This is a genomic window from Polaromonas sp. P4_F9 (assembly GCF_056401235.1).
On the sequence record NZ_JBFUJT010000037.1, the window covers coordinates 1 to 50,015 of the forward strand.

41 protein-coding genes are annotated in these 50,015 nt (G+C 56.7%); 35 read left to right on the forward strand and 6 right to left on the reverse strand.

The features are described from left to right. Nucleotides 1-1,416: 1,416 nt before the first annotated feature. The 31 genes from AC1DUB_RS23930 to AC1DUB_RS24080 all read left to right on the forward strand — a co-directional run bounded on the left by AC1DUB_RS23930 (nucleotide 1,417) and on the right by AC1DUB_RS24080 (nucleotide 39,611). On the forward strand, nucleotides 1,417-2,343 hold the full coding sequence (locus tag AC1DUB_RS23930; protein WP_477731653.1) for an NAD-dependent epimerase/dehydratase family protein: 927 nt from the start codon (nucleotides 1,417-1,419) through the stop codon (nucleotides 2,341-2,343). 19 nt (nucleotides 2,344-2,362) lie between these two features. Next, nucleotides 2,363-2,812 (forward strand): YybH family protein, encoded by a 450-nt coding sequence (locus AC1DUB_RS23935; protein WP_477731654.1) that lies wholly within the window; start codon nucleotides 2,363-2,365, stop codon nucleotides 2,810-2,812. Nucleotides 2,813-3,503: 691 nt separating this feature from the next. Beyond that, nucleotides 3,504-5,531, forward strand: coding sequence for an FAD-dependent oxidoreductase (locus AC1DUB_RS23940; RefSeq protein WP_477731655.1), 2,028 nt, complete (start codon nucleotides 3,504-3,506; stop codon nucleotides 5,529-5,531). Nucleotides 5,532-5,668: 137 nt separating this feature from the next. Further along, nucleotides 5,669-6,517 (forward strand): SDR family NAD(P)-dependent oxidoreductase, encoded by an 849-nt coding sequence (locus AC1DUB_RS23945; RefSeq protein WP_477731656.1) that lies wholly within the window; start codon nucleotides 5,669-5,671, stop codon nucleotides 6,515-6,517. Between the two features lie 69 nt (nucleotides 6,518-6,586). Further along, nucleotides 6,587-7,564, forward strand: a complete 978-nt coding sequence (locus AC1DUB_RS23950) for a Bug family tripartite tricarboxylate transporter substrate binding protein (RefSeq protein WP_477731657.1) — start codon at nucleotides 6,587-6,589, stop codon at nucleotides 7,562-7,564. A gap of 22 nt (nucleotides 7,565-7,586) precedes the next feature. Beyond that, the gene (locus AC1DUB_RS23955; protein ID WP_477731658.1) at nucleotides 7,587-8,342 is read left to right on the forward strand and encodes an SDR family NAD(P)-dependent oxidoreductase; all 756 of its coding nucleotides are present in this window, start codon (nucleotides 7,587-7,589) and stop codon (nucleotides 8,340-8,342) included. Between the two features lie 116 nt (nucleotides 8,343-8,458). Next, nucleotides 8,459-9,328 carry an oxidoreductase gene (locus AC1DUB_RS23960; RefSeq protein ID WP_477731659.1) on the forward strand — a complete coding sequence of 290 codons (870 nt, stop codon included), beginning with the start codon at nucleotides 8,459-8,461 and terminating at the stop codon, nucleotides 9,326-9,328. A gap of 498 nt (nucleotides 9,329-9,826) precedes the next feature. Next, a complete protein-coding gene (locus tag AC1DUB_RS23965) occupies nucleotides 9,827-11,236 on the forward strand; it encodes a phenylacetate--CoA ligase family protein (protein WP_477731660.1) in 1,410 nt (469 codons plus the stop codon). Between the two features lie 41 nt (nucleotides 11,237-11,277). Beyond that, a complete protein-coding gene (locus AC1DUB_RS23970; RefSeq protein WP_477731661.1) occupies nucleotides 11,278-12,507 on the forward strand; it encodes an ABC transporter substrate-binding protein in 1,230 nt (409 codons plus the stop codon). 9 nt (nucleotides 12,508-12,516) lie between these two features. Next, nucleotides 12,517-13,383, forward strand: coding sequence for a branched-chain amino acid ABC transporter permease (locus AC1DUB_RS23975; protein WP_477731662.1), 867 nt, complete (start codon nucleotides 12,517-12,519; stop codon nucleotides 13,381-13,383). Then, on the forward strand, nucleotides 13,380-14,402 hold the full coding sequence (locus AC1DUB_RS23980; RefSeq protein WP_477731663.1) for a branched-chain amino acid ABC transporter permease: 1,023 nt from the start codon (nucleotides 13,380-13,382) through the stop codon (nucleotides 14,400-14,402). The genes AC1DUB_RS23975 and AC1DUB_RS23980 overlap by 4 nt, the downstream gene beginning before the upstream one ends. Next, nucleotides 14,399-15,157, forward strand: a complete 759-nt coding sequence (locus AC1DUB_RS23985; RefSeq protein WP_477731664.1) for an ATP-binding cassette domain-containing protein — start codon at nucleotides 14,399-14,401, stop codon at nucleotides 15,155-15,157. The genes AC1DUB_RS23980 and AC1DUB_RS23985 overlap by 4 nt, the downstream gene beginning before the upstream one ends. Continuing rightward, nucleotides 15,158-15,907: an ABC transporter ATP-binding protein gene (locus tag AC1DUB_RS23990; RefSeq protein WP_477731665.1), complete on the forward strand. Its 750-nt coding sequence runs from the start codon at nucleotides 15,158-15,160 to the stop codon at nucleotides 15,905-15,907. It begins immediately after the preceding gene. 70 nt (nucleotides 15,908-15,977) lie between these two features. Continuing rightward, entirely contained in the window at nucleotides 15,978-16,817 is an 840-nt protein-coding gene (locus tag AC1DUB_RS23995; protein ID WP_477731691.1) for an alpha/beta fold hydrolase, read from the forward strand. Between the two features lie 116 nt (nucleotides 16,818-16,933). Beyond that, nucleotides 16,934-17,341 carry a VOC family protein gene (locus AC1DUB_RS24000; protein ID WP_477731666.1) on the forward strand — a complete coding sequence of 136 codons (408 nt, stop codon included), beginning with the start codon at nucleotides 16,934-16,936 and terminating at the stop codon, nucleotides 17,339-17,341. Nucleotides 17,342-17,617: 276 nt separating this feature from the next. Continuing rightward, a complete protein-coding gene (locus tag AC1DUB_RS24005) occupies nucleotides 17,618-18,088 on the forward strand; it encodes a MaoC family dehydratase (protein ID WP_477731667.1) in 471 nt (156 codons plus the stop codon). 19 nt (nucleotides 18,089-18,107) lie between these two features. Then, nucleotides 18,108-19,007 (forward strand): SDR family NAD(P)-dependent oxidoreductase, encoded by a 900-nt coding sequence (locus AC1DUB_RS24010; RefSeq protein WP_477731668.1) that lies wholly within the window; start codon nucleotides 18,108-18,110, stop codon nucleotides 19,005-19,007. Next, nucleotides 19,004-19,984 carry a Bug family tripartite tricarboxylate transporter substrate binding protein gene (locus AC1DUB_RS24015; protein ID WP_477731669.1) on the forward strand — a complete coding sequence of 327 codons (981 nt, stop codon included), beginning with the start codon at nucleotides 19,004-19,006 and terminating at the stop codon, nucleotides 19,982-19,984. The genes AC1DUB_RS24010 and AC1DUB_RS24015 overlap by 4 nt, the downstream gene beginning before the upstream one ends. A gap of 161 nt (nucleotides 19,985-20,145) precedes the next feature. Continuing rightward, nucleotides 20,146-20,931, forward strand: a complete 786-nt coding sequence (locus AC1DUB_RS24020; protein ID WP_477731670.1) for an SDR family NAD(P)-dependent oxidoreductase — start codon at nucleotides 20,146-20,148, stop codon at nucleotides 20,929-20,931. A 68-nt stretch (nucleotides 20,932-20,999) separates the two neighbouring features. Continuing rightward, the gene (locus AC1DUB_RS24025; protein ID WP_477731671.1) at nucleotides 21,000-22,076 is read left to right on the forward strand and encodes an alkene reductase; all 1,077 of its coding nucleotides are present in this window, start codon (nucleotides 21,000-21,002) and stop codon (nucleotides 22,074-22,076) included. 142 nt (nucleotides 22,077-22,218) lie between these two features. Continuing rightward, entirely contained in the window at nucleotides 22,219-22,932 is a 714-nt protein-coding gene (locus AC1DUB_RS24030) for a TetR/AcrR family transcriptional regulator (protein WP_477731672.1), read from the forward strand. Nucleotides 22,933-23,260: 328 nt separating this feature from the next. Next, nucleotides 23,261-24,445 (forward strand): acetyl-CoA C-acyltransferase, encoded by a 1,185-nt coding sequence (locus tag AC1DUB_RS24035; RefSeq protein ID WP_477731673.1) that lies wholly within the window; start codon nucleotides 23,261-23,263, stop codon nucleotides 24,443-24,445. A gap of 17 nt (nucleotides 24,446-24,462) precedes the next feature. Continuing rightward, a complete protein-coding gene (locus AC1DUB_RS24040; protein ID WP_477731674.1) occupies nucleotides 24,463-25,248 on the forward strand; it encodes an SDR family oxidoreductase in 786 nt (261 codons plus the stop codon). 130 nt (nucleotides 25,249-25,378) lie between these two features. Then, nucleotides 25,379-27,193: an acyl-CoA dehydrogenase gene (locus AC1DUB_RS24045; RefSeq protein WP_477731692.1), complete on the forward strand. Its 1,815-nt coding sequence runs from the start codon at nucleotides 25,379-25,381 to the stop codon at nucleotides 27,191-27,193. Nucleotides 27,194-27,435: 242 nt separating this feature from the next. Next, nucleotides 27,436-27,711: a hypothetical protein gene (locus AC1DUB_RS24050; RefSeq protein WP_477731675.1), complete on the forward strand. Its 276-nt coding sequence runs from the start codon at nucleotides 27,436-27,438 to the stop codon at nucleotides 27,709-27,711. A gap of 1,224 nt (nucleotides 27,712-28,935) precedes the next feature. Continuing rightward, the gene (locus AC1DUB_RS24055; RefSeq protein WP_477731676.1) at nucleotides 28,936-29,970 is read left to right on the forward strand and encodes a DUF4007 family protein; all 1,035 of its coding nucleotides are present in this window, start codon (nucleotides 28,936-28,938) and stop codon (nucleotides 29,968-29,970) included. After that, a complete protein-coding gene (locus tag AC1DUB_RS24060; protein WP_477731677.1) occupies nucleotides 29,960-33,502 on the forward strand; it encodes an ATP-binding protein in 3,543 nt (1,180 codons plus the stop codon). Before AC1DUB_RS24055 ends, AC1DUB_RS24060 begins: the two co-directional genes overlap by 11 nt. Next, nucleotides 33,502-34,404 (forward strand): phosphoadenosine phosphosulfate reductase domain-containing protein, encoded by a 903-nt coding sequence (locus AC1DUB_RS24065; RefSeq protein ID WP_477731693.1) that lies wholly within the window; start codon nucleotides 33,502-33,504, stop codon nucleotides 34,402-34,404. The genes AC1DUB_RS24060 and AC1DUB_RS24065 overlap by 1 nt, the downstream gene beginning before the upstream one ends. A 36-nt stretch (nucleotides 34,405-34,440) precedes the next feature. After that, nucleotides 34,441-36,780, forward strand: a complete 2,340-nt coding sequence (locus AC1DUB_RS24070) for an ATP-binding protein (RefSeq protein WP_477731678.1) — start codon at nucleotides 34,441-34,443, stop codon at nucleotides 36,778-36,780. Next, nucleotides 36,780-38,864 (forward strand): hypothetical protein, encoded by a 2,085-nt coding sequence (locus AC1DUB_RS24075; RefSeq protein ID WP_477731679.1) that lies wholly within the window; start codon nucleotides 36,780-36,782, stop codon nucleotides 38,862-38,864. Before AC1DUB_RS24070 ends, AC1DUB_RS24075 begins: the two co-directional genes overlap by 1 nt. A 33-nt stretch (nucleotides 38,865-38,897) precedes the next feature. Next, a complete protein-coding gene (locus AC1DUB_RS24080) occupies nucleotides 38,898-39,611 on the forward strand; it encodes a DUF5677 domain-containing protein (protein ID WP_477731680.1) in 714 nt (237 codons plus the stop codon). A gap of 11 nt (nucleotides 39,612-39,622) precedes the next feature. On the opposite strand, the gene AC1DUB_RS24085 is transcribed toward AC1DUB_RS24080, so the two are convergent. From AC1DUB_RS24085 to AC1DUB_RS24105, 5 genes are all read right to left on the reverse strand, one after another. Beyond that, on the reverse strand, nucleotides 39,623-40,537 hold the full coding sequence (locus AC1DUB_RS24085; RefSeq protein ID WP_477731681.1) for a hypothetical protein: 915 nt from the start codon (nucleotides 40,535-40,537) through the stop codon (nucleotides 39,623-39,625). Between the two features lie 30 nt (nucleotides 40,538-40,567). Then, complete coding sequence (locus AC1DUB_RS24090) at nucleotides 40,568-41,701, reverse strand: HNH endonuclease (RefSeq protein WP_477731682.1); 1,134 nt, start codon at nucleotides 41,699-41,701, stop codon at nucleotides 40,568-40,570. Between the two features lie 55 nt (nucleotides 41,702-41,756). Continuing rightward, nucleotides 41,757-42,194: a helix-turn-helix domain-containing protein gene (locus tag AC1DUB_RS24095; RefSeq protein WP_477731683.1), complete on the reverse strand. Its 438-nt coding sequence runs from the start codon at nucleotides 42,192-42,194 to the stop codon at nucleotides 41,757-41,759. A gap of 523 nt (nucleotides 42,195-42,717) precedes the next feature. Beyond that, nucleotides 42,718-43,041, reverse strand: coding sequence for a hypothetical protein (locus AC1DUB_RS24100; RefSeq protein ID WP_477731684.1), 324 nt, complete (start codon nucleotides 43,039-43,041; stop codon nucleotides 42,718-42,720). 621 nt (nucleotides 43,042-43,662) lie between these two features. Next, on the reverse strand, nucleotides 43,663-44,349 hold the full coding sequence (locus AC1DUB_RS24105) for a DUF72 domain-containing protein (RefSeq protein ID WP_477731685.1): 687 nt from the start codon (nucleotides 44,347-44,349) through the stop codon (nucleotides 43,663-43,665). A 150-nt stretch (nucleotides 44,350-44,499) separates the two neighbouring features. Between AC1DUB_RS24105 and AC1DUB_RS24110 the strand changes: the two genes are divergently transcribed. From AC1DUB_RS24110 to AC1DUB_RS24125, 4 genes are all read left to right on the forward strand, one after another. Beyond that, nucleotides 44,500-44,814 carry a hypothetical protein gene (locus AC1DUB_RS24110; protein ID WP_477731686.1) on the forward strand — a complete coding sequence of 105 codons (315 nt, stop codon included), beginning with the start codon at nucleotides 44,500-44,502 and terminating at the stop codon, nucleotides 44,812-44,814. 1,303 nt (nucleotides 44,815-46,117) lie between these two features. Then, a complete protein-coding gene (locus AC1DUB_RS24115; protein ID WP_477731687.1) occupies nucleotides 46,118-46,807 on the forward strand; it encodes an RraA family protein in 690 nt (229 codons plus the stop codon). After that, entirely contained in the window at nucleotides 46,804-48,189 is a 1,386-nt protein-coding gene (locus AC1DUB_RS24120) for an amidase (RefSeq protein ID WP_477731688.1), read from the forward strand. Before AC1DUB_RS24115 ends, AC1DUB_RS24120 begins: the two co-directional genes overlap by 4 nt. Next, complete coding sequence (locus AC1DUB_RS24125; RefSeq protein WP_477731689.1) at nucleotides 48,182-49,138, forward strand: Bug family tripartite tricarboxylate transporter substrate binding protein; 957 nt, start codon at nucleotides 48,182-48,184, stop codon at nucleotides 49,136-49,138. Before AC1DUB_RS24120 ends, AC1DUB_RS24125 begins: the two co-directional genes overlap by 8 nt. Nucleotides 49,139-49,774: 636 nt before the next feature. Here the strand turns inward: AC1DUB_RS24125 and AC1DUB_RS24130 are convergent. Beyond that, nucleotides 49,775-50,015, reverse strand: a 241-nt coding sequence (locus AC1DUB_RS24130) for a transposase (protein WP_477731690.1), incomplete at its 5' end; no start/stop codon positions are given.

The following is a 50,015-nucleotide window of genomic DNA, read 5'->3' on the forward strand; positions in this document are numbered from 1 at the left end:
GGCCGTCACCTTCGTCGTGGCAGTGGATGCGATCAAGCTTGAATTCGATGTTCAGGTCTGTCATGGCTGAATACTCCTTTGGTAGTAGTTGCTAATCAACTCCAACGGCACGCTGCGCTTATCGGTGTGCACCAGGGCAATTTAATTGCCAACCCGGATGCGATACCTAACACGGTAGGCCGGGCACCGCGAGAGAGATAGTGAATATTCAGCAGAATTGACCGGAAATATTGGCGCGATTTCGTTGGGGAACCGCTGTGCCGGCAACTCTTGGTGTATTCGCATCGCGGTGTCCCGAGCAACGTACGTCGTCGCGCGCTGCGTCATACGGCCTCCTACACCAGCCGCACGTTGCAGCAAGCAGTAATTTGCCGGTGAATGCATTGCGGCAGCAGCACAAATGACTGATATGACTGGAGGAGGAGCGGGCATGGTCCACACCAATCTTTCGCAAGGTGCACTGCCAATATCAAACTATTTTGCTGGCTGCGTGCGCAACACAGCATTGCCAATTGCTTGGGGTAAGACTGCGTGGGCCCAAAACTCGCCTACCTCCGAGAATGGGGTGTTTTGGTAAGTAGGAAAGCAGCACCAATAACCACTAACGCCAATGCGCTTGGCAGGTACCGCTGACCATGTCGGTGCGCTTGGCAATTTGAGCCCTTAGCAGGCTACAGCAACGCGTTGAAATGACCCCATTGTGTTGCTGCTAGAAAATGACACACATGCAGGGGTGAGGAAAAAGGACTCTCCCGAGTGGTGAGTTCCAACAGGTTGTGCAAATTCCGGTCAGCCACGTGGCTGTCTCGAGTGGCGATTTTCTACCCGGTGACCCTGCTTTTACTTACCGACAGGTTTCCTTGCTGGCAGGGGCGCCTGGGCTCCCCCGACGAAATCGCCAGTGTCTGCGCTTTTCTCGCAAGCGATGACGCCGTTTTGTCAACGGTGCAGCAATTGAAGTCTCAGGTGGCATGACGATCTGAACCTGGCTTAATGGCTTGTTAGCGCAGCGTGCATAGCTGGTGCGCAAAACGCTAACTGTTGCGTTGCGTCTTCAGCTACTTCGGGCGGGGGCAAATCACCCTGCCCACCGCCTAGGTGGTAAGGGGGGCGATTCAGTGCTTTGTCACCGGCGTCGCTAAAAGAGAAGTTTCAGGTACTGATGCATGAAATCCATGCTCAGCTCAGCAGGAACATCAAGCCAAGCTTCGGCAGCACAAACACTATGCAGTTTTCGTCGCTCGTCCGATGGGCAAGTGCGAGGGTTTTCCCGTGGGCTTAATCTGACGTATAAGTCTAATAATATGACTAACTAGTCAAACAAAGTTGGGGAAATCTTGAATTCACAACACGATCTAGATTTAACGAATCCAAGACGCAATCCAGCGCAATGGTTCTGTCTGAAGGGGTGAAAAAGTGATCGTTTGTGTTGTTGGCGGCGCCGGCTTTCTCGGCCGACGAGTAATCCGCAAGCTTGCGGCGAATGGCCACGAGGTGATCTGCATGGACATCGCCCGCGCAGAATTCGGCGATCTTGAGTCTCAGGTCCGCAGTATCCGTACCGATGTCTCAGAGTTTGAGGACGTAATGGCCGCATTCCTCACTTACCGGCCCGAGGTGGTCATCAACCTCGGTTTCCTGGTGGGAGACTTCGCGCCCCGGGCCGCGATGCGGGTGAATATCCTCGGAGCGGACAACTGCTTCGAGGCCGCGCGTCTGGCTGGCGTGGACCGGGTTTTGTTCTGCAGTTCCATTGCAGTCAATGGCGGGCAGCGCCACTACGGTCATCGTCCATTGGTCGAAGACGACGCCCATATCGCTGAAATGCAATATGCGGTGCATAAGGTTTTCAATGAATGGCAAGCCAAGGAATACCGTGAGAAGCACGGCATGACGATCACCGCCGTTCGTCCAGGCAACATCTCCGGAACAGACAAGCTGTTGGGCTCGATGGACCATGTGGCCTGCATTGTGAATCCGGCCAGAGGAGAATGCGTGCAGTTCAAGTACCGAGACCAGATGCGGTCCATTGTCTACGCCGACGATGTGGCGGAAGTCTTCGTTCGCATTGCAGAAAAGCGCCGGCCCGACTTTCCCGTCTACAACACCGGGGGCGAGTCCCTGAGTCTTGGTCAGCTTGCTGAGATCGTTAGAAAGCATATCCCCGACGCCGATATCACATTCGAGCATGAGACCGGTGGCCACGTGAAGGAAAAAGACGCCGTGGCCTACATGTACGACCACTCGCGCGTGCTGAAGGAGTTCGGCGTTGAGTACCTGCCGTACGAAACGCGGGTCGCACGGATGATCGAAATGGTTCGTAACGGGACAGCCCTCGACTGATTGCCTTGGAAGTTTCTCGATGATCCAAACCCTTACACCTGTGGGCGTGACCGAAGACGCCACCGCAGAGGCGCAGTCTGTCCTTCGGACAATTCAAGACCGGTGGAACCAGGCTGGGCTGACCTGGGATGTCGAAGCACTCGCAGCGATGTATACGCCAGACGCAGTGATGTATGGCGGCCGACCTGGCATGTCAATTGGCAATGCTGGAATGCGGCGGTACTTTGACTCTTACACAGACATTCTGGCCTCGACCCGGCTGGAATTCAAAGATCAGATCATGATCCGACTCGCGCCCGACATTTACCTGGCGCAGGGCTGTGGTGATTTTCAGTTCTGGCTGAAGGGCGGTAAACAGACCGGGACGACCATGCGCACCTCGTTGGTTTTAGTGGAACGTGGCCAGGAGTGGAAGATCCTTCAGCATCACTTTTCTCCAATCCCTGACCAACCGTCAATTCCGCAATGACTTGAGGTAAATCAAACCGGACCTGAACGTGCGAGACCGACGGCACAGGACAGATGCAACCTTTAGCCCGAGTCGACGGATTTCTTCGGAGAGCGCATGCACGCAAACCGATCACCCCGATCCTGTCTCCTGTATCTCGCATCGAGGTGAGGTACCGGCCCATCGATGGCCCGAAATGTGTGCTCGATCGCCGCCATGCCGGTCTTGAGATTCCTGGCTGAGTCTTTCAAGGCATTGCAATACCCAGCGGCCGACACCTTCATAGACGCATCCATGTCAGCGAATTTCGATTCGCTTCATCTACCCGGGTTGGCGCGCCGCCAACTGCACGCTCCTTGAGACCGCGGGAACGACCTGAATCGAGAGGGCGCGAGCTTATTTACAGAGCGAAGAAATCACGTGAAGAGCTCGACCCCAGACTCATTTTCCGGAAACAAAAGAAGGCAAGGGTTTTCCCGATGACTCAATCTGACAGATAAGTCTAATATTGTGACTATAAAGTCAAATAAAATGCAAAGACAACGGGCTTCAGCACGCGATCGATGGAGCCGTCACCATGTAAGCAGTCATCCTGTGCAGTCACAGTTTGCAGTTTCCCTGTGACGGTTTTTGGGTCCGATGGCTTGCAGAACATCGACATCCGTAGTCAAGATTCTTAGATCGTATTTGTCCCCACAGGAAAGAAACGTCCATGTCGTTCAAACATCTCTTTACGCCCCTGCAAATCGGGCAGATGACCGTACGTAACCGAATCGTCCTTCCGCCGCATGGCGTCTTCTTCGCAGCGGGTTATGGAAGCAATACCGACCGCGTAGCGGACTACCACATTGAGCGAGCAAAAGGCGGTGTCGGCCTGATCGTGATGTCCAACTTCATCGTCCCACCTTCCTACAAGAAGTATGGAAGCTGGGGCGGGGCGCTGGAACTGACCCAGCTCGGTGGCCTCGACTCCGCAAACGACGAGCAACTTTTGCCCACGTACCGGCGCTTGATCGACGGCGTTCATGACAATGGTGCGAAATTCATCTCTCAGCTCAATGCGGGCGGACGGCAGTTCTTTGGTCCGGGCACCATCAACTACAACATGCCGCTTCTGGCGCCGTCGCCCATTGCATGTCCAAAGACCAAGCAGATCCCGAAAGAGATGGAGGTTGAGGATATCGAGGAGCACGTGGAGACGTATGTGAACGCCGCCATCAATATGTCCAAGGCCGGCGCCGATGGGGTGGAAATCTTCGCGGCCCAAGGCTATCTTCTGCACGAATTTCTCTCACCCGTAAGCAATCATCGAACCGACGCTTACGGCGGCAGCCTCGAGAACCGCATGCGGTTTCTCATTGACGCTCTCAAAGGCATCCGTCAGGTCATGGGCCCCAAGTTCGTGCTGGGTGTGCGTATGAACGGTAGCGATTTCGAACCGACCGGTATTGATTTGTCCATGGCGTGCGAAATCGCCAAAAGGCTGGCCGAGGCTGGACTGGTTGACTACCTCAACATCAGCGGCATGACTTACCTCCAGTATCCAGGCTGGATCGCCGACATGACCGCGCCAGAAGCCCAGTTCGCGGATCTGGCAAAAGACATCCGCTCAGCCGTTCCTGGCATTCCCATCTGTGTCGTTTCACGGGTCGGCTCGCCGGAGCTGGCTGAAAGTGTTCTTGTCCAAGGAAAGGCAGATCTTGTTGGCATGTGCCGCGCGTTGATCTCGGACCCGGAACTTCCGAACAAGGCGCTTCGAGGTGACCTCGACGATATCCGTGCATGCACCTATTCAAACCAGTCCTGCCTGATGGGCGTTTCATCTGGCAAGGGCGTGGCCTGCCTTCATAACGTGGCTGTGGGCAGAGAGGCACAACTGGGCATGGGCACGATGCGGCCGGCCAAGAAGCAAAAACGCGTGGTGGTCGTCGGTGGAGGCCCTGCAGGAATGGCAGCCGCCCGGATCGCCAGCGAGCGCGGCCATCACGTCACTCTTCTGGAAAAAGCGGCTGAGCTTGGTGGGCAAAACCGGATGACGGCAAAGATGGTAACCCGCAAAAACTTCATCGAGGTCACGCGCTGGCAGTCACACCGCCTGACAAAAATGAAGGCAGATGTGCGACTGGGCTTCACGGCAACCCGGGAGGCGATCCTCGCACTTAAGCCCGACGCCGTGATCGTGGCGACTGGCTCCAAACCGCAGAAGACAGGCCTCTCAAGTTCCCGTCCGGCGATACTGACCATTCCGGGGATGGACCAGACGAATGTGCTCACGGTGTGGGACGTATTCAAGCAGCCCGAGACCATCGGCCGAAACGTGGTTCTCATTGATGAGGATCCGCACTTTTCTGGAATCTATGTTGCCGAGCATCTTGCCGATAAAGGCCACACGGTTGAGATCGTGACCTCGCACTTTTTCGCGGGGCGCGATCTTGGCGTCGATCACGCGCGTGAGGTCTACAAGAGGCTCGGTGAAAAGGGCGTCAAGGTCCGCAGCTCATTGTTTTTAAACGGAGTCGCAGGTCACGAGGTCGAGCTTGAAGACAAATACAGCGGTGAAGTGACGAAGCTCAGCGGAATTGACACGGTCATCCTGGCGATGGGGAATGTCGCCGAAAACGACCTCTACCGCGACCTCAAAGGTGAAGTCGAAGAGCTTTACGCGATCGGTGACGCCATAGCGCCGCGGCGCATTGATGACGCCGTGCAGGACGGCGAGCGAATTGGATGGATGATTTGAAGCGGGGATCCGTATGACATCGTCATCGCTGTGTCTGTGAGCGAGTCGAATCTGGATCTCATCTAAATGCGACTGGCCCTGAAACCGGCGCCCCGCAACCCATTCATCTGCTCAATAGCCACAAGGAAAACACCATCATGGGTTCGCAAGAAACTTCAATCTCCCGGAAAGCCGTGGTCACCGGGGCTGGGCGGGGCCTCGGACGCGCCATGGCGCTGGGCCTGCTCAACGCCGGCCACTCTGTCCTTATCGTCGATCAGCGCAAAGAGGCGGTGCAGGACACGCTGGACATCGCCAGAAATTCAGGTCAAGGTGATCGTGCCTTTGGCCTTGCCTTGGATCTGACAGAGAAGGATGCGGTTTCCAAAGTCCTGGCTGCTGCGGACAACGACCTCGGAGGCATCGAGATTCTTGTAAATAACGCTGGCATCGGTCCGGACGCCCTCGGCAAGAACTACCTGAACGACCCACCCAAATTCGAGGAGGTGCCTGATGACCTCGTCCGGCTCTTCTTCAACGTCAACGGAGTGGCGCCCCTGCTGCTCGCCATGCACGCGACCCGACGCATGCGCAGGGCAGGCTGGGGACGGATCGTCAATGTGACGACCAGCAACGACTCGATGATGCGGCCAGGCTTTGTGCCGTACGGCGGGTCCAAGGCCTCGCTCGAAGCCCATTCTGCGGCAATGGCGCAGGAGCTCGAGGGAAGTGGCATCACGGTCAACGTCATCGTACCCGGGGGGGCGGCGGACACGGCAATGGTCCCCAACGACATGGGTTTTGACCGAAGCACTCTGGTTCAACCCGAGGCCATGGTGCCGCCCCTGTTGTGGTTCGTCGGCGAAGGGCCTGGTTCTCCGAACGGCAAACGCGTGGTGGCTGCAACGTGGACGCCCGAAGCAGACGCCACGGGCCACGAGTCGGTGCGGCCCATTGGCTGGCCGGGTATTGGCAGCAAGGCCATCACTCCTGACACCAAAGTGTGAATTCGTCAGTTGACAGGCGCCGCGACCCATGAAACCGATCGCGGCTTAACAAACTAAAAGGAGACTGTTATGCTTTTGCTCGGACGTTCAATTGGAAAGACATTACTTGCTGCAATCGTGCTGGCATCATCTGCCAGCTCCTGGGCTCAATATCCAACAAAGCCGATCACGCTGGTCTCGCCGTATGTGGGAGGCGTGCCTGACGCGCTGCCACGGCTGATTGCAGAACAGCTCAGCAAAGAGCTCGGGCAACCGGTGCTTGTCGAGCCCAAGCCTGGAGCCAATGGGATCATTGCGGCCAATGATGTCATCGGCGCGAAGCCTGATGGTTATCGACTGCTGTTCGCAGGAAATGGTGCCCTCACGGTCGCCCCCGCGATGATGACGAAGGTTCCCTATGACGCGGTGAAAGACCTCACGCCATTGGCTGCGCCAATGCAGTTATTCCTGTACTACTACCTGAGCAAATCCGTGCCTGCAAAGACGTTTGCAGAATTCGTCGAGTTGGCCCGCAAGAACCCCGGCAAATATTTCTACGCGGCGATGTCGGGAACAAGCTATCTGGGCCAAGCCTATATGTTCAACTCATTGAACATCAAAGTTGAGCCGGTTCAGTACAAGGGGGAAGCGCCGGGTGTTCTGGATCTGGTCAGTGGTCGAGTTGATATTCTCATAGGAACGCCGTCCGTCTATGAATATGTGAAATCCGGACAGATCCTCGCCGTCGCAAACATTCGCAGCGAACGCAGCCCAATGCCGGGATTGTCCGAAGTGCCCACCCTGAAAGAGCTGGGGTTTTCGAGTGTCGATAAGTTTCCGGCTCCCTGGTTCTCGATTTTTGGGCCAGCCAAGTTGCCAGAACCGATTGCGAAGAAGTTAGCAGACGCGATTCGAAAGGTCATGAACAATCCCGCCAACAAAAAGACCTTCGAAGATATGCAGATCACATACAAGGATATGCCTCAGAACGAGCTGGCCAACACATTTCGTGATGATCGTGACTTCTATATCAAGGCAGTCAACGATGCAGGCATTCCGAAGCAATAGCCGGAACTGATTGTCAAATCGAATGTACAGACTTGACGGAAAAGTGGCCTTCGTCACGGGGGCCGCTGGCGGAATCGGTCGAAGCATATGCGAGCGCTTCCTGGCAGAAGGTGCACGTGTGATTGCAGCCGATATCGACGTGACACTTGCTGCCAATGCCGTCGCAGGTGCGCCGCCAGGACAAGCCTTTGCCCTGGGATGCGATGTCACAAAGGGCCTTGATGTCCGGGTTGCCGTCGAACGTGCGATGGAAGCTTTCGGCAAGATCAATGTTCTGTGCAACCTTGCAGGTGGTTCCACACCGGACGACGCGAGGGTGACAGATGCGCCCGAGGAAGAGTTCTGGCGTGCGATCAAGCTGGATCTGTTTGGAACATTCCTCTGTTGCAAACACGCACTGCCGGAAATGATCAAGGCGGGCGGCGGCTCCGTGATCAACATGACGTCGATAGTGGCGCTCATCGCATTGCCCGGTCGTGACTGCTACACCGCGGCCAAAGGTGGGGTGTCAGCTCTCACGCGCTCTATGGCGGCCGAATATGCCGAATATGCGATACGGGTCAACGCCATCGCTGCAGGTGTGACCCTCACTCCAAGGGTGGCGGCCAGGATGGCCGATGGTTGGGGATCTAGCCAGCTGGCAGATCGCCACCTACTTGGCTTTGTCGAGCCGGAGGATGTGGCGCAAATGGCGGTTTATCTTGCGTCGGATGAATCCCGTCGGGTCACTGCGCAAATCCTGTCTGTCGACAGCGGCGCGGCCTCGGTCATGAATTGAGTCCGGATTTTCGTGCAGATCGACTGAGAGGTTTCGACAGCTAGCAGTCCACGTGTGTCAGCATTTTTGGCTGTCAGGATGAACCTGGTTTGCAGGGCGACCTTTTTGATTCTCAAATGAAGGAAAAGCAAATGGCGATGGTGGGAAATGATCCGGTCTGGTTTATCACCGGTTGTTCTACCGGCTTCGGCCGTGAATTGGCCGAACTCATTCTGGCCAGGGGAGGGCGGGCGGTTGTCACAGCGCGCGATCCAGCCACGCTACAGGATCTGATCGCAGCACACGGCGATCGCACTCTGGCTTTGCGACTGGACGTCACGAAGCCCGACCAGATTGCGGTTGCCGTGCGCGATGCGGAACACAGGTTTGGCAGAATCGATGTGCTGGTCAATAACGCCGGCTACGGTTACCTTACGGCTTTCGAAGAGGGTGACGACACCGAGTACCGAAAGTTGTTTGAAACGAACCTGTTCGGCTTGATTGCCATGACGCAGGCTGTCTTGCCCGGGATGCGCAAGCGAAGGCAGGGGCATATTCTGAATATGTCCTCGATATTCGGATTCGTCGGGATTGCCAGTGCTTCGTTCTACGCAGCCACGAAATTCGCAATCGAGGGCATTTCCGAATCGGCAGCAGGGGAGCTGAACCCTCTGGGGATTGCTGTCACCATTGTTGCTCCTACCAGTTTCCGCACCGATTTTGCCGGGCACTCCCTGCACGCGGCCAAGGAATCAATCACCGATTACGCAGAAACCGCCGGAGCCCGAATTTCCCACGTGCGCAAAAATGATGGCAAGCAGGCCGGCGATCCGAAACGGGCGGCGGCGGCCATCATCGAGGCCGTACATGCGGCTGAGCCACCGCTGAGGCTGTTCCTCGGGAGCGACGCTGTCGAGCGCGCGCAAGCAAAAATTGCCACGGTGAGTGAAGAAATAAAAAAATGGGAATCCGTGTCACGAGGGGCCGATTTCCCCAAAGGCGAGTAGCTCACGCCGGCCCCACGGGCAGTTGGCACCGCGCCGCGGGGTCAACCGCACAGGTGACGGCATCCAATCCAGCCTCAAAGCACTTTGGAGGTGGCACTCGCTGGCGCATGCAATGCGCCGGCTCCCGTATTTTGACAATCCTGTTGTGTACTTCTTCCGCTCCCGCTGATCTCGTAAGGCGTCGTTTCCGCTTTCAGCAACTGATCATCCGCCCATGATGGAGAAGGGCGCGTTGCCATTTCAAGCACTAAAGAAACCGCACGATGTCTGACTGTTTATTCAAGGGTTTTCACTTACTAATGACGCAGACAAAACGTTATCTTATTGGTTGACACTACAGTCGAAAGAAATTACAATAAAGTCAGAAATATGGCGCGGGATGTGACCGATTCGGCTCTTAGTGGCTTGCCGAGAAGTCACTCTCCTGACATGCATCAGGCGGTGTCGATGGGCCGACAAAGATTCACGCTTTGCACACACAACGAGACAAGCATACAAATGAGCGATTCAATTCCTTACTACTGCAAGTCGCTGGACTGGGATCAACTGATCGAGGACTATCCTCCGCCGCCGCTGTATGCGAGCAAGGTGGGAGTCCTGTCCGCTGACGCGCTTTACGCTCTGCAGAACAAGCGGTTTCTTGCTCGGGTGAAGGAGGGCTGGGATGTGCCCTTTTATCGTGAGCGTTGGAGCCGCGCCGGGCTCCAGCCTGGTGACATCAAAAGCCTAGCCGATATCCAGAAGATCCCGACTTTCAACAGCGATGACTTGAAAGCTGCGATTGAAGCAGCGCCTCCCTTCGGGAGTCATCACCCTTTTGGCCTTGCCGGGTTCGGCAAGATGCCGCTCAAAATTCAGACCAGTGGCGGCACCACTGGCATGCCACGTGTCACATTGTTTGACCCCCTGGCGTGGGAAGTCCAGGGCATTCAGACAGCGCGCGGGTTTTACGCCCAAGGGGCCCGCCCTGGCGACATCATTCAGATACCGTATACGGCGTCCCTGTCAAACTCCGGCTGGTCCGCCAACACCGCCGTTTTCAACTGGCTGGGAGCGGTTCCCCTCACGACCGGCGCCGGCAACGTCACTTCCAGTGAGCGTCAACTGGAATATGCGAAGGCATGGGGAACGAACGGTTGGTATGCCCAAGGCGACTATCTCGGACGTCTGACCCACGTTGCGAAAGAGATGGGATTCGATCTGCGGCAACTGCCCACGAAGTACCTGTACACCTTCCTCGGCCCCGATACCGACGGAAGTCTGCGTCAAGGGCTTGAAGATGCTTGGGGCGCCCCTGTCTACGACAACTATGGGTCGCACGAGGCCGGACTGGTGGCGTGGGAGTGCACGCATCAGAACCACAAACACATCAATGAAGACACAAGCTACGTCGAGATCTGTGATGTCGACGGCAAGCTGCTTCCTGACGGCGAACCGGGTAGCACGGTCATTACCAGCCTGTACCGATCCGTGCCGCCGTTTATTCGCTACGACCAGCGCGATCGAATGACCACTTACCCACGGTCCCAATGCGCCTGCGGGATTTCGACGCGCAAGCTGTCGGCCCTGTTTGGGCGCATTGACGAGATGGTCAAGTTGCGCGGAACCAATATCTATCCCATGAGTTGCCAGGGTGCGGTGAAAAAAGATGCACGCACGACTGGTGAATTCCTTTGCGTGGTTCAGTACCTTGGCGAGGGACTTGGCAAGCGCGAGGAAATGATCGTCAGGGTCGAGCGTCGCTCCATCGACGTCGATGCGGAACTCCTTTCGGCAGATCTGGCGGCAGCGTTGAAAAAAGATCTGGGCGCGCGCGTTGCCGTCGAAGTGGTGGAGATGGGGGCACTGGACGAATTCACCAAGTCAAGCGACAAGCCCCGTCGGTTGCTTGATCTTCGCAAGAGGTAGACAGCGGGGACATTTTCATAACCAAATAATTGGAGACAAATATGTTGATAAAAAGTAAGTCCATCCTGTGGGCTGCATGTGCAGCTACATCAATAAACCTCCTCGGCACGATGCTTTCGCCAGCGCTTGCCCAGGAGAAAAAGACGAGCGATTCCATTGTGCTTGGCGTCATCGAAGATCGCTCTGGAACGGCCAGTTTTTTCTCGCAGGAGGCGGTGAAGGCTGTCAAGGTGTTCGTAGAGTCAATCAACAAGGGCGAGTTGGGATACGCTGGTCCTGTCGTGGGAAACACGCCCGGTATCCTCGGCAAGCCCGTGCAGGTGCTTTATGAGGATGACGAAAACAACCCCAACGTCACCATCGTGAAATCGAGGCGCCTTGTCGAGCGGGGTGCAAACGTCCTCCTCTTCCTCTCAGGTTCTGGTGCGACTGCCCAGGGACGGGTTGTCTGTAGCGAACAAAAAATCCTCTGCATTGCTCCGACCAATACAAATTCCCGCTTGGTGCAGGCGCCGAATGATGACTACATCTTTACGGTGGCTCCTCAGAATGAGTTGGGCGCAACTGCCTATATCAATGCATGGAAGAAACTCGGGTTCAAGAAGGTCGCCGTGATCTCCGATACTTCGGGAACGAGCCGGGCGGTTGCGGATTCCTACCGGAAGACGTGGGAGATAGCGGGTTTCACGACGGTAGCAGATGAACAGGTTGAGATTGGCTCTTCCGACGTTAACTCTCCTGTCCTGCGGATGAAGGAGCAAAAGCCCGACGTAGTGTTTGACGCCATTTCCTCCCCTACCGAGCAGGCAGCGCTCTACAAGAGCTTGGCTCGCTTCGGCGTGCCGGCTCAGCGCTGGGCCAATAGCGGCCTGTCGGTCACGCCGAAGATCTGGGAACTTGCCGGAGACACGGTCAATGGCACATTGGTCGTCGATCCCAGCGGCCCCAGTAACCCGAACACGGCACAGATCAAGAAGGTCTATACAGCGAGATATGGTGCTGACACCTTCATCTGGGTGCAAGCCGCTGTGTGGGATGGCTTGATGTTGATCAAAACTGCCGCCAATGCTGCGAAGTCGACCGACGGCACGAAACTTCGCGATGCCGTCGAGAGCGTCTCGAACTTTCCTTCAGCCTTGGGTCAGGCCGGTAACACGCTGAGCTTCGCCAAGGGCAAGCACAACGGTGCGAGCGAGAAGATGCTCGTAGTCATCCAGTTCGCCAATCAGAAGCCTTCGGTGCTGTGGTCGGTTTACCAGCCATCGAAGTAGAGCCCGAAAATGATCTTCGGAATTGTTTGGTCCGGGCTTGGCGCGGGCGCTCTGTATGGCCTGGTGGCGCTTGGGTACTTCTTGTTCATTCGCGCGACGACGGCCGTCAACTTCTCGATTGGTGCCAGCGTCATGTTTGCGGGCATGTCCATGGCCCGGCTGGTTGGCGAGGGGTCAAGCCCGTGGCTGCTTGGCGCTGCGATTGCGCTTGCCTCGGCGGTAGTCCTGGTATGGATCGCTGAAGCAGCCATTCTTCGGCCCATCATGGCCCGAAGCAGCGACGACTTTGGCGCGGTGGTTGCGATCGTTGCGCTGATGTTCGTGATCGAGCAGTCGGCGGGCTTGGTTTTTGGAAAACGGCCCATCACATCGCGCATGCTGTTCGAAACTGTCTATACGGTAGGAGACAGCATCATCGAATCGCGGCTCGTCTGGTCGCTGGCCATTTCAGTATGCGTTTTCGCCGTCACTTCCGCGTGGCTCAAGCATGGGCGCTATGGCCGAATGCTCCGAGCTGTTGGGGACAACGAGCCGGCCGCCAAAGTGCTGGGCCTTCCGATCCGGCGTATCAAATTTGCGGCGGTACTGGCGACAGGGCTCGTCTGCGGAATCGCAGGTATCTTGCAGGTTTCCCAGGTACCACTGAATTTTCATTCCCATCTGAGCTTTGCGATCACGGGCTTCATCGCGTTTGTCATTGGAGGTAGTGCCAACGCGTGGGCGGGTCTGGTAGGCGGTTTGATACTAGGGCTGATCGAAGCGCTGTCCATGTGGTACCTGGGCGGTGGCGCGCGCGACTATGTGTTGTTGGCGCTGGTTCTGCTTATTTTCTCGGTCAGGCCCGAGGGAATCTTCACTGTTCGGGTGAGAACATGAACACGTCAAATCAGCTGACCGCTAACGGACGGCCTTCGGAATTTCGCCGGACATTGAACACAACGCTGCGTCTCGAGGCTGGTTCGGGGTTTGCCCTCATGGCCATGTTCGTACTTTTTGTGGGCAGCGCGGTTTATCGACAAGACCTTGCGATCCTGGTCATCATCTATGCGCTGTTGGCCTTGGGGATGTACGTGCCGCTCGCACTTGGAGGTCGACTTTCACTGGCTTACAACGCCTACTTCGCTATCGGTGCCTATTCTGTCGCCCTTATGGGCCAGCACGGACCTTCAGGTTTGTGGTTGGCTCCGATCATGGGCATAGCACTCTCCATGGTCACCGCTACCCTGCTTGGAATGGTCACTGCACGTCTTTCCGGCTTTCACCTGGCCGTGGCRACGATGATGTTTGGCGTGGCGGTTTTCACGTGGCTGGTACGTACCGTTAGCGTGACCGGTGGTCTTGAAGGAATTGGGAACATCCAAAGGCTGGTGTTGTTGGGGAAGGTGATGGGTCGGACGGAGCTGATCGTGGCTGGCTCGCTGCTGGTTTGGCTGATCGCTTGCGGGATCGCGCGCTTCAGGGCGTCGTTCGTCGGCATTGCACTACGCACGCAGCGCGAGTCGGCGCCTGCGGCATTGGCTTGCGGCGTCCCGGTTGCCGCCCTGCAGACGATCGGCCTGGCTCTTGGTGCAGGGATCGCGTCGCTCGCTGGCGTTTTTCTGGCGTTGATGAATCAATTTGTCTTGCCCGAATCCTTTGCTGTCAAAGTCGTTTTTCTGGTGCTGTTCATGCCAATTCTTGGCGGTATGTCTACGCCATGGGGGTCTGTTCTGGGCGCACTGATCGTCGTCGTGGTCACGCTTGGCTATGATTTCTTCGCAGGCCCTGGAGTGCTGACCTTTGGCGTGCTCGCGCTGGTAATCCTTCTGGTTGCTCCTAAAGGCGTTCTGGGTTTGATCGGTGGTCTTCTTGGGAAGTTTGGTTTGGGACGGACTTTCAGGCGGGGGCACGTATGAACGAGCTTCGATGCCAGGAGCTCTTCAAGTCCTACGGTGGAGTGAAAGTTCTGCAGGGCGTGAATCTGCATGTGCGAAGTGGCGAAATACTGGGCTTGGTGGGGGCAAATGGGGCCGGCAAATCCACTTTGATTGACATCGTCTCTGGCCAGCAATCGCAGGACTCCGGTGCAATCTATCTGGGGCAGGACCTGACGACGGGAGTCAATCCTGTTTACCGGTCACGCCAAGGGTTGGCGCGGACCTTCCAGCACCCTCAACTGGCCCGTGAGTTGACGCTCCGGGAAAACGTGATCACGGGTTGCACCGTGAAAAAACTGGGCGGGATGGGCCAGATTTTTGCGGAAGTCGTCAAGGGGATCTTCCATCCCTATGACGATTGCTTCACAGATGCTGAAGCAGTCTGCCGCAGGGTCGCGCTGAAGGACATTGATCGCATCGCATCCGATGTCACCTTTGGCGAATACCGGCTCGTGGAGATCGCGCGCGTTCTTATGCAGGAGCCAAAAGTTGTTCTTTTGGACGAACCGTTCTCCGGTGTTGGTGACAGCGGAATCGAGGGAATCATTGAAGCGCTCCAAGAGCTGCGTAGTTCAGGTTGTGCCGTTCTCCTGGTCGACCACAACATCGACCTGCTGGCACCGCTGGTCGATCGAATGGCTCTTCTGTCGCAAGGACAGATCGTTATCGATAGCGACGTCAAGACATGCCTCGACAGTCAGGTGTTCCGGCGAACATACATAGGAGTCCACTAGATGGCAGGGATGTCCGTATTGAAGGCAACCGGTTTAGCCGTGCGGTACGGCAATGTCGAAGCCGTGAGCCAAGCTAGCATCGTTGCAGAACCCGGAACGGTCACGGCGATCGTTGGCCCCAATGGTGCGGGCAAGAGCAGTCTGTTTCATGCACTTGTTGGCGGGATTAAGCAGGCGTCAGGCGAAGTAGTGCTTGCGGGCCAGTCGCTTAGTGGCCTTGATCCCACTGCGCGGGCGAAGGCTGGACTTGTACTCGTTCCCCAGGGGCGGCAAGTGTTTCCTCGTCTAACGGTGGAGGAGAACCTGCAGGTCATGAAGGACGCGCTCTCGCTGGGATCGGATAAGGTGGCAGGTGCCTTGCAGCGCTTTCCCATCCTCCACGAACGAAGGAATGTTTCCGCTGGGAAGCTGAGCGGTGGAGAGCAGCAAATGCTTGCGTTGGCCAGGGCACTGATGACAAGCCCCAAGACCCTGTTGCTCGACGAGCCGATGCTTGGTCTCGCACCAGTGATCGTGGAGCAGGTGGTCCAGGTCATCAAGCAACTAGCTGAAGATGGCATCGCGGTCATCATTGCCGAGCCCTCGATTCGCTTGATTGGGCGTCAGGTTGACCGCGGATACGTTCTCATCCGAGGCACCATGTCCGACGAGGTGCATGGCCTGGGCGCCCTCGAAGCGGAATATCTGCGCCTCTTGGGAATGTCCGACCCAAGTAACGATGCTCATGAAACAACCTCCAAGGTGCTATGACTTCGACCGGCATCCTGTGTGGGAAATTTTTCTTCTTCACTGAAAACTAATGGCTACTCACTATTTCAGGATGTCTGACGGGACCAGGATCGCAGCCGACATAGGCGGGGCGCGCCTGAACCCTTCGGTCATCCTCCTGCATGGCGGAGGACAAACTCGACATTCTTGGCGAGGCACGATGGTTGAATTGGTAAAGCGCGGATTTCATGTGATCAGCCTCGACGCAAGAGGGCATGGCGAAAGCGATTGGTCGGTCGCAGGGAACTACAGCCTTAGCGTTCTGTCCGGGGATCTGCAGGAGGTCATGGGGACGCTTTCGACGAAGCCCGCGTTGATTGGCGCCTCGATGGGTGGGATGACCGCCATTCACGCGATCGGGCAGGCGCCCAATGTCGCCAGCGCGCTTGTCCTGGTGGATGTCGTACCGAGCATAGAAAGATCTGGGGCGAAGAAGATCCTGGACTTCCTTCATCGTCACGAGTCAGGATTCGATTCGCTGCACGAAGCAGCCGATGCGGTCTCTGACTACAACCCTACCCGTCCGCGCCCTAGAGATCACAGAGGCCTCATGAAGAACCTCAGACGGCACACCGACGGGCGGTTTTACTGGCATTGGGATCCCGATTTCTTCAGGAGATCCGATCTGGTGCAACCTCACCGGTTGACCTCGGATCTGCATCGACTGTGCCAGCGTATCAAAGTACCCGCACTACTGGTACGGGGAACCCACAGCGAGGTCGTTACCGACGAGGGCGTGCAAGTGCTACGCGAATACTTGCCGCAACTGGAGGTATTCGAGGTCAAGGGGGCGGGCCACATGATTCCCGGGGACCGCAACGAAATATTCAATGTCGGGACTCTCGACTTCCTCAACAAGCATTTTTCACGGGGCGCAAGAGTAGCTGAGTAGAGCTCCATGGTGCGATAAGTCGCCCCCGGGCAATCGCTGGTTCGATACGCTCAAAAAACTGACAACAAAGTCCAGTAAATAAACCAATGAGTCAATATATTAAATGAAAGGAAATCATGATTAAAGGCATCTACGGAATCAACATCGCCGTACGCGATCTTGAAAAGGCTACGCTGAATTACGAGATGGCGTTCGGCGTCAAGAGTCAGCCAGTCGGTGAGGAGGGCTTTGCGTTTCCTGGTTTGCTGGGCTCGGCGTTCAATCTCAATGGGTTTCACTTGAATCTGATCGCTTCCAAAGACGAGAACACCTCCGTTGCAAAATTCCTCGACCAGAAGGGTGAGGGAGTTTTCCTGCTATCTGTCGAGGTCGATGAATTCGACTCCGACGTCGAGAGGTTTCGGGCGAAAGGTTTCAACCCGCTGCTAAAGTCATCGGCCAAAGGTGCTTTTGGGGCAGTGAATTTCCTTCACCCCAAGCAGCTGCACGGCGTTCAGGTTGAGATATATGAGCCAAGCGCTTGAGCCACCGATGCGAATAGTCGGATCCGAAGCAGAACTGAACGGGCGACTAGTGCACCTGGTCGAATTCAAGTGGCTGATGATCGGAATGGGATGGCGGGTAGATATTTCACGCTTCGAACGTGATCCCTCCTATGCAAGCGTCTGCATCGAACGTGGACTGCGTGCGGTACCTCCATCACTGCGCGAGCGTATGAGAAAACTGCTTCCATTTCTGGGGTCCCCAACGCCTGGCGTGATTTCCTGGCATTGCAGAGAAGCAGTAGCAGGACGAAAGAAATGACCGCCCTAGCCCTCGTCTCGCTCGCCGATCTGCGTAAACGTGTCGGTTCCGAACTCGGAATTTCCCCGTGGCATTCGATTGAGCAGAGTCGGATCAACGCGTTCGCCGACGTCACCGAAGACTGGCAATTCATACACGTAGATGCGGACCGCGCCCGAAGTGAAGGCGGATTCGGAGGGACGATTGCGCACGGATTTCTCAGTCTTTCGCTGCTCAGCATGCTCGCTGGTGAAGCCGTACCTCCGGTCGAGGGCGTTCTGATGTCAGTGAATTATGGCTTCGACAGAGTTCGATTTCTGTCACCGATCTCCAGTGGATCTAGATTGCGCGGGCGGTTCATTTTGCAGGAGCTTGCTGAGCAAGACGAAGGGCGCATTCGGATCGTATACCGAGTGACCGTCGAAGTTGAAGGGGACGATCGACCGGCATTGATCGCTGATTGGATCGTTTTATGCCAATTTAAGTAAACAACCTAAAGGAAAAGAAATGAGCATTCGTTTTGATGATCGCATCGCTATCGTGACGGGCGCTGGATCTGGACTTGGTCGAGCACACGCTATGGGCCTGGCCGCTCGTGGCGCCATGGTCGTTGTAAACGACCTCTCACTGGAGGCTGCCGGAAAAGTCGCGGACGAGATCCGCAGTGCGGGAGGCCAGGCGCTTCCTCTTGCTGCCAGTGTCAGTGATTTCGAGCAGGTTCAAGAGATGGTCAACAAGACCGTTTCGATGTGGGGCCGTGTCGATGTGCTGGTCAACAATGCCGGCATTCTTCGGGACAAGACTTTCGCCAAAGGCAGCTTGGCAGACTTCAAATTGATTCTGGACGTTCATCTGATGGGTTCCGTTAACTGCTCGAAAGCGGTTTGGGAAATCATGCGTGAACAACGTTATGGACGGATTGTGATGACCACTTCTGCGTCTGGTATCTATGGAAACTTCGGCCAATCCAACTATGGCGCTGCGAAGTCAGGCGTAGTGGGGTTGATGAATGTCCTGGCGATGGAGGGTGCAAAGAACGGGATCAAGGTCAACTCCTTGGCCCCAAGCGCTGCGACGCCGATGACCGAAGGAATTCTCTCCAAAGATGACCTGACCTGGCTCGCTCCCGAAACTGTTACCCCTGGATTGTTGTTTCTTGTCAGTGAGGAGGCGCCGACCGGCGTCATCCTTGGCGCGGGGGCCGGGTGCTTTGCAGTGGCCCAAATGATCGAAAGCGAGGGAGTCGTGCTTTCCGGTGATCAACTGAGTCCGGAAGGCATTGCGGAACGCTTCGACGAAATCGCGGATATGAATGGTTCCAGGCGCATAGCCGATGCGATCGAACAAAGTGTCCGGTATGTGCGCAAGGCCGTTGCTGCGCGGCAAAACTCAATGGAGACAACATGAAGCAGAAATCATTGAAGTGCGGCTTTTTTTGCGCATTGGTCGCAGCTTCGTTCGGACTCGTCGCAACTTCAGCCCTAGCTGCGGATGAGTACCCGAACAAGCCCGTCCGCATCATCGTGCCAGCCGCTACTGGAGGCGGACTCGACCTGACGACGCGGCTGATTGCCATCAAAATGGCGGAAAAACTTGGGCAGCCGGTGGTCGTGGATAACCGGCCGGGCGACGGAACCATGATAGGCACTCGCGTCGCGAAAGACGCGCCCGCCGACGGCTACACGGTGTTGGCTCAGGCCCCAAGCTTTTCGCTTGCGCCTTACATAAGGCTCAATCCCGGCTTCGATCCGGTGAAGGACTTCACAGGCTTGGGCAACATGCTCACCTTGCCGGTTGTTCTGTTGGTTGGCGCCGATCAACCAGATAAGAGCGTCAAGGACCTTGTGACGCGTGCCAAGACATCCAAGCTGAACTATTCAACTGGCGGGCCGGGTACGCCGCAAGAGATTGCCGCGGCGCAATTTCTTCAGGCAGCAGGCATCAAAGACGCGACGGAGATCAAATACAAGGGATCTGGACCCGCCCAACCGGATATTGCGGCGGGTCGCGTTGATTTCGGCTTTGATGCGTATGTGGGAACGAAAGGATTTATCGACGGCGCCAGGATGAGACCTCTGGCAGTGACTTCGGCCAACCGATTGGTCCCATTGCCGAACGTTCCGACCTTCATGGAGTTGGGCTACAACTTCACCCACAACATGTGGCTCGGCTTGGTTGTGCGCACCGGTACTCCTAAGGCCGCCATACAGCGTCTTTCCGCTGCATTGAAGTATGCACAGGAGAGCAAGGACCTGAGCGAGCGCTTTCGTGCAGAAGGATCTGATCCGACCTATACCAGCCCCGAGGCATGGACTGAATACCTTCGGAAGGAATATGTGGACATGGGAAAGCTGGCGTCTGAGCTGAAGTACGAGAAACAGTAGGCTTTTGAAGCTACCGCTTTCTCCTGCCCCCAGTCCTCTCCGTGTCGCCACCACGTAGTTGAATGCTGTAGTCGTCAAGGACGGCCAGCAACCCTGCTTTTTACCGTTAGCGCGTGCGAGCCTCAGGAGTCACGCGGCGCGAAATACAAACAAGGATGCTCATGAACGCTTTGAAGGGAAAAGTCGCGCTGGTAACCGGCGCTGGAGCGGGCATAGGCGAGGCAATTGCACTTGCCTATGCGTGCGAGGGTGCCCGTCTGGCGGTGATTGACATCAATGGTGAATGGGCTATCCGAACAGCCAATAAGGTAGCTGCCAAGGGAACGTCCGTTATTGCCATTCAGTCTGATTGCGGAGACTTGGCAAACATTGGCGCCATGGTGGCGCGCTCGGTCAAGGAGTTCGGCCGAATCGACATCGTTGTGAACAACGCCGGAGTCACGCGTCCCGCATACATCATGGATCTCGTGGAGGACGATTGGGATCACACCTTCCGGATCAATGCCAAGGGCGTGTTCTTCTGCATTCAGGCCGCTGCGCGAGAAATGATCAGGCAGGGACATGGTGGGCGAATCATCAACATCGCATCGACCGGCGGTAGAGGCGCTCCCGGGACTTCCAATGCGGTTTATGCCGCGAGCAAAGGCGCCGTTATCGCCCTGACCAAAACAGCAGCGCAGCAGCTGGGGCGCCATGACATCAATGTCAATTCAATCTGCCCGGGCGCAACACTTACAGAGCTCGCGTTGAGCGTCCTCGAATCAAGGGCTCAGGAACGCCGTATGACCAAGGAAGAAATCGTGTTGGATGCACAAAAAATGATACCCATTGGCCGCGCCAACACGCCTGAGGATATAGCGGCGATGGCAGTATTTCTAGCCTCTAGTGGCGCTAGAAACATTACCGGCCAATGCTACAACGTCGACGGTGGGTTGGTCACAAGCTGAATCCAGACGTAGCTTCCACAAGAACTGACTTATCTAACCACTCACTTTTAATTATTCTGGAGCATCAAATGCCTAACTTATTTGAACCCATGAAACTAGGATTAGTCGAAATCTCGAATCGGATCTTGATGGCGCCCCTGACGCGGGCACGTTGCACCGCCGATCACGTGCCCACGCCCATGATGATCGAGTACTACCGGCAGCGCGCAGGAGCTGGCCTTGTGATTTCGGAGGCAACGGGAATTTCGCTTGAGGGACTTGGCTGGCCTAATGCCCCTGGGATATGGAACCAGGAACAAATTGACGCCTGGAGGCTGATCACATCTGTGGTGCATGAACAAGAGGGGAAGATATTCTGCCAACTTTGGCATATGGGGCGAATGGTCCATCCGAGTCTTCCGGGCCGTGGCCAGCCCGTATCGTCATCGGCGACATCTTTTCCGGGGCTTATTCGAACCTATGAAGGAAAGTTGCCTTCCGCCGAAGCCCGCGAGCTTTCGCATGCGGACATTAAAAGGATCTGCAATGACTATCATGTCGCAGCTTCGAATGCGATCGAGGCCGGATTCGATGGCGTGGAGATTCATGCTGCCAACGGTTACCTCATCGATCAGTTCTTGCGTGACAGCGTAAATTTCAGGACTGACGAATACGGCGGAACAGTGGAAAACCGAATTCGTTTCTTGTGTGAGGTAGTGGCTTCGGTCGTGAATTCGGTAGGCGCTCAGCGGACTGCGGTACGGCTCTCACCAAACGAAGAACGTCAAGGTGTGAACGACAGCAACCCGCAGCCGTTGTTTGAGGCTGCGGCTAGAGCGCTCTCGGAACTAGGGATCGCGTTCCTTGAGGTGCGTGAACCTGGATTTTCTGGCACCAACGGAAAAGCAGAAAGGCCTCCGATTGCCCCTTACATGCGCAAGGCGTTCAACGGCAAATTTGTGCTGAACTCTGACTTCGATGGCTTCAAGGCCCAAGCTGCTCTGGATGCCGGGCTGGCCGACGCGATCTCATTTGGCCGCCCGTTTATCTCGAATCCAGATCTCCCCAAACGGATTGCCGCAAATTTGCCGCTTGCGCCAGACAACATGGCTACCTGGTATGTCGGCGGGACACCAGGATACACCGACTATCCGACTGCTTCCTGAGTTTTGCGGTAGCGCCGGCGCCGCACTGTTGATCGGTGCGGTCGCCACAATGTCTTCGGCTTATTGACATTTAAGTCAATTTTGTTTACAACTACGGCCACAAGCGATCCAGTTTTAGTAACAAGATTAACGAAAAGTCGTCGTGAACAAAAAAACCAAAGGAAGAATCCGGGTCAACGAGAACAAAGAACTTCAGCGGCGGACTGTGCTCATTGCGGCAGCCAATCTTTTCAGTGAAAAGGGGTATGCCGGCACGAGCTTGGCCGACCTGGCTGGTGCGCTGGAAATAAGCCGCCCGGCGCTCTACTACTACTTTGTCAACAAGGAAGAGATCCTGACTTCGATGGTTGAGGAGGTGACGCTGGCCATCAAGGAGATGGGAGAGAGCATGGCGGATGACAAGCGTGATCCGGCGGAGACGCTCTACGAAATGGTAAAGAACAACGCCCGTTTCGTTCTGAACAACGCCGTCCTCTTCAAGGTAATCGATCGTTCAGAAAATTTCTTTCCTGAAAAAACGCGGCTTGTGAATGCTCAGGGCAGGCGGGCAATTTTCGACAAGTTCAAGGCTGTCATAGAGCGCGGCATCAAAAGTGGACATTTCAAGAAAATGAATCCATCCATTGGCGCGTTTGCAGTTCTTGGAATCTACAACTGGTCCGCATGGTGGTATCAGCCAGGCGGTGCCTTGAATGATGAAGAAGTCGCAGCCCAAATTGCAGCCATGGCGCTGGCATCGGTACGCCAGGACGGCAAAGGTTCTTCAAAGCTGGATGAACTGCGCCCCGCATTGGCGTCAGTCCAGGATGCCCTTGATCAACTGACCCGGATTGTCGCGCCGACCAAAGGCAAGTAGAAACCGCCGGCCGACCAACGTGTAGACGGCTACTACGGGCGTCCAAGACAGGTCCGTGCGCGAGATGGTCGAAACGCACCGACCTAACTGACGACTCACTTGCTGAGCGCCATACCCATTGCTTCGTCAATTTGATCTCGACGTGGAAAAGTACGTCCATAAGGTTGACTTGGAAGTCAAAATAAATTACACTAACGTCAGTTTCGAGGCGTTTTGCAAAGACCCTGACCCGACGCTGCTTGAAATGCCAACAAGTTATTTCTAAATCGTTGTGTGAGCAGTGACTAGTGCGGCACTCCAGCGAATCCACTCCAAAGGAAAAAATGTCATGACCGATGCCGTAATTGTGTCCACAGCCCGCACGCCAATTGGTAAAGCGTTTCGAGGCGCGTTCAATGACACCAAGTCGCCGACCTTGATGGCGCATGCTATCCAGCATGCGGTACTACGCGCCGGGATTGAGCCAGATCGCATCGAGGACGCCGTTATCGGAACGGTGCTTGGTGCGGGCACCTCAGGTTGGAACATTGCTCGCCAGGCTGTATTCGCGTCGGGGCTGCCAGTTGCGGTCAGCGCCCAAACCATTGACCGTCAGTGCGCATCCGGTCTCATGGCAATTGCAACCGCCGCAAAGCAGGTCATCTTTGACGGCATGGAAGTCGTTATTGCAGGCGGGCAGGAGAACATCTCGGCGGTCCAGAATCGCTACTACGAGTGGGCGAACGCGGAGCAGGATCCAAACGTTATTCGCGCCCAACCGAACTCCTACATGCCGATGCTGGACACGGCCGAGTTCGTTGCGCGCAAGTACAGCATCTCCCGTGAGCAGCAGGATGAATATTCATTTCAGTCCCAGCAACGGACCGCCAGGGCGCAGGCTGAAGGCCGCTTTAACGACGAAATCGTTCCGATCACCACCACGATGTTGACGAAGGATAAGCAAACCGGAGAAGTGCTTCGCACGGAAGTTACCCTGAACAAGGATGAAGGCAACCGCCCTAGTACAACGCTGGAATCCCTGGCGGGCCTTAAGCCTGTCATCGAGGGCGGCGTCATCACGGCAGGCAATGCCAGCCAACTGTCGGACGGTGCCAGCGCGTGCGTGGTTATGAGCGACAAGCTGGCACAACAGCGCGGCCTCACACCGCTGGGTATCTACCGCGGAATGGCGGTGGCCGGAAATGCGCCCGAGGAAATGGGAATTGGCCCGATTTATGCCATTCCCAAGCTTCTCAAACTGCACGGCCTGAAGGTTCAGGACATCGGTCTGTGGGAACTCAACGAGGCATTCGCCTGCCAGGCGCTGTATTGCCGAGACAAGCTGGGTATTGACCCGGCGACGTACAACGTCAACGGCGGCAGCGTATCCATTGGCCATCCTTACGGAATGACAGGCGCTCGCCTGGCCGGCCACGCGATGATCGAGGGCAAGCGCCGCGGCGCACGTTATGCGGTGGTGACCATGTGTATTGGCGGCGGCATGGGTGCCGCTGCACTATTTGAAATCGCCTGACGAGTGCTGGAGACAACATGCGCACCGCAAAACAATTATTTGATCTCGCCGGAAAAACAGCACTGGTGACCGGCGGCTCCCGGGGGCTTGGACTCCAAATCGCAGAAGCTTTGGGCGAGCAGGGAGCGAACCTCGTACTTTCCTCTCGCAAGCAGTCGGACCTGGAGCAATCTGTGACGTGCCTGAAAGACCGCGGCATACAGGTAAGTGCCATCTCCGCCGACCTGTCGCACGAAGCCGCTATCGAGCCACTTGTCGCGGAGACCTTAAATCGCCTCGGGCACATCGACATCTTGATCAACAATGCTGGCGCCACGTGGGGCGCACCCGCTGAAGATCATCCCATCGCGGCATGGGACAAGGTCATGGACCTGAATATCCGCAGCATCTTCTTGCTCTCACAGGCAGTGGGAAAACTTTCGATGATCCCGCGTAAGTACGGGAGAATTGTAAATGTCGCCTCCATTGCCGGGCTGGCCGGCAACGCACCGGATGCGATGCAGACGATCTCGTACAACACTTCCAAAGGTGCACTTGTGAACTTCACACGGACACTGGCCGGAGAGTGGGGCCGATATGGCATCACCGTGAATGCCCTGGCTCCCGGTTTCTTTCCATCGAAAATGACCAAAGGCTTTCTCGAAAGCGCCGACGAAGGCACCCTGGTCAATCGAATCCCGCTGCAGCGTATCGGTGATGATGAGGATCTTAAAGGCGCGGCCCTCCTGTTCTCCTCGGATGCGGGCAAGCACATCACAGGGCAGATTTTGGCCGTGGATGGTGGCGTTTCTGCCATTCTCTGACGACGCATCCTCTCCATTTGCACAGAGAACCCCGGACGCAGGTTTGATGAGGACTTCATTCGAAGTCGCCTGATCATTGCCAAATCGTTTATTTCACTATTCATCTCAACCGCCTAACGACTTGAAGAAAATGCAATCGAAAATAGTTTCCCGTCGCGATCTGGACTTCATGTTGCATGAGTGGCTGGACGTGGAATCGCTGACGAAGCGAGAACGTTTTTCGGATCACTCGCGTGAGACCTTCAGTGCTGCTCTGGATACTTGTGAGCGGATAGCAACCGAGCTGTTTGCGCCACACAACAAGAAAAATGACCAGAACGAGCCCATCTTTGACGGTGAAAAGGTGAGGATGATTCCCGACGTCAAGGCTGCCTTGGCGATCTTCTGCGAAGCTGGCTTGATGGCTGCAGGACAGGATTATGAGATGGGGGGCTCGCAACTTCCTTGCGTCGTCGAAAAGGCCGGGTTCATTTACTTCAGTGGCGCCAACGCCGGCACTACCTCCTATGCTTTCCTGACCATCGGCAACGCCAACACACTTCTCAAGTGCGGCACACCGCAACAGGTTAACACCTTCGTTCGGCCGATGTTGGAGGGAAAATTCTTTGGGACGATGTGCTTGTCCGAGCCGCAGGCTGGTTCCAGCCTCTCAGACATCACGACGCGCGCTGAACCACAGCTAGATGGCAGTTATCGTTTGACGGGCAACAAAATGTGGATTTCTGCCGGCGATCACGAACTGTCGGAAAACATCATCCATCTGGTGCTTGCAAAGGTGCCAGGACCCGACGGAAAGCTGATCCCTGGAGTCAAGGGAATCTCGATGTTTATCGTTCCGAAGACGATGGTCAATGCTGACGGTTCTCTGGGGGAACGCAATGACGTGGTTCTGGCCGGCCTGAATCACAAGATGGGATACCGCGGAACGACCAATTGTCTCCTCAATTTTGGTGAAGGCAGATTCAAGCCTGGGGGCAAGGCTGGAGCGATAGGCTATCTGGTTGGCGAGGTCAACAAAGGCTTGGGCAACATGTTTCACATGATGAACGAAGCAAGGATCGGTGTTGGCCTTGGTGCGGCCATGCTTGGATACACCGGATACCTGCACGCGCTCGACTACGCCCGCAGTCGCCTCCAGGGACGCCAGCCTCTCAACAAGGACCCGGCGAAACCGCAGCGGCCAATCATCGAGCACACCGACGTCAAGCGAATGTTGCTGGCCCAGAAGTCGTATGTGGAAGGAGGCTTGGCACTCGGCTTGTACTGTTCAAAACTGGTCGATGAAGAAAGAACGGCAGTGTCTCAGCACGACCGCGAGCATTCGACGCTGTTACTCGACATCTTGACGCCGATTGCCAAATCATGGCCATCGCAGTGGTGCCTGGAAGCGAACAGCCTGGCAATTCAGGTGCATGGCGGCTATGGCTATACACGTGAGTTCAACGTTGAGCAGTTCTATCGGGACAACCGCTTGAACCCGATTCATGAAGGTACTCATGGAATCCAGGGAATCGACCTGCTGGGGCGCAAAGTTACCATGCGGGATGGTGCTGCGTTCAAGGCGCTTGGTATTGAAGTGCGAAAGTGCATTGACAGGTCAATTCAGGTCGCGGCGCTTTCCAGCTACGCCACTGCGCTGAGTGATGTCTTAAAAGCTATCGAAGATGTCACGGCGAGCTTGCATGCTGCGGGCGACCTGGACAAGACACTTGCCAATGCAACGCTATATCTGGAGGCGTTCGGGCATATCGTGTTGGCTTGGATCTGGCTTGAGCAAGCTCTTGCAGCAGTAGGGAAGCTTGGTGATGACGCGGATTTTTACTCTGGGAAGCTTCAGGCCTGCAAATATTTCTTCAAGTGGGAGCTTCCGAAAGTGCGTCAGCAAATGGAACTACTGGAGATGATAGATACGACCGGTCTCGACATGCGGGACGAATGGTTCTGATGACCGGATTTTCGATGTTGGCCTGATGACTCGTTTTGATTGCTCGGCAGCTATATAGCCTGCAAGGTTTTCTAGTCGGTAAAGATAATGCTGCAGAAAGTCATTTTCGGCGTGCATGTCAGATAGCCTCTGTTACACGCTACAAAGATCGAAACGGGTATCGGCACCGAAATTGAACGAACCCATCGCTTGCCGCCGAGTCGCAGGTCCCCTCTATCCCGTGTGGTGTGCAGAGCGCACGTATGCATGGTTTCTCACATGAAAAGTGGGAATCGCTCAAGGACCTGCTGCGCCGCATCCTCGTCACCGCCCAGCAGTTCGATCACCTCATCCCACGTCAGGCAGATAAAGAACAACTCCGAATCCATCGAAGTTTGCGCAGCGATGCGACGCGCCCGCCGTCCAACAAGCACGAGAAGATCCCATTTTTTGCGATCCTTCACGAGGCCGACGATATTACTAAAGTTGCACCGACCGCCTTGGTGCAACTCACTGAACTTGATTTCAAGTTCCCCTGAGCGGTGTCGTAGGTCGCAGGAAGCGTTGTATTTCAGGCGACGGAACCCGCCCATGAGCTGCGTGACCAATAGCTCGGTACCGCGCCCCGTCATTTCGCCCTTGGGCTGTACGACGATTTCGTCGAGGTCCGTGAGTTGGGGGGGGCAGCCGGTGAGGGGCCTCGCCGTCCCGATAACAAACAGGCGCCAGGGGTGACCCACTCCCGCGATCGACCAGGCTGCTCAACGGTTATGCCTTTGCGCATCGCTTAGGGCGCGTTGGCGTCAATCCGTAGATCGGAAAAAAAGGCACCTACTTACGAGAATAAGGTGTTTTGGTAAGTTGACTATCGCTTCCCCAGGTCTGTTGTTTCATCGCCATGTAACGCTTCTGCCTCCGGGACCGTGGACCTTAATCAGCATTGCCATAGATCACTGGAGGCTGGCGCGTCCGTTTACCACTCGCCGACAACGGCGGTTGCGTTGCGCGAGTTCATGAGCGGCGGTACTGCCTGGACGGAAATGTCGGGGCCCACGGTGCGGTTCTTCAAGTCGGAATTCGCACACAATGCCGCATCGAATGAGGGCATCACGCGCTGTACTTGTGTGCTTGAGCGTCTCGAAGGGGGCGCTGATGGACTCGCTTTCATCTCGTTTGAAAATCGCCTTGTTGGCATTGGGACCGAGCACGTAGTCATTCTTGAAGTCGACTGTGACCGCGCGGTCTACAACAGCGGTCGCGAGGCGGCAGCGCCTAGAGCATGAAGTCCTATTCGATGGTCGCGTTTACTCGTGGCCGCAGAAGGTGGACGGGGCCCGATTCGAGGAATTTACGCGTGATCTCCTAAGCCGCCGATCCGGCGTGGTCCACGTGCGTCAGACCCCGGTGACCAATGAGGGCGATGCCAATGCGGACCTCTTGTATCTTGGAGGTGCCGACATCAGGGACACACTCGATCGCCATGAGGCATCCGGCATTTTGATTGTTGCGCTGTCAGTGAGGCGATCGCTTGTGGAGCACCTTGCCATCTTGCGCAAGCGCAATATCTGGGCAAATTACTGGGGCGTGGCGAAATCGAGGAGCAACTCGACGCAAACCCAGACCTGGTCCGGAAGTATCCGGACATCGTCAGTTTCTCCATGTCATCAGGGATGTAGCGGGGCACATCTGACACCCGAACAAGCCCCATCGCCATAGTTTTTGGCAAACGTGTCAGATAGATCGATAGTTTGTCATGGCAAAGTATGATGGTCGGACTGGCGAAGGTCGCCAGTCAATCAACCTTGCTGCTGGTGGATAACGCCAGTCGCCGTTTGCCTATGCGTGGACTACTGCACTCCGAGGGCTATCGCCCGCTCTTCTCAGGTCACGAGACCTTCGCGCTGCGTCAGCTATGGCTGAAGAAGGCGGTTGACGCTGTTGGTCATGGCGTGCATTCGAGTCGGGCAGCCTCAGGTGGCGCAGGGCGTGGCCGTACCAAGAACGTCTTCAGCGAAGACTCCGCGATCGTCACTCTTGGCGTGGGCAAGAACATGGTGGGGTCGATCARGCATTGGGCGACAGCGTGCGATGTGCTTGCCGACGTCGATGGTCTTCCCGTGCCCACGGCGTTTGGCGGCCGCGTATTTGGCGACGGTGGCCTTGATCCGTACAGTGAACATCCTTCCACGCTTTGGTTAGTGCATTGGAAGCTCGCTGGCGGTTGGGCCGTGCAGCGCACGCATCGGAGCACGACTTGGTACTGGGTGTTCAACCACATCCATGAACAGAGTTTCAGCGCCAAAACCCTGCTCAAGTCCTTGGACGAATACGCTCGCGAACGTGGGGGGAAGCTGTCTGCAGCCACGCTCAAGCGGGACATTGAGGTCTGCATGCGCTGCTATGTGGATCGGTCAGAGACAAACTCGGTAGATGACTTTGCTGATTCCATGCTTGGGGAGTTGGGCCTGATCTCGGTGCAGTCCCGTGATGAGTACGCGTTGAGGCGAGGGCCCAAATCCACTCTGTCTGATGGCGCGTTTCTGTATGCATTGACGGAGTTCTGGCAGGCTTTCGCACCGGAACAGAGCACCCTGTCGTTTGAAACGATTGCGTATGAGATCGGCTCACCCGGCCGCGTGTTCAAGCTTGACGAAGATTCCGTGGCTGCGCGGCTGATCGCCCTTGATCCTCTAACAAAGGGAGCGTTTCAGTGGTCCGACTCCGCCGGCCTGCGCCAACTGATCAGGACGAAGCCCTTGAATCTGGACACGGCACTGGAGTTTGCATATGCCCACTAAGAAGACTCCGAACGTGCCGGCGCCAAAGAACGGATCGACAAAATCGCCCGCCGCAGCAGTTGCGCCTCGCTCCGCTGTGAAGCCCCAACCGCTCCTCGCAGACCACGTCAGCCTGAGTCGTCAATTTCAACGCGCTGTTCGTCTCGACACCGACTACGGGAGCGTCGAGGCATTGCGCGGATATATATGTCAAGGAACTGCCCGCAACGTTCTCGAAGCCACAGCTCGCCATGTGCTTCAAACACCTCAGCGTGCGTTCATCTGGACAGGCCCATTTGGAGGGGGTAAATCGTCGCTGGCGGTCGCTCTCTGCAGCCTGGTCGCTCCGAACAAGGCGGTGCGCCGCGCCGCGATGGACGTCCTCGAGCTGGGCGAGGCACTGCAGTCCGACATCGTGCGCGTATTTTCTGCGGCAAAGGACGGATGGCTGGTTTTGCCAGTCGTGGGACACCGTGGGAGCGTGGTGGATGCCGTTGCTTCGTGCCTGGACGAACGGGCTGGCACCAACGTTTTGCGCTCTACCAAGTCTGGAACACGGCAGCGCATCGCGCTTCTATTCAAGGCGCTTGCGGAACAGTCAGAGGCACGCGCGGGCAATGGTGTCCTTTTGGTCATAGACGAACTCGGTAAGTTCTTGGAAGCGGCATCGGGCGACGGAGACGACATCTATTTCTACCAGGAGCTTGCAGATCTCGCCGGTCGATGCAAAGGGCGTTTGGTCGTGGTTGGCATCCTGCACCAATCATTCGAGCAATATGCACATCGCCTGGGTTCCGAATTGCGCGATGAATGGCGCAAGGTTCAAGGTCGATATATCGACATTCCGCTCGTGGCGGCGTCCGACGAAGTGGTAGAGCTGACTGGTAGAGCCATTCATACAACAGCAACGCATCCTGAATCTCTCGCCATCGCAAGGCAGCTGGCTCAGTCGATTCGGCATCATCGGCCGGGCCTCGGCGCAGATTTCGCGGAACGGCTTGACCGTTGCTGGCCGCTGCACCCTGTCACTGCGGCGTTGCTAGGCCCTGTCTCAAAGCGCCGCTTTGGTCAAAACGAACGAAGCACATTTGGATTTCTCGCGTCTGTGGAGGCACGCAGCTTCCGGGAATTCCTGCAGACGGTGCACCTTGGCTCGGGGAAAACTTATACGCCGTCAGCCTACTGGGACTACCTTCGTACAAACCTGGAGCCCAGCATCCTCGCATCGACTGACAGCCATCGCTGGTCTCAGAGCGTGGAAGCGGTTGAGCGCACGGAGCATAAGAACCAAGGTGGCCCACAACACGTTCAACTGGTAAAGACGATCGCATTGATCGATCTCTTCAGGAATGGGTCCGGCCTCGTCGCAGACGAGGTGGTACTCGGTGCATGTGTGCGTGCAGACGACGGTACCGCATTGCCAGCCGACAAGCTGCAAGAACTGCTGCAGGATCTGCGGCGCTGGGCGCTCGTCACTTTCAAGCGTCACCAAGGATCGTGGGCGATCTCAGAGGGCAGCGACTTCGACCTGGACGCGGCACTCGCGGAAGCTCTTGGCACTATCGATGAACCGGACCTTTCTCAGCTGACCACGCTCGTGCAATTGCAGCCGGTGCTCGCGAAGCGCCACTATTGCGAGACGGGCACGTTGCGCTGGATGGTGCCTTTGATGACTCATGCCAACCAGTTTGTCGACGGCCTAGGACGGGCGGCCTCTGTGTGCGGAGAGCCGGGCACTTCGTTGGGTCGCAGTAGCGCGTTTGGATCGTTCCTGTTGGTTCTCCCAGCTCGCGGCCAGACGGTGCGCCAGGCTGGAAATCTTGTTCGCAAGCTGGAATGGCAGGTTGATGCGGAACGCCCGATCCTGGTAGGAATCCCACGCAACGGTGAAGCGATTCGCGAGCTTGGCCGCGAACTGATGGCCTACGACCGGATTCGGCGTTTGCGCTCGGAACTTGAGAACGACGCGGTGGCGCGAAGGGAACTTGAAGCACGAACCACCGATGTGCGAACCCGACTGGAGGAAGAGCTCCGGGACGCCTTGCACAGGATCCACTGGATCAACAGTGACTCCATGGGGCTTGCGATCTCCGAACAGGATGCGCCATTAAGCCTGGCGCATCTCGCTTCGTCATTCGCCGACGTAGTCTTCTCTAAGAGCCCGCAGTTGTTCAGTGAGCTGATTAACCGCGACACTCCTTCGTCAAACAGCACCAAGGCGAGGAAAGACTTGCTGTATGCGATGCTGGCAAAGCCCGATCACAGGCGGCTAGGCCTGGAAGGCTACCCCGCGGAGGCGGGTCTGTACCACAACCTCCTGGAGGCCGGCGGGCTGCATCGACCGGCGGCGGGGGAGAAGCGGAATGACGAAGCGGCACGCTACGCTTTTTCCGCGCCTATTGAAGACAAGGTGGCCGTGCGCGCAAGCAGCTTCACAGCTCTCTGGTCGGCCGCGGTTGACCTCATAGTCGGCACGACGACTGCTGTTCCGTTGAACGATCTCTATCGACTTTGGCAGGCCCCACCGTACGGGGTACGAGGAGGGGTGTTACCGGTTCTATGGCTGGCGTTTGCTTTGGCCAACCAGCACCGCATGGCAATCTACAAGGATGGGATGTTCGTACCCCAAATTCGACCTGTGGATGTCGATGAAGCGCTGCAGGATCCGGGTCGCTTTGCTATCCGGCATGTCCAGATCAACGATCACAGGCGCGACATCCTCAAAGGTGTGGCGAAGCATCTTCGCAGTCTCGGCCGCGCGGTGGAAGCCGAACCACTGGAGGCCGCGCGTGGCCTTGTGACGCTTGTCTTTGATCTGCCGCTGTGGTCGCGCCGTACGCAACTGCTAAGCGAGCGGACGCGCGCCGTGCGCGATACCCTGGCCAAGGCGAATGACCCGCATCGGGTGCTGTTCGTGGACTTGCCGGTGTTGTTCGGCGATTTGCCGGTGCCTAAGTTTCTCGATGCAATGGGCGAGGCTCTGCAGGAGATGCAGTCGGCATATCCGGAAATGCTCTCCCGTGTACTGAAGCGAACACTGGAGACGCTAGATGCCTCGTTCGAATCGGAGAGGGACATTGCCTCCATCCGCCACAGGTCTGAGACCGTCATTGGAATTTCCGGAGACTTCAGACTCGATGCATTCGCAGGGAGGCTGGCCACGCTCAGCCGAGACCCGGAGGCTGTCGAAAGCCTCTTGAGCTTAGCCGTCAACAAGCCGCCAAAAGAATGGTCCGACCAGGACATTGATGCTGCCTTGATCCAGCTCGCCCAGTTGGGGCTGAAATTCCGGCAGGTGGAGGCCGTTAGCTCAGTTCAGCACCGTGACCCCACGCGGAGTGCAATCGCAGTGGTCTTTGGCACGGGTGTTCAAGGAAAGACCGTGTCTGAGAGCTTTGACGTCTCTGCTGCTGAAGACCAAAGGATTCGGCGACTCTCCGATGCCATCATGAAGCAATTCAAGGATGAAAAGCGTGAGATCGTGCTCGCGGCCCTCGCGCAAGCAGGCACAAAGCTGGTGGAAGCGGCAAGCGCTGCAGAAAGGGTTTCATGATGACTGCTGTTACCGCGACCGTTCAAGCCAAATCATCCGTGAAGCCTACAGGGAATCCGGTTCAACGTCATGTCCTGGGTTTGTCTGGTGGACGTGATAGTGCGGCCCTCGCGGTCTACATGCGCCAGCATCACCCTGAACTCAAACTCGAGTACTTCTTTACCGATACGGGCAAGGAGCTACCAGAGGTCTACGAGTTCTTGGGGCGGCTTGAAGGCTTCCTCGGCCAGTCGATTTTGCGACTGAACCCTGATCGGGACTTCGACTTCTGGCTGAGGGAATACGGACACTTCTTACCTTCGGCCAGTACCAGGTGGTGCACACGCCAGCTCAAGCTGCTGCCATTCAGGCAATGGGTACGGCCTAGCCTCGCCGCCGGACACCGCATCACGAGCTATGTGGCCATTCGTGCGGACGAGGACCATCGACAAGGCTTCGAGCCCACCCAGGAGCATCTCAAAGTCAACTATCCGTTCCGCGAGGCTGGCATCGACAAGCAGGGAGTGATCGAATTGCTCGAAGCCTCTGGCCTGGGTCTGCCGAAGTACTACGAGTGGCGCTCGCGCAGCGGTTGTACTTTTTGCTTTTTCCAGCAGAAGATCGAATGGGTCAATCTCAAGCGCAACCATCCGGACGCGTTTGAAGAGGCCAAGCGGTATGAAAAGAGCGCGCTGGAGCATGGCTCGCCTTTCACCTGGTCGCATGGCGAATCGCTGTTCGACATCGAGAAGCCCGAACGGGTTGCCGAAATTGAAGCAGATTTCATCGCGCGCAAGGCTCGTGAAAAAGCGCGCATGCCTGTCAATCCGCTACGCCCGATAAGATTTGTCGAGCCAACAGATATTGATGATTTGTTCGGCGAGGATGAGGGGGGCGGGGCGTGCTTGGTTTGTCATAAATAGACGCGGCTCCCATAGCTGGCTAAAAAGGAGAACAAGATGGCTGGAGGATTCCGAATAGCGGCGCGTGCGTTGCGTCAAATGGGCGCAGAGTTGATCACTTCTGACGACGTTGCCCTCAATGAGCTGATTAAGAATGCGTTCGACGCTCGGTCGCCACGAGTCAAAGTGGCGATACAGTCTTTCGCCGACTTGGATGCCCTTGCACTGCTGGAAGAGCAGATTCGGAACGAAAAGGTCTCGAAGCAAGAAGCGATCGAACGCGTCGATAAGGCCATTGCATCAGACCTGACAGTTGCGCAGCGCTCACAACTCATCGAGCGCCTGCACTCGTTCTTAGAGGATCGCACGGAGTTTGCAAATAACCTCAGAAAGTTTCGTACAGAGCAATCGCTACACGTGTCTGACGACGGCGTGGGAATGAGCGCCGAGGATCTATCCGACCGCTTTCTTGTCATTGGCACACCTGGCAAGCTGCTTGCCAAGCGCGCAGCTGGTCCCGATGACTTGCCGATCCTAGGAGAAAAGGGAATTGGCCGTCTCTCAATGATGCGCTTGGGAAACCTCGCCACCGTTAAGTCAACCCAGAAGGGAAGTGACCGATGGAACAGCATTCATTTTCGATGGGATCGCTTTGATGATCCGAACCTCTTCCTCGACAAGGTCGACGTCGATGTAAAGGATGCTGGTGTGGCTGATGTGTCCAGGCAAGGCACTGAAATCGAGATCACGGAACTGTCCGGGAATTGGACTCAGGAGAAGGTACAGCTGTTCATCCAGCGATACATGAGGAGACTGCAGAACCCATTTTCCAAAGAGGCTCGCCCCTATCCGGTCGACATCGTATTGAACGGCAAGCGTCAGCCGATTGCGTCGTTGCCACAGTGGCTCGAGCGAGTTGCACAGTTCAAAGCGGAGATCACTTTTGATCCGAATGGCATCGACGGTACCAAGCAAATCCTGCGCAGGAGCCTTCAGTGGCGAGATTCAACTTCTCCGGAGACGAGGGCATGGGAGATGGGCGAGCTGACGCAACAACTGGCGCTGCCTGCAGAGACGTTTATACGGTTAGGTCCATTTGTCGCAAATTGCCTGTGGTTCAACCGACAGATGCTGTCGGGAACCGTTGAAAAGACTCGTACCGAGATTGCCGAAGAACTGAACCAGTGGTGCGGCGGCTTTGCGCTTTACAGGGACAATTTCCGTGTCGGTAAGACAGGTGGAATGGAAGACGACTGGCTGGAGTGGGACAGCGGTGCCCTGAGAGCGAAGGGTTTCGCATTGAATCGCTACCAAACGATCGGAAGCGTCAGCATTTCCTCGGGCAACAACCCACGTTTGATCGATTCCGCAAATCGCGAACGCCTTGTCGCATGTCCCGAGCAAGCGTTGTTGAAGAGCCTGTTAGGCGACATCATCGTGAAGGATCTTCGCCTTCACATAAATGCGATTCGGGAAGCAGAAGCGAAAATCGCCATTGCCGAAGAATCGACGACCGAGTCTCTCAAGAAGTCCGAAGAGTCGTTGAAAAAGACCATTCGCGCTGTGGAAGAAATCGGCAAGCAACTCCCCAAAGAGCAACGGCACAAGATCGTAGAGATTCGGGAGACGCTTCAGGGCCAGGTCGAGTACGTGAAGACAATCAAGAACTCGCTCAATATGGCACGCGAGACGAAAGTGGAGCTACTTGAACTGGCCAATATCGGCTTGGTGGTGGAGATCGTCATCCATGAGCTCGCCAGACTGACAGAGCGAACAGGTGAACTGCTTGTCGATCTGCAGAAAAAAGAAGGCAAGAGCGATGTCGTGAATGTAGTCGATAGCCTGCGCTCTCAAATTGTGGCAACGAACAAACGGATTCGCACCGTTGACGCGATGAGCCCATCCGGCAGGCATAGGAAGGAAAACTACGACGCCGTCGCGCAGACAAAGACAATCGTGTCAGGGTTCAAGAACAGATTCGAACGGCACGCCATCAGGGCCGAGGTCACGCTGGACGACGGGCCTGCTGAGAAGGCACTGAACGTCTATATGGTCCGGGGTCTGATCGCGCAGACTCTCGAGAACCTGTTAACGAACTCCGTCTACTGGCTGCAGCAAGGCGTGAAAGACGGCGAGAAGGAGCGGCACATTTCGATAGAAATTGACTCGAAGGCGCTGACCGTTAGTGTTACAGACAACGGCCCTGGCGTTGATCCGAAATACGCCAAGGAAATTTTCAAGCCGTACTACACAACGCGAAGAAAGGGCAAAGGGTTGGGGCTCTACATTGCCTCCGAGCTCGTCGACTACCACGGCGGTCGACTGTACATGGATGATCATGCCGACGAAGACGGCCGGCTCAGGACATTCACGATCGAATTGCCCAAGGAGGAGTGATGGATAACCCCGAACAACAAGAAAAAGCCGCTCCTGTGGCTGACACCAAGGCCGAGACTTCGGCAACTACACCACTGGTAGCGGCGGACCTGGCAGCTGCTGCAGTGGTGCGCGGCCCGATTAAGGTCCACGTCATCGACGATGAGTTAGCGGGCCTTACGTTTGCGCATCTGAACGCCCGCTCCGAAATCGGCCCCGCACTGGCAGACATATCCAGCCCCGAAGTCGCGGAGTTGTGGCCGATCGTGGTCTCCGTTGATAGTACCTTTCAGCCGCTTGAGAAAGAGAATACGGATACGGTGCTGCAGTTTCTCGGCTCCACAAGATTCGTGCAGGAGATAGTGCTATCTGACAAGTTCCGGACCACAGCGTCGGCGCTGCTCATGGATCCGTTGGMGAACTTTCTCCAACAAGCGGACAACGTGCGAGTTCTCAAAGAACAGATTGAGTCCGCTTTTCCCCCGACAGAGTTTGAGACAACATTTGCCAGTACAAGGCCAAGCGCGCCCGAAGATTTGCTCAAGTACGATTTTCTCATCTTGGACCTTGTTCTGAACAGAAGTACTGGGGCCGTGGACGAGATGGTGAACTACTTGCTGACAATGGCCGAGGCGAACTATCCCTCGCGGATTCCCGCCATCATCATCATGTCGAACAGCGAGGAGTTGACCACCGAGCGTTTGCGCTTCAGCACGGAGTCGCGTATCAGTGCAGCAGGGCTACTTCTGCTCCCGAAGGCAAAAATCCGGGAGACGGGGTTTGGCAAAGAGGGGCTTGTGCTGAGCTACCAGCAGCTCGACAGGCAGCGCGGCGTGGCACACCATATGCGAGTGTTTATGCGCACTTGGATGGGTGCCCTTGAGGACGCGCGTAAGAAGGCGGACATTACGTTGTGGAATCTCGACGCCGCTGCAATGCAACAGATTCATCTCAGCGCGATAGCCGAGGACGACCCATATGATGAGCACCTCAATGAGTTGATGTCGCGGGAGTACTTATGGCATGTTGAGTCGTCGCCGGCAGTCGGAACGGCTCTGGAAGCCTTGGACGCGTGTTTCTCCGACCAGCTCACGCCGGGCAGCAACCCTCCCACAATCGGCACGAGATTTATTGCACCACTCGTGAACCCCAAGGTAGGGCGTGACCTTGTATCGCATTTCACGTGGACCGGGTTTGCAGTGCCAAGTGCACTCGACTCGATGTCGGCGCAGGAGGCGCTGGAAAACTTCAACAAGCTTGTTCCGTTTGGAGCGGTGTTGGCGCCGGCCGAGTTGACGCCCGAGACTGAGTGTCTGGTTCATATCACGCAGCAGTGCGATCTCAACGCTGCAACCAGAACGAAGAATCTTGTCAAGCCTGTGCAGTCCGCGCAGTTTGCTATTGTGCTTCCGGTGGAAGTGGTGGAGCACAAGATGCCTCCCCACGATACTGACAATGAAAGCCTGGTTGCGAGGGGGATGTCGATAGGCGGGAAAGAGTACGACTTCAAGCTTGCTAAGGGACGTCAGCTTGCGTTGCCCATTCGTAAGTTTATTGAGCACGCCAAGGCAGAAAAATTGAGCGTGGTTGGGCGCCTGCGGCACGATATTGCAACGCACTTTCTTTCGGCAACCGTGAACCACATGACGCGATTCGCGTCGCTGAAAACGACGCGAGTGGAAGTTCGTAGCGCAAATGTGTTCCTTTACGGGAAGAAGTTCCCCAACAGTGCGCCAGTGATGCTGACGGAGCCAGATGGAACGCCGATGACCGTTCAAGTCGCGTTGCACAACAAGCTTCACTTCTTCCTGGATGGAACGAGTGTTCGAATTGCACTTTGGGTGAAGGATCAACTCGCCACGCATTACGCAGGCATGAAGTTTGATACCGCTGCCGTCTGCAATACGCTCAGTGTCGGTCTGAAGGACAAGACACCGCTGACGAACACGGTCGATTTCTTCGCCAAAGCATTCGCACTCGACCAGCTGAAAGGAAATCTTTCGGCCGCGGGCGCGCCGGACCCCAAAGTGCACTTTGTCGTTGTTGAGATTCCTCAGGCAACTGCGGGGCCGGATAGGACAAACGCGGCGACTGCGGCCGCCTGACCGGAACATGGTCATTTTTTTGAATTGTTCCGCATGACATCCACGTTTGATGCCCTCGGCTATCTGTCGGCAGGCGTCGAGGATGAGCGTCGTGCCCTTCGTGCCCGGCATTCGGCTGATATCGCAAGAGTAGAGGGTCTGTGTGCTGAAGCGCTAGGGGATCTTAATGAGATCGAAGGCAGCGGGAGCCAGGCGTTTCTGGTAGGCCTGGGGTTCTGGCTTCGCTGCATCGAAGCTTGCCAGGGCGCGGTGCTTTTGATCGAACGCGGTCTTCCCACAGCACCGTTCCCCGTACTTCGCACTGCCTTTGAATGTTTGTTTTTTGCATGCGCCCTGTGGCGCAACCCGGGCCTGGCGGAGAGGCTGCAGGTTGGGCATGATCTCGAGCGTGTGAAGCAGGCCAAGGCAATGATTGCGGCGGGAGCCGCTTCACGAATTCCAAGTGAACGCGTGCTCGACCTTGAAAGGGTCGCCGCCGAGGCGACGCCACTGGGTTCCGGACTGTCAGTGTGGGAGGCCGCCGTCGCCGCCGATCTGCGGCACGAGTACGAAACCGCGTATCGAGGCTTCGGCATAGCTGGTGCGCATGCATCGCTTCGAAGTCTTGACGACTACTTCGATAAACAAGCAGACGGATCTTTCACGCTTTGCTTCGAGCCAAATGCTTCACGTACAGCGTGGTTGCTTGGCCTAGTGGCCACCTGCTTAAAAGGCGGCGTAGACCGGTGCCGTCAAGCTCGATCCTGATTCGCAGAACGCTATGTCAAGGAAAAAGTGTCTGTTAGGGCGTCATATGTTGCAAGTCTCGCTGCCATAAGCCGTTTCCACATGGCGGTGGCGCTAGGTGACCGCGAAACGCCGGGCGGACCGGCGGCCGGGCTGGACTGAATCTGCATCCCGAATCTCTTCTTAAGATGCGGTAAAAGTACTTCGGGGATTCCCACCTGTTTCAAGTGGGGGGCGTGGTGATGGTGGATCGTTTGAATCCGCAAAAGCCCGTGCGATTCCTTGACCAACTCCAGTTCAAAAAAATCTTCGCTAGGGCCCTGCAACTCGGCTCGAACTTGCACTTGAATGCGCGCTGGAGGTCCGTCGTCCTTCTTGGGGCTGTCGAACAGGAAATTTCGTTTTCTGCCGTCTCTGCCAACGCCAGTGATTTTGGTCAAGAGAGCCCGATTCGTTGTCGAGCGCCAGGTGTCGAAGTCCGTGGCCTGCGCGACATCCCGTTCATACTTCGTGTTGAAGGCGATCACTGCGCCGGTATTTGCAGGCGCCACGGCGTGCACGACTTCGAAGGCTGATCCGATTGTCTCCATGAATGTCCAGGTTTGGGTGGGGAACCAGTATTCGCGAATTAAGTTGTCGAGGTTGACCTTGGCGTCAAACTTCCTTTGCAATGCGTGAATAGCGGCCATCGGGCCAGTGTGGCTCGTACCATGGACAACGACTTCATAGACGTTGATGTTGGCATGAGGAATCTTTTGCCCTGACGCGAAGCTAGTCGCAGATTCAATAGAATCCGCGCAGAACACACAGTCGTCTCTGAGAGGAAAACCGCCCGGACGTTGAGCGTCAAGCGAGGGGACGATGTCTGGGTACGCAGCACGTCCTCCTGCTCCCGAAATGACTTGTCCCGGATGAAAGGTGTGTTTGGTTGCGTGGAAAAGCGGCATTTCTAATGGCAGGGCGGACGGTGAGAGTCTCTAGGGAATTGCGCGCTCCAAAGCTATGAACAGTTCACCATGAACCTTGAGAGCTTCGGGGTCGGGCAAAAGGGCTTCGAGCCGAGGGAGGTGAAGCTTCGTTCCGGCCAAGCCAGCGTAGCTTCCGCTCATCAGCGTTGGTGAAAGCACCACCCGCATTGTGACGGGGTCAATCCGAAACAGTGCAAGGTCAAAGAGTGTGTGGATGTCAGCTCGCAGGAGCAGGCCGTTTCTGACCGTGTTGGTGTGAAGGCCTTTGAACGGGACGATGTGCGCAGCTTCCAATGCGTCCTGCACATCACACCGGGTCACGGCACATTTACCTTCGTACGCCGCAATTAGGTCGCGTCGAAATTTGGGCTGACCCTGGCGGAGTGCAATCTGCCGCAGAGCGTTTGTCCGGGCATCCTGCATGGAGCGCGCGTCAAATTCCTTGCTGCGTTCCGCTTCTTCCAGTGCCGTGAGCAAAACTGCTGTCGGCCCAGCGCCAAGAATCTGCACTGGGCGTAGCTTGTCATCGCCTTGCACCGTGGTAAGTTCCCAGGTGCCGTGCTTCCTGGGATCGTAAAACACGTAGTGGCCCGAGCGCTCTAGAAAGAGCAGATCGAACTCATCGCCGGTATCACAGCGGCGGGGCTTCTTGTTGTGAAAATGGTTTGACCTGGCGGCTGCATTCACGGTCAGCAGCTGCAAATCAGGAATGACATTGGAGACTTTGAAGTCCGGCCTGCGGGGGAGAATCCAAGCCTGAATCTGTGCAGGAGTGGCACGTCCCGCAAGGGCCTTGATGGCCTCAATGACCCAGTCTCGAGTCAGCATGTCGTACTTCGGCTTCGGAAAATGATTTCCGTCCTTGTCGACTATGTCGAAGTTCAGGCGTTGGAGAGTGCGGAAGCAAAGGGAGGCTTCGCCGCCTTTAAATGCATATGGATCGAAGGTCAGGCCGGACAACCCGTTTAATGCTAGTCCTACTACTCGCTTCGGGGCATAGCGCCGTCCTTTTAGAAGCAGGTCGTACTTTGTCGACTCAGCGAATCCGCCAGCTTCGCCGGCATCGATACGGCTTATTGCCTGCTCGATGTGATCAGATTTGAGCTGCTTCATCAGCTCTCGTGCTTGCTGGGGACTGGTCATGCTTCCTCCGCTGGGATATGGGGACGCCAAAACGTGCGGATCAATTTGGCCGAAATCAGCCCTTTGCGGCGAGTTCTTCCAACCTCGCCGCCGCTTCCCTCTTACCCATTCCGCGCAATGCAGCGATAGCAGGAAAATTGCCGCGGCGTGGCTTTGCCTTGCCCGACTCCCAGTTGTAGACGGACAGGGCCGATACTCCGAGCAGCATGCCCATTTCGGCTGCTGAAAGTGCTAGTCGCTGTCGATTCTTGGCGAATCCCTGGGCGCGGAAACGCAACTTTTCGCCGCTCTCAGCGTCGCCTAAGGTGGTTGGCGGGCTTTCCTTAGCACCGTGCTTCGCCTGCCTCTCCAAGTCAGCCGCGCGGCGTTTCAAGGCCACAATCTCTGCCCGGTGGCTGGCGGCGATCTTCAGTAGGCGTGCTGTCTCCCCTCTAATTTCCCTGCGAGCGAGACGACTGATCTCCTCTTTAAGTATCGATGCAATATTTGGCATGAGACGGATCCTGACCGATACGCCAGAATGGCGATATGGAAGATGAGAGGCAACCACCAGCGGATCAACGGAGCACGGATACCTGCTTCGTGTGCGGCGACGCCGCTGATAGCGAAGAACACATTATCCCAAAGTGGCTCCAGGGTCGATACGACCTATGGAACCAGAGAATTAAGCTGCCCAATGACACGACCATCGCCTATCGCCAACTGAAAATTCCGTGTTGCAAAGACTGCAACAACAACGTGCTTTCGCGTCTTGAGACCCGTGTCCAGCGTGGAGATGCTACAGATCAAGAGCTTTGGAAGTGGGCGGCGAAAATCCACTTCGGGCTGACGCGGAAGGACGAATTTCTAGCGTGGGACAGACGCCACCCCGGGTACACGATCGGTCAAGTGCTGGATCGAGATGACCCTCTCGAGTTAGACCGCCATTTGGTGCACAGCATCTACAGAGGCTTCCAGACGCACCCTGATCCATTTGGTTCGGTGTACCGGTTTGAGTGCGCCGAAGATGCGGGGTATCACTTCGCGCACTTGATCGCCCTTGCTGGAATAGCAACGCGCTCGCGAATTCCCGGCTCGTACCCTTTCGGAACAATTTGCTTGCGATTTACCAGTTCGGCCGGATTCCCGTTTTCGACCAGAAGCGAGCGCCAGGGTTGGCGTTTGATGGCCCACCGGAACATTTGCCGCATTTCGGAGAGCATCCTCTCGGCGGTGCGGGCTGCGCCTCGGTCGCGGCAGTAGGCAGCCGTGGCCAGCGTGGCGACGAAAACAGAGCTGGGCGCGAGATCCTGATCCCCTTTGCCGACCATGAACGCCATATTGCGATGCAGTTTGATCAATTGGATCAACCGGCACAACAAGCGGCCAAACACCTCTTGCGCGTTGGGCTGCGGCGACTCCTCGTGCGATTCCCGTCGGATGGGTTGCGGCGCGTAGAAGCCCCCCTACTTGCGGTAAGGGATGTTATCGTGAGCGAAGAAAAGCGGGAAAGGCACGGGACTCGGTGTGACGGATCACGCAACGGCGTCAGCCTAGCAGTCGGCTTTAGCGCCCTGGCAATGCAAGGTCACCACAGCGCTGAGTCACGCATGTCAATGGCACGTCGTCTGGCCTTCTGCACGTTGCTACGTTTAATAACTGCCGCCACAACCAGGGCTGCTAGGGCAATTGCGCTCATTTCCCACCACATCAGGCTGCGCTGCATTACGGTAGCAACAACCACCGCCAAGGCGGCCACAGTAGCAGCTACACCAACCAGTGCAAGCGCAAACCGAAACATAGGGTGCCCCCAGGAGGACGCTGAGCGATGACGAGCCATGCGTAAATTCTAGTGTGATCAGGCTAGAGCTTGATGCCTAAGCCCGCATTCTCGTGTGCGCACCTAATGGGTGCGGCATCAATGCAACATGTTCATCAAGTCGCGGCATTCCGACCTTGGTCCTGGTAGTTGTTGTTAAAAATTACCTGCACCAGTGCAGCTTTACGTTCCAGATCAAGAATGCCAGGCACCAGCTGCTGCAGTTCGTGCGCTGGGTAGTCGTAGTTAAACCGGTCAGACGCCATGGTCGCGCCCTTTCCAATTCCAGCGTCGCGGCTTGGTGGGCCTCGTCCAGCCAGCTCATGTTGCGGAACTCCACCGCCAATTGGGCGCCCGCCATTCGGTCCACGCACTCGCGTACATGCGCCATGCCATCCCGGTTTCGAACCAGCCACGGGGCAAACTGAAATTGCACGGCCGTTAGCTTGCCGGCAGCCCTTAGTGGTGCCAGTGCCTCTTTAAAGCGTCGCCACAGCTCGTCCAGCACGTCCAGGGGTAGGTCGCGGTAATAAAGCATCGTCTTGATGGTTGCTGGCAGGGCCTCGCGGATGTCCTTGTGCAGCACCGCAGGCGAGGTCTGGTGACCGGTGAAGAGCCGAAACGCCTTGATGTTGAAGACGAAGCCCGGCGGGGTGCGTTCTGCCCAGAGTTGTGCGGTGCTGGGCGCTGGTATGGCGTAGTAGCTGGAATCCACCTCAACCATCGGAAACCGGCTGGCGTAGTAACGCAGGCGTGCTTCGGCGGACTTCGCCTCCGGTGGATAGAAGAGGCCGGAGTCCACCAAGGTTTTGTCGGTCCACGACGCGGTGCCCACCAGTATCGTCATCATTTCATTGTGCAGGGGTGTCCTTTTCCCCAGCGCCGCCAGGCCTAAAGCCAACGGCCGTGTTGTGCCGACCGGCGCGGACGGATTTTGTTGACGCGCCGGGTTGTTTGGGTGGATACTGTGTATTTGTACAGTATCATTTGGAGCCGCATCATGGACAAACCCTACTCTGTCTCTCTGCAAGGTGTGGAGGAGCTACCGGCCGTCGAGCGGATCGCGGCCGAGGTTCGATTCATCAAAGACTTAGAGCGGACTTTCGGCAGCGCCGAGGCCGTTGTAGCGGTCTACCGCGCCTGGCGTGAAGCCAGCGAATGCGAGGCGAGTGAGCTCAGCGCGGAAACCTCGTCGCTGGCGGTGAAATGGCCCAAAGCCTTCGAAACCGCCCAGCGCGCCGGTCTGAAAAACATTGGCGAAGGCGATGCGCATTTTGAGCTGCAGCTGGAGCGCCAGCACGCCGAAAGCCACTGAACCCTGCACGTTGATTGATATATGGCCCCGTGCTTCCCTGGATGGGGGCGCACGCCACCGCCAATCCGATTGCGTTGACTTGCTGGACTTGGCGACTGCCACCGTAAATATTGCCGATGTTAAATGCCCAGTCGCTGGGCTAGACTTTGCCCATGGCTAAACCTTCGGCTACTAATCTATTTCGCAAATGGTCAATCTTGTGCGGCCTTTGTCTGGTTGCAGCTGCCGCAGTTTGGTACGGGCGTCCCGTATATGACATAGCGCGTATGGAGTGGTGTTTTCACAAGGGCGGCGAGTGGGAGCACGAAGCTGGTTGCATTATTGAGCCTGCGCCTGGCAAACCTTAGGCTGCTTGGCAGATTCCCCCTGTCGCAGAATCGCTTCATCCAGCATCGAGTTGGGCGTTCCCCAATAATTGGGACACTGCGCAGTGGAGGAGGGCGGATGACATGAACGTAGAGCTTCTAGATTTTGCTGAAAAGGCCGGATAAGTCTTTCGGCGCATTGGTGATCAGCGTCGGGTCGCGCTGTCGTGTTACGTATCGAGCCGCCTGGTGACGTCTCGCCCCTCTCGGGCTTCCATCGCTGACGCCTTCGCGCCGATGGCGCTGCGCGCTGCGCTTGCCCTCCAGGGGACTGGCTAAAGCCAATCCCCGCCGCGCAGGCTTGGCGCCCCTCGATACCGCCGACCAGGCGGCGCCTGATCGGCCAGCCCATGTCGCCGATGCGCGCTGCGCGCTCTTGGTCACTCCAGCCAGGCGTGCCTGCAGCACGCGGGGGCGCTCGCCGCGCGGCCGTGGGTTCGTCGCTCCCCTGGCCGTTGGCCGGGTATCCGTCTTTCCCTTCCTTCATCGCTGATCCCACGACCGTAGCCGATGGCGCCTGGCCGTCAAGGCGCGCAGGGCCGTGTCCTCGCCTGCGGCTGCGGGTCGCACCAATCCTGCGCTTCATCCATTGACGGCCAGTCCCCGCCGGCCCGGTTGTTCGCGGGCGATGAGCTCAGGAAAGACGGCGAGGAATGACGGTCGTGGCGACCCGCCCGGGTCGGTGCACCGACCCAACCGAAGCCACATCGGGCTCCGAATCTTGGAATCCGATTGATTTGGAAACCTCAGGAGGGCTGTGCATGCAGACAACAACGTAAATCGACTTGGAAGTCTTGTTTCTTATTTCTCTTTGGTATGAACGTCCCGCAAGGGACAGGAGCTATCACCATGAACACCTCTATTGATAAGAGTTTCGCATCAACTATGTTCAGAATTGATCAGTATCTGCGCAGGAGTGCCATCCCTAGAATTGCTGCATGACATCAACGAATCAGACGAGTGCCATCGACATCGGCGCGTTGCCAGTGCCACTCGGAAAGCGCACGCTGCTGCGGCTTAAGGAAGCCGAGCCAGCCACCATAGGACATTTCCGCGAGCATGGTTTTGTGCATCGCGGCATCCAACCGGTGAACGCTGTCGCCAGGACTTCAGGGACCGCCGTGACGGTCAAGGCCCATGGTCTCGATGGGGCCGTCTTGCATTACGCCCTTGGCCGGTTGAGACCCGGCGACTTCCTGGTCGTCGATCGCGCCGGGGACGATGCCATCGCTTGCATCGGCGGAGCCAGTGCATTGGCCGCGTCCATGAGAGGGGCTGTAGGAATCATCGTGGACGGCTGCGTCACCGATATCCAGGAACTGAGGGAGATCGGTATCCCAGTATGGGCACGAGGACTCAGCGCCAGAACGACGCGCAGCGAAGGCCTGCGGGGTGCATTCTGCATTCCCGTGGAGTGTGGCGGCGTGACGGTTCAACCGGGCGATGCCATTCTTGCCGATGAAAACGGCATCCTGGTCTTGCCGCCGGACGAGATTGAAGACACGGTATCGCGTGCGGTCTCAATGCAAGAGCAGGAGCAATCAACTCTCGCAAGACTGAGGAAAGGGGAAACCTATCCAGACGTACTTGGCACCACATTCAAAACCCAAACATGCACGCCTCTATGACCTCTCAGCCCATTCAAATTCCGTCGGAGTTCCCGCCCCTGGCCGACATGGCCACCGACTTGCGATCCGGAAGGACTTCAAGCGTTGACCTCACCAGAGACTGCCTGCAGCGTATCGCCAGGTTCGACGCAGACCTCAAGTGTTTTATCGCCGTGTACGCAGACGAAGCACTTGCAGCAGCTGAACGTGCGGACAGGGATATTGCATCGGGCCTGGACAAGGGGCCACTCCACGGCATTCCGGTTGCCTTGAAGGATCTCTTCGACATCAAGGCGAAGCCGACCACAGCGGGCTCTCCACTGCTTCTCAAAAACGATGCGAAGAAAGACGCCGAGATCGTGGAGCGGCTCCACCGAGCCGGGGCCATCATCGTAGGCAAGACCCACCTGGTGCAGTTCGCGCTTGGCTCATGGGGGACTAACGAACACATGGAGACTCCCCGCAATCCCCATGGCTCCTCCGCCACCACATTGGTCCCCGGAGGATCCAGCAGTGGCTCTGCGGTGGCTGTTTCGGCCAACCTGGTTCCCTGGGCGCTCGGTACCGACACGGGCGGCTCAGTGCGCGTGCCTGCCGCATTTTGCGGAATCGTTGGATTCAAACCCACGATTGACGCACTCCCGAGACAGGGGGTATTTCCGCTGAGCCAGAGCCTGGACAGCGTTGGCATCCTTGCCCGCTCCGTGGAAGATGCCCGTATCTGCTTTGATGCACTACAAGAGGAGAAGCAGACACCAATGTCAGCCCCGCAGCCACCAATGCGTGTGGGCCGTCTGTTGCCGCAGGAACTGGAAGGACTGCAGCCCGATGTGGCCCGGTCCTATGCAGAAAGCCTCGCGACACTGGAGCGCGCCGGATTCACCCTCGTTCCGTTTGAATTTCCCGTTCCGATTGAAGCTTTCAAGGGTGTGACGAATGCGATCATGATTACCGAGGGAGCCGCAGTGAACGCCCGCTTTCTCGAGGACGAAGCTCTGTTGATAGACTCCTCGGTGAGGCCGCGCCTAGTGGCCGCGAGGTCGACCCTGGCGATTGACTATCTACATGCGCAGGCACTTGCTGCGCAATGGAAGATCGAGTTTGCCGATTCGATGCGCAGGCTAGAAATTGCAGCAGTTGTGATGCCGACCACTTCATGCACGGCGCCCAAGCTGGAGGACGTCGACCACGGCCAGGCGCCGGTTCATTTCACCAGGCCTATCAATCTACTGGCGCTTTGTGCACTCTCGATACCTGCGGGCACGGATGCGATGGGAAGACCGATTGGCTTGCAAGTCGTTGGTGGAGCCTCCGATGACAAGCGCTTGCTGGCCATCGCCGCTGCCATGGAAATAGCTATCCGTCCCCTCAGCCCAACCTATCAGGAGGCCGCTCATGCTTAAGAAAATTATTTCCTTCACCTTGGTCGTAATGACGCAGTTGGCTGTCGCACAGGACTATCCTTCCAAACCGGTGCGTCTGATCGTTCCTTTCCCGCCGGGAGGCAGCGTGGACCTGGTCGCACGTCTGGTTGGAAAAAGTCTATCGGAGAGCTTCAAACAGCCCTTCATCGTGGACAACAAGCCTGGTGCCTCAGGGAACATCGGCGCGGAATATGTCGCCAAGTCGCCTGCGGATGGCTACACCCTTCTGGTCGGCAGTGCCGGTGTGTTTGCAGCGAACCAGTACCTTTACGCCAACCCGCCTTTCGATCCGCAGCAGGTGTTTTCGCCAATCATGCGGATAGTGGACCAGCCTAATATTCTGGTTGTGAATCCAAGCTTTCCTGCGAAGAGCGTCAAGGAATTGATCGCCCTGGCAAAGGAGAAGCCGGGCAAGCTGAATTTCGGCAGCGCCAGTGTCGGTTCCGCCCAGCATTTCTCGGCAGAGGTCCTGATGCAGCAAACGGGGATCGCCCTGCTGCATGTCCCTTACAAAGGTGGCGCTCCGGCACTGACAGATCTGATGGGCGGGCAGATAGACTTTTTGTTTGATACCTCGCCGACGGCGCTGCCCTACGTCAAGAGCGGCAAGCTCCGCGCCTTGGCCATCACCAGCAGCCAGCGATCCCGGTTGCTTCCCGATGTGCCGACGATGAAGGAAGCTGGTCTTCCGAACTTTGAAGTGGTGACCTGGACGGGCATTGCGGCCCCCGCCGGCACGCCAAAGAACATCGTCGACAAGATCAATGCAGCCATCAAGACCGCCTTGCGCGGCGAGCTGAGCAAGCAGTTGGAAGAAACATCATTGATTCCCGCCGGAGACTCACCGGAGGCGTTCCGGGAGTTCATCCGAAAAGATGCGGAAAACTACGCGCGCCTCGTCAAGTCGGCGAACATCGTGCCGCAGTGAAGCGGTTGTTACCTCCAACCGAACATGCGAGACACCTCGCGCCGAACTGGCGGCGTAGGGCCAGGGCAGCCTCGACGCTTCCTCCGGCAGGAAACGGAACGATCAGCTGGAGGGGTTTGATCCGGTAGTCGATGCCCAGATGACCTGATAGAGTGGCACGGTAGCAATCAGGCATATTCGGACGGGTCAATCCTGAAAATTCCGTTCTCCTCTGCACAAATGGCGTTACCTCACCCAGCGGTGATCCCCGCCGCGCTGCATCAGTTGCAGAACGAGCTACGCAAAGCGAGGCTGCGTGTGTCAACGGCACCTTTTAGCGCGCACTAAAGAATCCCCTGGACGTAGACATCTCAACGCGATGCGAAATGCATCCGTCTAGGCAGTCGCAGAAAACTATCCCCGCCGTGCCGACAGTTGTATAGACTGCCGCGATGGGCGTAACAATGCAGTGCAGAGACCGGCTTTGAAGAAATTCGAGATCTATCGCTTCGGGTAAAGCGTCAATTTTGTTGCATCCGTGTACGGCGTCAGTTATTAAAATGCACCGATCGTACAAAAATCGCCGACGCCGCTCTATAGATAAATCCTGAAGATATTTGATACAAAATCGTTGTTGATGAGATTTACTCTAAGAACCTATCCGTAAATTATGTTTACCTTGAGCGTCACTTTGCGGAACGCGATGATGGCAGCGGCTATGTGGTTCAGCGCGACGAAGCTGCGTTCGAGCTTCTCGTATCGCACGAGCAGCTTGCGAAAGCGGTTGAACCAGCTGTGGCAGACCTCGACCACCCAGCGCCGCGCCTTCCTGGTCGGGTCGCGCCGCTTGGCATCAGCCTCCTTGGCGCGATCAACGACATGAGCAATGTAGCCGTGC

Excerpts from the sequence above, each read along its gene's own strand:
- AC1DUB_RS23935 (WP_477731654.1), top strand. The coding sequence starts at position 2,363 with ATGATCCAAACCCTTACACCTGTGGGCGTGACCGAAGACGCCACCGCA.
- AC1DUB_RS23940 (WP_477731655.1), top strand. The coding sequence starts at position 3,504 with ATGTCGTTCAAACATCTCTTTACGCCCCTGCAAATCGGGCAGATGACC.
- AC1DUB_RS23945 (WP_477731656.1), top strand. The coding sequence starts at position 5,669 with ATGGGTTCGCAAGAAACTTCAATCTCCCGGAAAGCCGTGGTCACCGGG.
- AC1DUB_RS23950 (WP_477731657.1), top strand. The coding sequence starts at position 6,587 with ATGCTTTTGCTCGGACGTTCAATTGGAAAGACATTACTTGCTGCAATC.
- AC1DUB_RS23955 (WP_477731658.1), top strand. The coding sequence starts at position 7,587 with ATGTACAGACTTGACGGAAAAGTGGCCTTCGTCACGGGGGCCGCTGGC.
- AC1DUB_RS23960 (WP_477731659.1), top strand. The coding sequence starts at position 8,459 with ATGAAGGAAAAGCAAATGGCGATGGTGGGAAATGATCCGGTCTGGTTT.
- AC1DUB_RS23965 (WP_477731660.1), top strand. The coding sequence starts at position 9,827 with ATGAGCGATTCAATTCCTTACTACTGCAAGTCGCTGGACTGGGATCAA.
- AC1DUB_RS23970 (WP_477731661.1), top strand. The coding sequence starts at position 11,278 with ATGTTGATAAAAAGTAAGTCCATCCTGTGGGCTGCATGTGCAGCTACA.
- AC1DUB_RS23975 (WP_477731662.1), top strand. The coding sequence starts at position 12,517 with ATGATCTTCGGAATTGTTTGGTCCGGGCTTGGCGCGGGCGCTCTGTAT.
- AC1DUB_RS23985 (WP_477731664.1), top strand. The coding sequence starts at position 14,399 with ATGAACGAGCTTCGATGCCAGGAGCTCTTCAAGTCCTACGGTGGAGTG.
- AC1DUB_RS23990 (WP_477731665.1), top strand. The coding sequence starts at position 15,158 with ATGGCAGGGATGTCCGTATTGAAGGCAACCGGTTTAGCCGTGCGGTAC.
- AC1DUB_RS23995 (WP_477731691.1), top strand. The coding sequence starts at position 15,978 with ATGTCTGACGGGACCAGGATCGCAGCCGACATAGGCGGGGCGCGCCTG.
- AC1DUB_RS24000 (WP_477731666.1), top strand. The coding sequence starts at position 16,934 with ATGATTAAAGGCATCTACGGAATCAACATCGCCGTACGCGATCTTGAA.
- AC1DUB_RS24005 (WP_477731667.1), top strand. The coding sequence starts at position 17,618 with ATGACCGCCCTAGCCCTCGTCTCGCTCGCCGATCTGCGTAAACGTGTC.
- AC1DUB_RS24010 (WP_477731668.1), top strand. The coding sequence starts at position 18,108 with ATGAGCATTCGTTTTGATGATCGCATCGCTATCGTGACGGGCGCTGGA.
- AC1DUB_RS24015 (WP_477731669.1), top strand. The coding sequence starts at position 19,004 with ATGAAGCAGAAATCATTGAAGTGCGGCTTTTTTTGCGCATTGGTCGCA.
- AC1DUB_RS24020 (WP_477731670.1), top strand. The coding sequence starts at position 20,146 with ATGAACGCTTTGAAGGGAAAAGTCGCGCTGGTAACCGGCGCTGGAGCG.
- AC1DUB_RS24025 (WP_477731671.1), top strand. The coding sequence starts at position 21,000 with ATGCCTAACTTATTTGAACCCATGAAACTAGGATTAGTCGAAATCTCG.
- AC1DUB_RS24035 (WP_477731673.1), top strand. The coding sequence starts at position 23,261 with ATGACCGATGCCGTAATTGTGTCCACAGCCCGCACGCCAATTGGTAAA.
- AC1DUB_RS24040 (WP_477731674.1), top strand. The coding sequence starts at position 24,463 with ATGCGCACCGCAAAACAATTATTTGATCTCGCCGGAAAAACAGCACTG.
- AC1DUB_RS24045 (WP_477731692.1), top strand. The coding sequence starts at position 25,379 with ATGCAATCGAAAATAGTTTCCCGTCGCGATCTGGACTTCATGTTGCAT.
- AC1DUB_RS24050 (WP_477731675.1), top strand. The coding sequence starts at position 27,436 with ATGCATGGTTTCTCACATGAAAAGTGGGAATCGCTCAAGGACCTGCTG.
- AC1DUB_RS24060 (WP_477731677.1), top strand. The coding sequence starts at position 29,960 with ATGCCCACTAAGAAGACTCCGAACGTGCCGGCGCCAAAGAACGGATCG.
- AC1DUB_RS24065 (WP_477731693.1), top strand. The coding sequence starts at position 33,502 with ATGACTGCTGTTACCGCGACCGTTCAAGCCAAATCATCCGTGAAGCCT.
- AC1DUB_RS24070 (WP_477731678.1), top strand. The coding sequence starts at position 34,441 with ATGGCTGGAGGATTCCGAATAGCGGCGCGTGCGTTGCGTCAAATGGGC.
- AC1DUB_RS24080 (WP_477731680.1), top strand. The coding sequence starts at position 38,898 with ATGACATCCACGTTTGATGCCCTCGGCTATCTGTCGGCAGGCGTCGAG.
- AC1DUB_RS24085 (WP_477731681.1), bottom strand. The coding sequence starts at position 40,537 with ATGCCGCTTTTCCACGCAACCAAACACACCTTTCATCCGGGACAAGTC.
- AC1DUB_RS24090 (WP_477731682.1), bottom strand. The coding sequence starts at position 41,701 with ATGACCAGTCCCCAGCAAGCACGAGAGCTGATGAAGCAGCTCAAATCT.
- AC1DUB_RS24095 (WP_477731683.1), bottom strand. The coding sequence starts at position 42,194 with ATGCCAAATATTGCATCGATACTTAAAGAGGAGATCAGTCGTCTCGCT.
- AC1DUB_RS24105 (WP_477731685.1), bottom strand. The coding sequence starts at position 44,349 with ATGATGACGATACTGGTGGGCACCGCGTCGTGGACCGACAAAACCTTG.
- AC1DUB_RS24110 (WP_477731686.1), top strand. The coding sequence starts at position 44,500 with ATGGACAAACCCTACTCTGTCTCTCTGCAAGGTGTGGAGGAGCTACCG.
- AC1DUB_RS24115 (WP_477731687.1), top strand. The coding sequence starts at position 46,118 with ATGACATCAACGAATCAGACGAGTGCCATCGACATCGGCGCGTTGCCA.
- AC1DUB_RS24120 (WP_477731688.1), top strand. The coding sequence starts at position 46,804 with ATGACCTCTCAGCCCATTCAAATTCCGTCGGAGTTCCCGCCCCTGGCC.
- AC1DUB_RS24125 (WP_477731689.1), top strand. The coding sequence starts at position 48,182 with ATGCTTAAGAAAATTATTTCCTTCACCTTGGTCGTAATGACGCAGTTG.